Origin of the sequence: Paenibacillus sp. IHBB 10380 (assembly GCF_000949425.1) — a bacterium.
Lineage (GTDB): Bacteria > Bacillota > Bacilli > Paenibacillales > Paenibacillaceae > Paenibacillus_AQ.
The window spans coordinates 2,479,870-2,537,540 of record NZ_CP010976.1; the positions used below are offsets into that span (position 1 = coordinate 2,479,870).

56 protein-coding genes, 2 pseudogenes and 1 riboswitch (2 of these 59 only partly in view) are annotated in these 57,671 nt (G+C 39.4%); of the genes and pseudogenes, 13 read left to right on the top strand and 45 right to left on the bottom strand.

From position 1 onward, the window contains the following. A protein-coding gene (locus UB51_RS10665) for a helix-turn-helix domain-containing protein (protein WP_052675860.1) crosses the window boundary here: on the top strand, positions 1-134 show its 3' end. The gene continues 790 nt to the left of window position 1, outside the view; the window shows 134 of its 924 coding nt (coding positions 791-924); its start codon lies beyond the left edge, outside the window; its stop codon occupies positions 132-134. Between the two features lie 167 nt (positions 135-301). Here the strand turns inward: UB51_RS10665 and UB51_RS10670 are convergent, their stop codons facing one another. From UB51_RS10670 to modA, 22 genes and pseudogenes are all read right to left on the bottom strand, one after another. Then, complete coding sequence (locus UB51_RS10670) at positions 302-520, bottom strand: helix-hairpin-helix domain-containing protein (protein WP_234405603.1); 219 nt, start codon at positions 518-520, stop codon at positions 302-304. A gap of 185 nt (positions 521-705) precedes the next feature. Then, positions 706-1,386 (bottom strand): zinc dependent phospholipase C family protein, encoded by a 681-nt coding sequence (locus UB51_RS10675; protein WP_044877280.1) that lies wholly within the window; start codon positions 1,384-1,386, stop codon positions 706-708. A gap of 24 nt (positions 1,387-1,410) precedes the next feature. Further along, entirely contained in the window at positions 1,411-1,842 is a 432-nt protein-coding gene (locus UB51_RS10680; RefSeq protein WP_044877281.1) for an HIT family protein, read from the bottom strand. Positions 1,843-1,908: 66 nt separating this feature from the next. After that, complete coding sequence (locus UB51_RS10685; RefSeq protein ID WP_044877282.1) at positions 1,909-2,544, bottom strand: HAD-IA family hydrolase; 636 nt, start codon at positions 2,542-2,544, stop codon at positions 1,909-1,911. Positions 2,545-2,641: 97 nt separating this feature from the next. Beyond that, entirely contained in the window at positions 2,642-2,932 is a 291-nt protein-coding gene (locus UB51_RS10690) for an antibiotic biosynthesis monooxygenase family protein (RefSeq protein ID WP_044877283.1), read from the bottom strand. A gap of 85 nt (positions 2,933-3,017) precedes the next feature. Continuing rightward, positions 3,018-3,758 (bottom strand): SDR family NAD(P)-dependent oxidoreductase, encoded by a 741-nt coding sequence (locus UB51_RS10695; RefSeq protein WP_044877284.1) that lies wholly within the window; start codon positions 3,756-3,758, stop codon positions 3,018-3,020. Between the two features lie 54 nt (positions 3,759-3,812). Next, positions 3,813-4,328, bottom strand: coding sequence for a GNAT family N-acetyltransferase (locus UB51_RS10700; protein WP_234405604.1), 516 nt, complete (start codon positions 4,326-4,328; stop codon positions 3,813-3,815). Between the two features lie 175 nt (positions 4,329-4,503). Beyond that, positions 4,504-5,046 carry an ATP-binding protein gene (locus UB51_RS10705; protein ID WP_044877285.1) on the bottom strand — a complete coding sequence of 181 codons (543 nt, stop codon included), beginning with the start codon at positions 5,044-5,046 and terminating at the stop codon, positions 4,504-4,506. A 422-nt stretch (positions 5,047-5,468) separates the two neighbouring features. Further along, positions 5,469-5,999 (bottom strand): HAD-IA family hydrolase, encoded by a 531-nt coding sequence (locus UB51_RS10710; protein WP_044877286.1) that lies wholly within the window; start codon positions 5,997-5,999, stop codon positions 5,469-5,471. A 383-nt stretch (positions 6,000-6,382) separates the two neighbouring features. After that, positions 6,383-6,943, bottom strand: a complete 561-nt coding sequence (locus UB51_RS10715; RefSeq protein WP_044877287.1) for a DEAD/DEAH box helicase family protein — start codon at positions 6,941-6,943, stop codon at positions 6,383-6,385. Between the two features lie 167 nt (positions 6,944-7,110). Continuing rightward, a complete protein-coding gene (locus tag UB51_RS29435) occupies positions 7,111-7,323 on the bottom strand; it encodes a GNAT family N-acetyltransferase (RefSeq protein WP_324607764.1) in 213 nt (70 codons plus the stop codon). Positions 7,324-7,784: 461 nt separating this feature from the next. Beyond that, on the bottom strand, positions 7,785-8,222 hold the full coding sequence (locus tag UB51_RS10725) for a GNAT family N-acetyltransferase (RefSeq protein ID WP_234405605.1): 438 nt from the start codon (positions 8,220-8,222) through the stop codon (positions 7,785-7,787). 160 nt (positions 8,223-8,382) lie between these two features. Beyond that, on the bottom strand, positions 8,383-8,961 hold the full coding sequence (locus tag UB51_RS10730) for a phosphotransferase-like protein (protein WP_044877288.1): 579 nt from the start codon (positions 8,959-8,961) through the stop codon (positions 8,383-8,385). Between the two features lie 148 nt (positions 8,962-9,109). Next, positions 9,110-9,375, bottom strand: a pseudogene (locus tag UB51_RS28950) (serine/threonine protein kinase); the annotation flags it as partial. A gap of 80 nt (positions 9,376-9,455) precedes the next feature. Continuing rightward, positions 9,456-10,340: a phosphotransferase family protein gene (locus tag UB51_RS10735; protein WP_044877289.1), complete on the bottom strand. Its 885-nt coding sequence runs from the start codon at positions 10,338-10,340 to the stop codon at positions 9,456-9,458. 100 nt (positions 10,341-10,440) lie between these two features. Next, the gene (locus UB51_RS10740) at positions 10,441-10,977 is read right to left on the bottom strand and encodes an alpha/beta fold hydrolase (RefSeq protein ID WP_160297254.1); all 537 of its coding nucleotides are present in this window, start codon (positions 10,975-10,977) and stop codon (positions 10,441-10,443) included. Between the two features lie 87 nt (positions 10,978-11,064). Continuing rightward, positions 11,065-11,346: an alpha/beta fold hydrolase gene (locus tag UB51_RS10745; RefSeq protein WP_044877291.1), complete on the bottom strand. Its 282-nt coding sequence runs from the start codon at positions 11,344-11,346 to the stop codon at positions 11,065-11,067. A gap of 181 nt (positions 11,347-11,527) precedes the next feature. Then, positions 11,528-11,968 carry a phosphotransferase gene (locus UB51_RS10750; RefSeq protein ID WP_044877292.1) on the bottom strand — a complete coding sequence of 147 codons (441 nt, stop codon included), beginning with the start codon at positions 11,966-11,968 and terminating at the stop codon, positions 11,528-11,530. Between the two features lie 70 nt (positions 11,969-12,038). Further along, positions 12,039-12,545, bottom strand: coding sequence for an HIT family protein (locus UB51_RS10755; protein ID WP_044877293.1), 507 nt, complete (start codon positions 12,543-12,545; stop codon positions 12,039-12,041). Positions 12,546-12,951: 406 nt separating this feature from the next. Next, entirely contained in the window at positions 12,952-13,203 is a 252-nt protein-coding gene (locus tag UB51_RS10760; protein ID WP_044877294.1) for a YolD-like family protein, read from the bottom strand. A 96-nt stretch (positions 13,204-13,299) separates the two neighbouring features. Further along, positions 13,300-13,974 carry a molybdate ABC transporter permease subunit gene (gene modB, locus UB51_RS10765; RefSeq protein WP_044877295.1) on the bottom strand — a complete coding sequence of 225 codons (675 nt, stop codon included), beginning with the start codon at positions 13,972-13,974 and terminating at the stop codon, positions 13,300-13,302. Further along, positions 13,971-14,756 carry a molybdate ABC transporter substrate-binding protein gene (gene modA / locus UB51_RS10770; RefSeq protein ID WP_044877296.1) on the bottom strand — a complete coding sequence of 262 codons (786 nt, stop codon included), beginning with the start codon at positions 14,754-14,756 and terminating at the stop codon, positions 13,971-13,973. Before modA ends, modB begins: the two co-directional genes overlap by 4 nt. A gap of 209 nt (positions 14,757-14,965) precedes the next feature. On the opposite strand from modA, the gene UB51_RS10775 reads away from it, so the two are divergent. Genes UB51_RS10775 through UB51_RS10790 form a run of 4 tightly spaced genes read left to right on the top strand, consistent with a single transcriptional unit; the run spans position 14,966 to position 19,142 of the window. Further along, positions 14,966-16,558 carry a spore germination protein gene (locus UB51_RS10775; protein WP_052675861.1) on the top strand — a complete coding sequence of 531 codons (1,593 nt, stop codon included), beginning with the start codon at positions 14,966-14,968 and terminating at the stop codon, positions 16,556-16,558. A 3-nt stretch (positions 16,559-16,561) separates the two neighbouring features. Further along, complete coding sequence (locus UB51_RS10780) at positions 16,562-17,758, top strand: Ger(x)C family spore germination protein (RefSeq protein WP_044877297.1); 1,197 nt, start codon at positions 16,562-16,564, stop codon at positions 17,756-17,758. Positions 17,759-17,778: 20 nt separating this feature from the next. Then, the gene (locus UB51_RS10785; protein ID WP_044877298.1) at positions 17,779-18,882 is read left to right on the top strand and encodes a GerAB/ArcD/ProY family transporter; all 1,104 of its coding nucleotides are present in this window, start codon (positions 17,779-17,781) and stop codon (positions 18,880-18,882) included. A gap of 26 nt (positions 18,883-18,908) precedes the next feature. Then, the gene (locus UB51_RS10790) at positions 18,909-19,142 is read left to right on the top strand and encodes a hypothetical protein (protein ID WP_044877299.1); all 234 of its coding nucleotides are present in this window, start codon (positions 18,909-18,911) and stop codon (positions 19,140-19,142) included. Positions 19,143-19,280: 138 nt separating this feature from the next. Here the strand turns inward: UB51_RS10790 and rpoD are convergent, their stop codons facing one another. Further along, on the bottom strand, positions 19,281-20,396 hold the full coding sequence (gene rpoD, locus UB51_RS10795; RefSeq protein WP_044877300.1) for an RNA polymerase sigma factor RpoD: 1,116 nt from the start codon (positions 20,394-20,396) through the stop codon (positions 19,281-19,283). A 727-nt stretch (positions 20,397-21,123) separates the two neighbouring features. On the opposite strand from rpoD, the gene UB51_RS10800 reads away from it, so the two are divergent. Further along, complete coding sequence (locus UB51_RS10800; RefSeq protein ID WP_044877301.1) at positions 21,124-21,378, top strand: hypothetical protein; 255 nt, start codon at positions 21,124-21,126, stop codon at positions 21,376-21,378. 254 nt (positions 21,379-21,632) lie between these two features. On the opposite strand, the gene UB51_RS10805 is transcribed toward UB51_RS10800, so the two are convergent. Together UB51_RS10805 and UB51_RS10810 are read right to left on the bottom strand one after the other, a co-directional pair. Next, positions 21,633-23,099, bottom strand: a complete 1,467-nt coding sequence (locus UB51_RS10805) for a sensor histidine kinase (protein WP_044877302.1) — start codon at positions 23,097-23,099, stop codon at positions 21,633-21,635. Continuing rightward, positions 23,096-23,779, bottom strand: coding sequence for a response regulator transcription factor (locus UB51_RS10810; protein WP_044877303.1), 684 nt, complete (start codon positions 23,777-23,779; stop codon positions 23,096-23,098). Before UB51_RS10810 ends, UB51_RS10805 begins: the two co-directional genes overlap by 4 nt. Before the next feature lie 285 nt (positions 23,780-24,064). Between UB51_RS10810 and UB51_RS10815 the strand changes: the two genes are divergently transcribed. Both UB51_RS10815 and UB51_RS10820 read left to right on the top strand, forming a co-directional pair. Continuing rightward, the gene (locus UB51_RS10815) at positions 24,065-24,727 is read left to right on the top strand and encodes a futalosine hydrolase (RefSeq protein WP_445322375.1); all 663 of its coding nucleotides are present in this window, start codon (positions 24,065-24,067) and stop codon (positions 24,725-24,727) included. Beyond that, on the top strand, positions 24,724-25,569 hold the full coding sequence (locus tag UB51_RS10820) for a 1,4-dihydroxy-6-naphtoate synthase (RefSeq protein ID WP_044877305.1): 846 nt from the start codon (positions 24,724-24,726) through the stop codon (positions 25,567-25,569). Before UB51_RS10815 ends, UB51_RS10820 begins: the two co-directional genes overlap by 4 nt. Before the next feature lie 168 nt (positions 25,570-25,737). On the opposite strand, the gene UB51_RS10825 is transcribed toward UB51_RS10820, so the two are convergent. Beyond that, positions 25,738-27,264 (bottom strand): YcdB/YcdC domain-containing protein, encoded by a 1,527-nt coding sequence (locus UB51_RS10825; protein ID WP_044877306.1) that lies wholly within the window; start codon positions 27,262-27,264, stop codon positions 25,738-25,740. 300 nt (positions 27,265-27,564) lie between these two features. Between UB51_RS10825 and UB51_RS10830 the strand changes: the two genes are divergently transcribed. Further along, entirely contained in the window at positions 27,565-28,554 is a 990-nt protein-coding gene (locus tag UB51_RS10830; RefSeq protein WP_044877307.1) for an aldo/keto reductase family protein, read from the top strand. Between the two features lie 10 nt (positions 28,555-28,564). Here UB51_RS10830 and UB51_RS10835 read toward each other — a convergent pair whose 3' ends face one another. The 5 genes from UB51_RS10835 to UB51_RS10855 form a co-directional block, all read right to left on the bottom strand. Continuing rightward, positions 28,565-29,467, bottom strand: a complete 903-nt coding sequence (locus UB51_RS10835) for a LysR substrate-binding domain-containing protein (RefSeq protein WP_044880056.1) — start codon at positions 29,465-29,467, stop codon at positions 28,565-28,567. Positions 29,468-29,591: 124 nt separating this feature from the next. Continuing rightward, positions 29,592-30,470, bottom strand: a complete 879-nt coding sequence (locus UB51_RS10840) for a radical SAM/SPASM domain-containing protein (RefSeq protein WP_044877308.1) — start codon at positions 30,468-30,470, stop codon at positions 29,592-29,594. Positions 30,471-30,668: 198 nt separating this feature from the next. Next, positions 30,669-31,199 carry a dihydrofolate reductase family protein gene (locus UB51_RS10845; RefSeq protein WP_044877309.1) on the bottom strand — a complete coding sequence of 177 codons (531 nt, stop codon included), beginning with the start codon at positions 31,197-31,199 and terminating at the stop codon, positions 30,669-30,671. Positions 31,200-31,360: 161 nt separating this feature from the next. Further along, the gene (locus tag UB51_RS10850) at positions 31,361-32,164 is read right to left on the bottom strand and encodes a sulfite exporter TauE/SafE family protein (protein WP_044877310.1); all 804 of its coding nucleotides are present in this window, start codon (positions 32,162-32,164) and stop codon (positions 31,361-31,363) included. Positions 32,165-32,822: 658 nt separating this feature from the next. Then, complete coding sequence (locus tag UB51_RS10855) at positions 32,823-34,208, bottom strand: alanine/glycine:cation symporter family protein (RefSeq protein ID WP_044877311.1); 1,386 nt, start codon at positions 34,206-34,208, stop codon at positions 32,823-32,825. Positions 34,209-34,353: 145 nt separating this feature from the next. Further along, a riboswitch (glycine riboswitch) is annotated at positions 34,354-34,453 on the bottom strand. A gap of 235 nt (positions 34,454-34,688) precedes the next feature. Between UB51_RS10855 and UB51_RS10860 the strand changes: the two genes are divergently transcribed. The 3 genes from UB51_RS10860 (at position 34,689) to UB51_RS10870 (ending at position 38,060) form a co-directional block, all read left to right on the top strand. Next, the gene (locus UB51_RS10860; protein ID WP_044877312.1) at positions 34,689-35,882 is read left to right on the top strand and encodes a phosphoenolpyruvate hydrolase family protein; all 1,194 of its coding nucleotides are present in this window, start codon (positions 34,689-34,691) and stop codon (positions 35,880-35,882) included. Positions 35,883-36,007: 125 nt separating this feature from the next. After that, a complete protein-coding gene (locus UB51_RS10865; RefSeq protein WP_044877313.1) occupies positions 36,008-37,219 on the top strand; it encodes a Tm-1-like ATP-binding domain-containing protein in 1,212 nt (403 codons plus the stop codon). Positions 37,220-37,226: 7 nt separating this feature from the next. After that, positions 37,227-38,060 (top strand): phosphoenolpyruvate hydrolase family protein, encoded by an 834-nt coding sequence (locus UB51_RS10870; protein WP_044877314.1) that lies wholly within the window; start codon positions 37,227-37,229, stop codon positions 38,058-38,060. A gap of 343 nt (positions 38,061-38,403) precedes the next feature. Here UB51_RS10870 and UB51_RS10875 read toward each other — a convergent pair whose 3' ends face one another. The 14 genes and pseudogenes from UB51_RS10875 to UB51_RS10935 form a co-directional block, all read right to left on the bottom strand. Further along, on the bottom strand, positions 38,404-40,014 hold the full coding sequence (locus UB51_RS10875; RefSeq protein WP_044877315.1) for a response regulator: 1,611 nt from the start codon (positions 40,012-40,014) through the stop codon (positions 38,404-38,406). Continuing rightward, positions 39,986-41,911 carry a sensor histidine kinase gene (locus UB51_RS10880; protein WP_044877316.1) on the bottom strand — a complete coding sequence of 642 codons (1,926 nt, stop codon included), beginning with the start codon at positions 41,909-41,911 and terminating at the stop codon, positions 39,986-39,988. The genes UB51_RS10875 and UB51_RS10880 overlap by 29 nt, the downstream gene beginning before the upstream one ends. 75 nt (positions 41,912-41,986) lie before the next feature. Further along, positions 41,987-43,654, bottom strand: a complete 1,668-nt coding sequence (locus UB51_RS10885) for a type 2 periplasmic-binding domain-containing protein (protein WP_044877317.1) — start codon at positions 43,652-43,654, stop codon at positions 41,987-41,989. Positions 43,655-43,747: 93 nt separating this feature from the next. Then, positions 43,748-44,637: pseudogene (locus tag UB51_RS10890) on the bottom strand (carbohydrate ABC transporter permease). 21 nt (positions 44,638-44,658) lie between these two features. Beyond that, the gene (locus UB51_RS10895; protein WP_044877318.1) at positions 44,659-45,621 is read right to left on the bottom strand and encodes an ABC transporter permease; all 963 of its coding nucleotides are present in this window, start codon (positions 45,619-45,621) and stop codon (positions 44,659-44,661) included. Positions 45,622-45,812: 191 nt separating this feature from the next. Then, entirely contained in the window at positions 45,813-49,034 is a 3,222-nt protein-coding gene (locus UB51_RS10900) for a hypothetical protein (RefSeq protein WP_044877319.1), read from the bottom strand. A gap of 12 nt (positions 49,035-49,046) precedes the next feature. Further along, the gene (locus UB51_RS10905) at positions 49,047-50,387 is read right to left on the bottom strand and encodes a glycoside hydrolase family 30 protein (protein ID WP_044877320.1); all 1,341 of its coding nucleotides are present in this window, start codon (positions 50,385-50,387) and stop codon (positions 49,047-49,049) included. 86 nt (positions 50,388-50,473) lie between these two features. Next, a complete protein-coding gene (locus tag UB51_RS10910) occupies positions 50,474-51,493 on the bottom strand; it encodes a LacI family DNA-binding transcriptional regulator (RefSeq protein ID WP_044877321.1) in 1,020 nt (339 codons plus the stop codon). Between the two features lie 274 nt (positions 51,494-51,767). Beyond that, the gene (locus UB51_RS10915) at positions 51,768-52,868 is read right to left on the bottom strand and encodes an ATP-binding protein (RefSeq protein ID WP_052675862.1); all 1,101 of its coding nucleotides are present in this window, start codon (positions 52,866-52,868) and stop codon (positions 51,768-51,770) included. 83 nt (positions 52,869-52,951) lie between these two features. Continuing rightward, positions 52,952-53,101, bottom strand: coding sequence for a hypothetical protein (locus tag UB51_RS28235; protein WP_160297255.1), 150 nt, complete (start codon positions 53,099-53,101; stop codon positions 52,952-52,954). A 220-nt stretch (positions 53,102-53,321) separates the two neighbouring features. Beyond that, complete coding sequence (locus UB51_RS10920; RefSeq protein ID WP_044877322.1) at positions 53,322-54,308, bottom strand: siderophore ABC transporter substrate-binding protein; 987 nt, start codon at positions 54,306-54,308, stop codon at positions 53,322-53,324. Between the two features lie 118 nt (positions 54,309-54,426). Beyond that, positions 54,427-55,185: an iron ABC transporter ATP-binding protein gene (locus UB51_RS10925; protein ID WP_044877323.1), complete on the bottom strand. Its 759-nt coding sequence runs from the start codon at positions 55,183-55,185 to the stop codon at positions 54,427-54,429. Further along, the gene (locus tag UB51_RS10930; protein ID WP_044877324.1) at positions 55,182-56,126 is read right to left on the bottom strand and encodes an iron chelate uptake ABC transporter family permease subunit; all 945 of its coding nucleotides are present in this window, start codon (positions 56,124-56,126) and stop codon (positions 55,182-55,184) included. The genes UB51_RS10925 and UB51_RS10930 overlap by 4 nt, the downstream gene beginning before the upstream one ends. Beyond that, positions 56,126-57,076 (bottom strand): ABC transporter permease, encoded by a 951-nt coding sequence (locus tag UB51_RS10935; RefSeq protein WP_044877325.1) that lies wholly within the window; start codon positions 57,074-57,076, stop codon positions 56,126-56,128. Before UB51_RS10935 ends, UB51_RS10930 begins: the two co-directional genes overlap by 1 nt. 295 nt (positions 57,077-57,371) lie before the next feature. Here UB51_RS10935 and UB51_RS10940 point away from each other — a divergent pair, with 295 nt between their 5' ends. Beyond that, positions 57,372-57,671 carry the beginning of a C40 family peptidase gene (locus UB51_RS10940; protein WP_044877326.1) on the top strand. The gene runs 594 nt beyond the window's last position, so the window shows 300 of its 894 coding nt (coding positions 1-300); its start codon is at positions 57,372-57,374; its stop codon lies beyond the right edge, outside the window.

Below are 57,671 nucleotides of genomic sequence, written 5' to 3' on the forward strand. Positions count from 1 at the left end.
CTTTGGAAGTCGGATTCTCCAATTCAAGCTATTTCATTCAGCAATTTAAACAATACAAGAATATTTCACCCAATCAATTTCGTAAGAAGATTAGCCAAGAAAACTCAGAAACCGCCGTTCAGTACATGAGTTAGTCGGTTTGCACAAGAAGAAACGGTTACAGTCCTATAAGGGGCGGTAACCGTTTCTCGTATAAATGAAAGTATAGTGAAGACTTATATTTTTCTAATATTTCCAAAAAATCTGGAAGCTAATATGCCTTTCAGGTCAATAATAATTATTTTATCACTTTAGGTGACCTTTATTGGTTTGAGAACTTGAGACCTTTCATCTCGAGAGCTGAGCGTAGTTGTTCAACTGCGTTAGGCCCTATACCATGCAAATTCATCAGTTCAGACTCACTGAGCTTTGAGATCTGTTCTAATGTCCTAAGATCCGAATTAGCTAGCGCTCGTAACGCTGGCTTCGCCAAGCCAATTGGAAGATCATTTTCCTGCATATTGTGATTGTCCGTCTTCACGATAATTCCTCCATATCAATAATAGATAACTGATTATATCATTAGACTAATATGATAACAAAAATAGAGCCTGAAAATAATGAAAAAACTAAATTTACAATACCCCTTATTCGTTTCAATTTGAATAGATAGCAAAAAGACACAAGCAGATTTTTAGTCTACCTATGTCTTTTCACATTCATCAGTTAGCTGATGTTACTAGCCTCATCGATAAGCCCACATTCCCATTCTTCAAATTGTAATTTTAAACGACCAATGGTCTCTTCAACAAAATCAGCCACTATTTTATCTGTAATATATTCTGGTATAATCCCCGGTTCTTTGGAGGGGTCATTGAAAAATAAAAATGTCCTATCCCGCCACTGAATGACTTCCTCTGAGGTCAATAATTCTCCAAAAGAAAAACTTCTAGATTCTGCTAATAGCTCCCATACTTCAGAACTCCACATTTTATGTTTATAGAGATTAAAGTCAATTTGGTCTGTCTCTTTGTAGTATAAAGTTCTAATCTCTTCAGGTGTTCGGTTCAGTAATTCATTAGACTCAACAAATTTAGGGTGCAGTTCTTGAAACCAGTAATAATCAGTTAACAAATGCATAAAATATCCCCGTACAAACCATCTCCATTTCGTATCTGAACTTTGATTAATATAACTGGAATAGAGTGGTCCTAACCTCGCTAGATAATTCCCATCAACTCCCGGAGAAAAATGGGTTTTGTTCTTATCCTCCCTAGTGGAACCATCTCTCATATGTATAGAATCTGGAGCAATATTCCCTAGGAAAAATGTATCCTTCTCAGTTTTTATTCCTAATTTTCCTATAAAACCAACAGCCACATTTAAATGAACCATAGGCAATGGCATGAATTCGTTTCCTCCTCAAAACTACTAGAAATATCTTTGAGTTAGCTTAACAATCTCTCCGTTAAATTTACTTCTGGTTTCCTTTAATCTTGTTTCTGCTCTATGTTCAATCAGTGGTTCGGACCATGTAAAACCATCTCCCTTATACCGAGGTATTACATGCATATGAAAATGGGTTAAGTCATTAAAAATACCACCATTCTGACAAATTGATATCCCATCTGGTTTATATATCTTTTTAATGATATTGGTCATACGAATTGCACCACCCATTATTGCAGTAAGAGTATCCTGCTTCAACTCCTCTAAATCATGAAAATGTTCTTTTGGTAAAATCAATATGTGTCCCTCGTTGAATGGTGCAATATCAAGTACACAAGTAATATGATCATCTTCGAATACAACGTTCACTTCAGGTTCATTATGATTTGCAATTCTACATCCAAGACATTCCATAATGTACTCCTTAGTTTTTCAATTTTAATTATTGGATCCAGAATCTCCACTCTTTAAAGTTGCTACTTATTTTTTGACAATGCCTATTATTTCTCTTGGATCTTCTATTAAATAGTTTGGTTTTTCAGAGAATAGTATTTCTTTATTATAAAGACCCCATGAGACAGCAATGACTTCAACATTATTTCGCTTGCAGGCCTTTATATCCCTTACCTCATCTCCTATATAAATGAGTTCTTTATTAGATATTTTGTGCTCCCTCATATAGTTCTTAATCGCTTGGTCTTTGCCAAATAGCCCCTTTGATGATGTTATATGACTAAATAAGTTGATTTTTTGGTGGTTCAAGTACTCATTGATATTTAATTCTGAGTTTGAAGTAATAATGGATAGAATGTAACCCTTATTCTTCAATTCACGTACAACATCTATTATTCCATCAAAAAAATTAACCGATTCCAGATAAAATTTGTATCTGTCTTTAAACTCGTGACCTATCTTTCCTATCACAAAGACCCTGAATATTGAAGCTTCAAGAGCCTTAAGTCTTTTTCTCAATGGGAGACTCATTATAACTTGGTACTCTTTCCGATCTAGCTTCTTAAGTTTGTATTTAGCAGCTAACTCGTTATATACCTTAACAATCACTTCAGCGGAATCTACAAGTGTTCCATCAAAGTCGAAAACGATATGTTTCTTCACTTGCTGACCTCATCTCTGAATTTCCTAAGCAAGATTCATCTAACCACCCCACCCATCTTAAGGTCTAGAGGACCGACCGATGCGGTAGATTCCTCCTCTATTTTATATTTATATAATGCTCCACTATCGGAAATGGCTCATAAAAATGATGTAATAATGCCTTCCATTCCTTATACTCATCCGATCCTCTAAATCCCTTTACATGGTCTTCGAGGGTTTCCCATCTTACCAGTACTATGTATTTATTATCCTCTTCTAAACACTTCTGCAATTCATGGTTTATATAGCCCTTCATGTTTGAAATAATCTTTGATGCTTCTTGAAATGTTGACTCAAAATGATGAGTTAATTCAGGTTTAATATGCAATATCGCTACTTCAAGTATCATTATAATATGCTCCCATCTTGATTTCAGGTTATTTTTAACATTTATGATTAGCGGACCTATCACACTTCTTCAACTAAACTTACAATTAGCCCTCAAAGTACTTAACGAGCTTTCCAGGTTCAATCTTCTTATCAATAATATTTATTAAGTGTTTCCCAAGCTCTTCAGTTGATTGTAACTGTCCTGTTTGATGTGCCTGTTTAAACAATTTAGCCATTTCAAAATCTTGATCATCCTTTCCTCTCACGACTTGCTGCAATTCCGTTTCAACCATACCTGGATCTACAGCAATTATCTCTATTGGATATTGTCGCTTCGATTGCTCAGCCCCGATACATTGAGTAAACATATTTATTCCAGCTTTAGCAGTACAATACACGCTCATCGCGGGTGCTGGATATGACCCAGAACCTGAAGATATATTTATAATCTTTTTCCTTATTGGAACGTCATCCATTTGATTTATAAAGTAAGAAGTCAAAACCATCGGAGCAATTAGACTTATTTGTATGTTCTTATTAATTTCTTCGGCATTACAATTGTCTATGGTTTTTAAAGGTTCGATCATGGCAGCATTATTAATAAGGCAAATCATTTCCGAAGCATTTAAATTAATTTGACTGAAAATCTCTTTCAGTAATGGTTCGATTCCCAGTATATTACTCAAATCAAAATGATGATGGGTGTAATTTTTGTAATTATCTAAAATATTTGAATCACCACGTGAAATACCATGTACACAATTTCCATTATCAAGGAGCATTCTGGCTAATTGTTCACCGATACCTCTTGATGTTCCAGTGATTATGAAGTGACCTTTATTCATTCAATGACCTCCGTTAGGGTATCGCATCTCTTCTAAATTAATTACGTGCATTCTTCATGAATCACTCTTATAAAAAAGATTGGTTAATATGTTTCTATTTCTTTGATTAATAAATTGCTTTTCTAGTATCATACCTAGTTTCTCAGCAACTCTCATAGAAGCAACATGATCACTTGGCATATTTACACATATCCGTCTAAGTTTTAGATCATGTAGTCCGTATTGCAAGCATGCTTGAGCTGCTTCAAAGGCAAATCCTTGCTTCCAATATTCAGAGTAAATAATATACCCTAAGTCATATTCGGGTTGTCCATCTATTTCAGTTTTTACTATCCCTACATCACCAATCAAGTCACCGGTATCTTTTAATTCTAATCCCCATCTGCCATATCCATTATTATTGTAAGATTCGATATTTCGTTTTAACCATTGTTCCGTTTGATCAACCTTAAACGGAGAAGGCCAAAATGACATTGTAATAGGATCAGATAAAATAGAATTTAATGGCTCAAAGTCGTTCATTGTATACTGCTTAACTAAGAGTCTTGTGGTTTCTAAGATGTTTAACACTAGCCTCACCCTTTCGCATAATCTTGTGAATTCACGAAATGATCCAGCTTTAGATAGCTCTTATCTTAGGCTAGGCCATTTGTTGTCTGATCTTCTTCCATGATTATACATCTGATAACCAAGAGGAGAAAGCCCAAAAGCATGAATTTCGTATTGTCCTAATAACCTCGCTATTTCAGGGTATTATTGAATTCAAATAACCTATTACAATTTCCACTCTTTCTTTGACAGAGTGATCTCCCTCAATTCTCAAAATCGGACATGATAACCCTGACATCCAATGTTCATGTAAAGATCGGCTTCTAACTTCCAAGCCAGCTTTATCATAAAGTAAGGCCCACTCTATAAATTCCTTCGATTTTTCGTACATCGTTCCACCAGGTAATATTTCATCTCCGTATCTTAGAAATTCCCTTTCCTTTAATCTTTTCTCTCTTATATCTTGAGGGACATATAGAAAAACAACTAAATCAAAGAAAGCCTTTAATTCATCTCCCCAACCACAAACCGCTCCAGAAAGTATCCATTCTTTATAATTTACAAGGTCTTCTTTTAAAAGATGAACCCTTTCTTGTGGTTCTCTCTGTTTCTCAAATTTCTCTATCCAAAAATAATCATCACCATCAAAAAGTACATGAGGGAGAGATAAAGATAATCCTCTTCCTAGTGTCGTTGTTCCTGAACCAGAGGCACCAAATATATGTATTCGATTATTCATACTAACCTCCGTTGATTTCATCAAAACTATAACCTCGGCGTGTTTTTTTTATGATTATTTTGGTGTAAATGATTATCTCGGAACCATTCTGATATTCCCTAAATAAGTTTCTTAACAATATCCTCTAATTTCATTCCTCTTGAACCCTTAAACAAAATCACATCGTTTTCTTCAACTAAACTAATGATGTTGTCGATCAATAGTTGTCTACTCGAAAAATGCCTTACTAAACCAATTTTCATATGACTCCTTTTAATATTGGTATGGTTTCACCACATTTCATATAACGTTTCTGCTTTCACGACATCATCCACTTTAGACTGAGCTGAACGAGCTGTGCAACTATCGCGGTCTTAATTTACAAGAAGTGCTAATGTGTTGTTATACGAATGATGGTCTTCCTCGAATCCACTTACAAATCTTCAGTTCTTGTATAATATATTCTCTAATCGTTTTATCCAATTGCCATTCTTATCAGCAATGAGAGTATTCCATAATAGATCTTTCGCAGGTTTCATATTCTTCTCTTGGTCATCTACAAAAATTACTTGTAAATCGGTTTTTAATCTTGATTTAACGATTTCATAACTCTCAGGATCAGGTTTGCAATATCCAATCGAACTATCTATACGATGATTACTGAGTAAATGGATATCCGCTACTTGACTCCAGTTAGGAACATAGTTGAACGCAGGTAATCTCTTTAGGTGCTTAACCAGGATAGTTTGTGCATTATGTATTTCAATCAATGGGCATTGCTTACTGATCCATTCCCAAAAATCTTCTTCGCTTATCTTACCTGTCCAAAGCAATTTTCGTATTTCTTGTTTGAATTGAGTTTTCAAGTTCTCACTTGAAACGAATGCTGATTCTGCAAGCTCATTCCAAAATAAAGGAGAAATATTTGTTATTATTACGCCTGCAATATCTAAAATTAATTGATATTTAATCATATTTTGATCTCCTAGGTCCTTATTCAAGCTCTTTGGTTCTTTCGTATTACGTATTTGCATTCATGAACACGAAAGGTTCAAGTGACCTAAGAGAAAACTGGCTCTGCCAGTTAGTCTCGCAGGGTTAAGTCTCTGATTACTCTTCCTCGAATGAAGCAATCTTCTATGTGGAGTGTTTCAAGAAGTAAAAGTGAGGTTTCAATAGGAACATCCATATAGTCGCTTAGTTCTGCCCATAAATCTTCACGATAAGAGTCATTGTAATATCAGGAATCTGATTAATGATATTTATTCGCTCTTCAAACGAAGGACTGGGAATCGGTTCAAAATGACCCAAGGCATTAGCCCGTAGCATAAATCCTAGCTATCCGTGCCATACTCCACTATAATTGAAACTTTTCCTTAATAATATTTGCGACTTCTATTGGACTCACACCTGTATTATTGATTTTAATATAATTTTCTTTTTTGATTTCACCATCCATAGAGTTTAATCTGTATTTTTCCATCGTGCTTCTTAAATCCTCTTCTGACCACTCAATATTTCGTTTTGTTGGTTTATGGTTTAATCTGTGGGGACTTTTGTTACGCTCAAGTCTTTCTTCTACAGCTGCTTCAAGTTCAACAAAATAAACAACTCCACCTTTTGATTCAAATAAATCACTAATTTTATTAATATAATCCCAGTCAGTTTGCAAATCAAACGCCCATACATAAGTAAAAATCAATCCGTATAGATCACTTTTTGATACTTCTTCAAATATTTCCTGACGAAATAAATTAACTAATCTTTTTCCCGCTTCAGTGCTATAGCTAAAAGAGGGAGAAACCAATTCAATAGTCATATGATTATGAAAAAGCTTCAATTTCGTTATTTTTTCTAGTTCATGTCCAACTGTCATTTTACCAACGGCCTGTGGTCCAAATATTATAATAAATTTCATAAATCCTCCTATTTGGAGCTTAAACACTATTTACAGATACTAACTCAAATTACATTTATTAGATACAACCCAAGAATAGCGAAATTCAGGGTTTAGCGCATTTCATACAACGTTTAATGTATTCACGACGTCTATTATCCTTATCTTTAAATAGAGAGCTACTTCCACTATATTTTTCTTCCCTGAGGCAGTCTTCCCATTAATCGTTCTGATTCTCTTTCAAACCCATATTGTTCATACAATCCATGAGCATCTAATGTCGCTAAAATACCTGTCATCCATTCATATTCTTCAGAATTAATAATAACTTCAACTAATTTCTTTCCAATACCTTGCCCCTGATATTCTTTCAACACAAATACATCACATAAGTAAAACATGGTTACTCCATCTGTGACGATCCTTGCAAAAACCAATTTGGTTATTATTATAATAAACGCCATAACAATGAGAAGATTCGATAGATTTCAATATCCGTTCAGGTGGTCTCCTGTTTGCCCAATAGCTTTGAGCTAAGTAATCCAGTACACATTGTCTGTTGATTTTGTCTTTATCATCTGATATTAAGAAATCATTGTACAAAATTTCCATGAATATCCCCCTCACAATTGTCTTTATCACTACGCAAATTTCGTCTAACGTTTCCGTGTTCACGACGTCCATGCACCTTAAGCTGCACAGGTCGTGAGTCTAGCGCGATCATGACCGGCCCGATGCGCTTAAGTGAATGGATGTGTTACCTGAATTGGCTTCTCAGAATTACCTCGGCAACCGAATGACGGCGTAGCGGGCGATGCATGAACACTTGTTATCAAATGGGAATGCCCTCATCGAATGACACTCATGATTTTCTTGGTACAAGAAACGTCTGAGACAACACTTGATGAGATCCGAGTAATCCGTCTATCTCAATGTTGTCTTTCTCCTCAATGTAATCAATATTTCGTTTTTTGTAAAATCTCTTCCAAAATTGAACTGCGACAATATTGTTTTCTAATTGTTCAATCTTATATCTACCTGGAAAAAGATTTAAAATCATAGCTACCGCTTCGAATGCCATACTCTTTCTTCTATACTTCTTCAACATAAACAACTCTTGTATGGCGTAATCTACCCCTTCTACTACAAAAGGTGGAGAGCACACCAGGATAAATCCTACTATCTTATTATTATATTTGATGAAATACGGATGTAACTCTTCTCGATCAAGATACAAGTAAGTATTGGTCGGATCAAATTTCCCATCATCCTTAGTATCTTCATCAGTGTATTCAGACAACTCCATACAGATAGAGATTGTAAAGATTGAAAAAAATCTCTTTTTGTTCTTTATTGATTTCAGTTATTATTACACTCATGTTCATTCTCCTTGTATTTATATTTTCATCCATTTCTGATAACGTTTGTGTATTCCCAAACCCTCATCGGCTTAAGCCTACTCATAAATCCTTATTTTCTTTAAGTGCTCTAGGTTTATTGGTTATTATAAATTCTTTAATCATATTTGCACATTCAGTTATTGAGTTATTATTCGTATTTATTTCGAGATCATATTTGCTATATTTATGTACGATTTCAAATTGTGCTTTGGCTAACCCTATTGGCCTGTCTCTTCTGTCTCGTTCTCTTCGTTCGAGTTCATCAAGTGGACAATGGACCCCAATATAGAATGTTTGTGTATTATTAAATAATTTAATACATTCCTTTAGCCATCTTGGCTCAATCAGTACATGATCAACTATTATATTCTTTCCAATCATAGAAAAAGCCGCAATATAATGATGAAAAAGTGATATTACTGGTGTTTCTATCATTTCTTCATTTTCAATAGTTCGTATTTCTTCTCTAGATACGTGTTCGCCAAACATACCCATCAACATATCATTTACGCCAGCAATTGCGTTATCGACAGATAGGTAAATGAAATCTTCATCGAGTATTTGCATTAGCTCATAAGAAATGCTTGTTTTCCCTGCACTTGAGGTGCCGTTCAGGAAAATTACTGTTCCGTTTTTCAAGTTTATTTATCTCCCTTCATGATAGGCTTCTGTCGGTATTGCATAACGTCTGTATATTTGTATCTATGACAACTGTTGGTTCCAATCTATCATTACTAAGACTTCTATGAGAATACATCTTAGATTTCCTCCTTTATTTGACTTTGTTCTACGATTGGGCGTACTTCCAAGCTGCATAAAATTTGGATAACGAAGAAAATCTATTGTTTCTGTTTGGGTCGATAGCTTTTGCTGCTACATTGTACAACTCATGTCCCGCCTCCCACTTTGTGAAAGATCTATCCATTTCTCCACCAACTAAAGCAAAAGCTGCGGCTCTCCCATATTGAATACATTAGTTTTACTATCAATTTCCGCACCATATTCAAATTCCTCAGGAGACATAAACTTCGAAGATCCCCAGAGTCTCCCAAGACTGTAAAAACGGTTCCCAATTCTTCTAGCCAATCAAAAACCTATGTTCTTTTTGTAATTGAAAAGATATAGTTTCTAATTCAATTGATACTGGACTCATTCAAATCCTCCCTACTTTTTTCAGCAGTCAGATTTCTTCTAATCTCTTGAATTAATAAATTCTTCTCATCTTCAGATATTGCATCAGCTGATAATTTCCTTGCTGCAACAGGTATAAACCATGGATAAACTTCATTATAAGAAATACCTGTTAGTTCGGTGTATTCATCCATAAAAATGTTGATAATTGATTCTCTTATTGAATCAAAGAATTCCGTGACTCTACTTGGGAAATGAGATGGCAATATCGCATATCTTATCATAATTATATATTCAGCTAAGTCTGCTTCAGGATTACCAATTGAAGCATTCATCCAATCTATTGCTACAGCCTTGCCGTCGCTACTTTTCATGAAATTCCCTGGATTGGGATCTCCATGGCATAGCACTTGTTTGGAAGGTAGAGATTCAAGTATGGAGATAATTGACTCTTTCTCAAGCAATGTTAAATATCCAACACTATGTATCGAGTATGTTATATTTTCTCTTTGAGATGATGATAGTCTGGCATCTGATACATTGTGTATTTCACTTAGAATACGAGCAGTTAAACGGATATCTTCCCCATTAATATCTGAAGTACTAGTCATTTGATTCAGTGCTTGTGTCAGAAATCTTTCCATTAGTGTTTCTCCATGAATCCGTTCAAAAACTATTCCCGGTCGACCATCAATTTCCAATAACTCATATGGCCTGGCTACTGAAAGCCCCTTTTCCCATGCAATAACATTATTTTGGTACTCTCTACTCATAGCATCATAGTCTGTATTAGCTTTTGCTAGTTTGATAAGCTTGCTGCTATCCTCAAGCTCAAAAACTTCTGAGCAGCCACCTTCACCAATTTTTAATCCAAGCTTTATGCCCATGCTAATTTCTCCTTTATTTACCTCGAATCAACTACCAAACCAGCTTCCTCTACGACAATTATCCAAATAGAAATTTCTTCAATATCATATCATCACGCATTTAGAGGTGCTCATTACACAAGAATTCATTAATTTTCATGTTTACATATTGTGGATCTTCTAGATTAAGTAGATGACCTGTTCCAGGAATAATCTCTGCATGTATATTCTTGCATAATTGAGTTGCGCGATAAGATGCCAAATTGGCGTCACTAATGACTTCCTGATCCCCGAGGAGGAGGAGGACAGGCATAGTGAGTCTCTTAAGCTCATCGTCACTGTAAACATCTGGTGGAACTTTCAATGAAAGAGAACCATATCTAAATGCAGCATGAAATTGGTCTACCAACGCTTTGTTTAGTTGATGTTTGGATAGCCACTTTATAAAGTGGCACACGTTCCATTTCATTGGAATTGCAGACATCGCAATAATTCGATAAATGAATTGTTTATACAATGGCACAAATGAAGAGGCAGGACTAAGTAAAAACAATTTTTTAACTTTATGAGTCGCATAAATAGCGTAATTTATACCCAGAAACCCTCCATAAGAAATTCCACCGATACAACACGCATCAATTTCCAATCTATTCAACACTTCGTCTAACCATTCCCCGCATTCTACCCTATTCACGGGTAATATGCTCGGTATACTCTTATTCAAATCACCAATAAAATCAATTGCCTAGACTTTGTATTTTTTTGCTAGGTGTTGGATATTGGGGAACCAGATCGTTGAACTAAATCCCATGGCATGCAAAAGAATAAGTGGTTCACCATCATCTGGACCACAAGAAATGACATGAGTTTTTCCAAATCGTGTAGGAACATAGAATGTCGTATAAGGGACATTCCATAAAGAAAGACTTTTTTCGTATTTAATATTGTATTTCAATTCCTTCTGCAAGGTTTTAAAGTGTATCGGATTGCTTGAAGCTACCTGAGTCTTGATCCCCTTTCTTTCCATAGTTCTCCTCCTGATTTTAAAAAATTCAGATGATATGATGAGTCCATTTCATAATAACTCTTTCCGATAACGTTGCGAATTCCTGACGTCCAATCGGCTTTAAGGCATGTAGTACCGGGTCGTCTATCTTAGCCGATTGAATGTCAAACAATCATTACCTATAGTTTATACTTTTGCTCGCTTAGAGTGAATAATAGACAGCTTTGCCCTGAATAAAATCCCTACATAAGGTATCGCAAATTTCATCTGCATTGGTTTTAATCCAACCATTTCTATTAGAGTCACGAATAAAAAAAACGTAACTAACAAATATGTCCATAAATATTAATCCTTCAATGTATCTTAAATCATCGAGAGTAATAGAACTTTTTGACGAATAACCATTTAAAAATGTTCTTCTCAACTCACTTGGAAGAATGGAAGAAGCACTACCTAAATCGAATAAATAATAACCATAACCAGATAAACTAAAATCGATTAAACTTGGGCGACCATTACTGATAATCACATTTCCTAATTGTAAATCGGCATGGATAAGACCCCAAGCGCATTCTCGCATATCCGTTATACTCTTCGTTAAAAGAAAGACTTCTAGGTAAATGGATGTATCTACCTGAATCACTTCCTCAAAAAACTCCTCTGGCAGATCAAGGGCCATATGGCCCGCAGCACGAGTATTGTGTTAGATGAAGTTACCTTGATTTACTTGAAAAATCCCTTAAACCATTTCTTAATATTTCAATTCCTTCAATCACTCTTTTCATATTCTCTTCGTCATTCATGTTATTTCTTGCATGTAACAAAACAGGTCTTAATGATTCAACTGAATTACCAAACTGATACATCCATTCATATCTTGGAACCATCCATAAATGAAAATGATGTGTCGTGTCTTCATTATAAAAGTAATACACCTTGTCAATTCCCAATAATTTTCTTTGTTCTTTCCTTATCTTATGTATTAATGAAATATATTCAATTTGTTCTTCATTCGTTAACTCATCCATGCTGTAAAAATGTCTTTTCGAAGCTAGAATCACTAAACCTTTAATAGGGTAAGCAACATCTTGATGAGCATGAAAATTAGTGCTTTCATAAATCGTTCCGCCCGTTGGTGTGATTAATCCACTTGTTAAAGCGCAACTTAAGCATTCAACTTCTATTGATCTTCCGTCAGCCAATAAAATATGTCTTGGCATACTTCACCTCCTGGTTTTTTATAAACTCACTTCGTAATATCATCTAACATAAAATTCAATATCGATCCTATAAATCCTGCTATTTCCACATTTACCGATTTAATGTGTGAGATTAAAGGTTCAAATTCATAATCAGCGCTTGCTGAAAATAGAATTTTATGCTGATCCTAGCGGAGAGGATGGAATTGTCGTGGAGAAGCGTAGCGTTCGCCTTTGTCCCTGAATTTTTACCGCAAAGAGCGGTAAATTCAAAAAATTTGGGGGCAACAGCGATCGGAAGGACAATCCATCCGCGTAGCGATCACTTATCAACTCGATACGGTGTTGAGCCAGATTAAATAGAAATATTATTGTGAAATAGTAAAAAACCTCGAGAATAGTTCTCGAAGTTTCTTACAGATCATATTTAATCTCTAGGATAATCAACTCTCATGATATCCATAAATGGGACTTTATTGAGTACTTCAGCATCTTGAACATGGACCAATCTTGTACGAGAATCCATATTCACAATCACTCCTCGCACTTGTTCAGAACGTCCCCAGACCGTTAACAGTATCTCACTATCCTCATTTTTTGCATCTACTAGTTGATTTCCTAATTCTTCAAGTTCAAACTCGTCACGCGTGGGCCTTTTTGCTACCTTAGCCTTAGCCATATATATCACCCCTTGCCAAGCACAATCCTATATCAATTATACCTCAAATCTAGCAACTCGACATTTGATTTCCTACATCGTTCTGAATCTATTCATTTAATTCCTTTTTATCCCTGTCAGTAGTAGCATTACGAACGATATTAGAATTATGGTAATCGTCCATACCCATGCTAGAGTCGTATTTCCTGAATCTACAGCAACATATATGGCAGTTGGGATCGTTTGTGTTTTCCCTGGGATATTTCCAGCTATCATCAATGTCGCACCGAATTCTCCAAGTCCACGGGCAAATCCAAGAATATAAGCAGATATTAAAGATCTAGAAACTAAGGGAAGTGTGATATATCGAAAAACTTGCCAATCCGTAGCTCCTATGGAACGACCTGCATCTTCTAATTCCTTATCCACAGAAGTAAAGCCAACCTTCATTGTCTGATATACAAGTGGGAAGGCAACAACAATTGAAGCGATCACTGCAGCCCACCATGTAAAAATGACAGGAGCTGAGAAGAGCCATTCTATGGCCTGTCCCACCCAACTGCTACGTCCTAATAGAACCAATAATAAAAACCCAACAACCGTTGGAGGTAATACAAGAGGGAGTATAAATAGCGTTTCGATTAACGTTTTTCCTTTGAACTCATTTCTAGACATCCACCAGGCAATGCTTACTCCCAATATCACAGTCACAATGCTTGATAATAGAGCAACTTGTAATGATAATCGGATCGGCGACCAATACATCTGCCAATCGATGTTCCCATCTATCATTTAGAAATCGAAAAGCCATATTTCACGAATATATCTAACGCTGGACTAGACTGGAGAAAGGTATAGAACTCTTCCGCCTCCTTACTATGATTTGTCGCTTTAACGATCCCTACAGGATATTCTATCTTGGCGTATGTAACCGGATCAACCGCAAATGCAATCTTTACCTTATCTGAAGTCAACGCATCTGTTTTATATACGAAACCAGCATCCACATTCGTTGTCTCCACATACTGCAATACTTGCCTAACATCTTTAGATTGTACGATTTTAGATTGTAATTGTTCCCATAATCCCATATGACTCAATGCTTCCTTCGCATAATTACCGGCTGGAACAGTTTCCGGAATACCTATAGCTACCTTTTGAAAATGTTCATCTATGAGGTCCTTTTCACTTGAAATAGGTACCTTTGATTCTTTAGGTATAACGACAACTAATTCATTAGTCAGCAAATTTTGTTGTTCCTGTGCATCAACTAACTTTTTGTCTATAAGTGCGTTCATATTCTTAGTCGCCGCTGATAGAAATACATCCACTGGAGCCCCTTGCTCTATTTGTTGCTGCAAAGCACCAGAAGCACCAAAGTTAAAATGAAGCTTTACATGCAAATGATCTGTTTCATATAAAGTTCGTATTTCCTGAAGTGCATCTGTTAAACTTGCAGCCGCCGAGATGGTTAGCTCCACCTTCTCATGAGAAGATTGACCACATGCCCCCAGTATAACTGCCATGAGTAACATAAGAGTCATAAGGCGACTAATTTTAACGATATTAACCATTTGAGCCCTCCATCCATATCATCTATGATGTTTAGATTTAAACAAAATTCCTTATATAGCGATCGAACTTGATAATTACAATATTATCACATCATTCACATCTATTATTACACTATCTTTCATTCATCACGGCTAAGTAATTAAGAATAACTATGCCACTCTTTGGTAATAGCTATATACTAGCAGCTTGCGGAAGAGGGATAACAACGATGAATTTTTGGAACGAGACGATAACCAAAATATTTAAGCCATCGTCACCAGAACCAACCACTAATATAGAATCACACAAAGAGCCTTTAAAAACAGAACTTCAAGAAAACATACAACACATCAAAGAAGCGCTTGGAAACAGTAGCGACCTTGTGATCAGAGAAATTCTAATTGGCTCAGAACGCCAGATTAAGGCAGCTATTATATATACAGATGGATTAACAGATATCAAATCCGTTCAGAACTTCATTATGGAATCGCTTCTCGTAGATATCCCAAGCCTAGGTACGATGAACTCTTCTGAGCATAATGCCACTCATGTATTGAAAAATCATCTTACCGTTGGAGAGATCAAGGATGTTACGGAATTTAGCTCTTTATTTACTTCCCTATTGTCAGGTGATGTAATTCTCTTATTGGACGAATACGACCAAGGCTTCACCATTGGTATGCGAGGCTGGAAAGACCGTGGTGTAACAGAGACGACTACAGAAACTGTTATCCGGGGACCAAAAGAAGGTTTCACAGAAAGCCTACGTACCAATACTGCCTTAATACGTCGAAAAATAAAGGACCCTAATCTCTGGCTAGAAACAAAGGAAATTGGACGAGTAACCAAAACCAATGTTGCGATCATGTATATCAAAGGAATTGTGAGTGACGACATTGTAAAAGAAGTTCATGCACGTTTAGATCGAATCAATATTGATGGGATCTTGGAAAGTGGATATATCGAGGAATTGATTCACGATGAAACATATACTCCTTTTCCTACGATCTATCATACGGAACGTCCTGATATTATTGCCGCCGATCTTCTAGAAGGGAAAGTTGCCATATTAGTGGATGGAACACCGATGGTTCTGGTCGTCCCTATTGTGCTTATCTCTTTCTTTCAAGCTGCAGAGGATTATTATCAGCGCGCGGATATTAGTACGCTCATTCGTATACTTCGTTTTATAAGTGTCTTCATTTCTCTATTGGGTCCCGCTCTGTACATAGCCATCACGACTTTTCATCAGGAAATGTTGCCCACTCAACTGCTGATTAATTTGGCAGCTCAACGGGAAGGAGTTCCCTTCCCTGCATTTATTGAAGCTCTCATGATGGAAGTATCATTTGAAATTCTGAGGGAAGCCAGTTTAAGATTGCCTAAGGCCATAGCACAATCGATATCCATCGTAGGAACATTGGTCATTGGATCAGCCGCAGTTGAGGCCGGATTCATATCCGCAGCCATGGTTATCGTCGTTGCTATTACGGCAATTTCCAGCTTTGTACTGCCTGCTTATAACATGGCCATGACCATCCGAATGCTACGTTTCCTAATGATGGGATTGGCCGCTTCGTTCGGTTTGTTTGGAATTATCATCGGTGTCATTGCGATTGTTCTTCACTTGTGTAGCTTGCGTTCTTTCGGGGTTCCTTATATGAGTCCATTGGCTCCGTTTATCCTTGAGGATCAGAAAGATACCCTTTTCCGAATGCCCCGGTGGGCAATGTTTTCCCGTCCCCGAATGATCAGTAAGAATAATATCATTCGCGAACAAAGTACTCCTCCGGAAAAACCGCAGGACAACACAGGAGGTTGAGCAATGAAACGGAAAGGATTGTTACTTTGTATTTTCATAATCTTGCTCATATTCGTCACGGGTTGTTGGAACCGCCGGGAATTGAACGACTTAGCTATTGCCGTAGGCATAGCGATCGATAAATCTGGGAATCAATACAAGGTTTCTGCTCAAGTTGTAGAACCAGGAGAAGTCAGTGGAAAAAGAGGGGGTTCCGTGGCGCCGGTCACTTTGTATCAAGCGACAGGTGACACCATATTAGAAGCCCTTCGACAAATGACCACGATTAGTCCCCGTAAAATATATTTAGCCCATATTCGAATTTTAGTCCTTAGCGAATCATTGGCCAGAGAAGGAATCAGAGATTCTCTCGATCTCATGTCGAGAGAACCTGAAACACGAAATGACTATTTCATTGTTGTAGCAAAGCAAGCTATGGCTGAGGATATGTTAAAAATATTAACCAACTTAGAAAAAGTACCTTCTATTAGATTGTTTTCTACTTTGGAGACATCGGCGAAACAATGGGCACCTACAACAACGGTTAATTTGGATAAACTGATCTCTGAACTTGTGAGTGAAGGAAGGCACCCAGTATTAACAGGGCTTAATGTCATAGGAGATAAAAAAATAGGTGAATCCAAAAGAAATGTTGAAACCGTGCCGTCTCCTGCCGATATGCAATACTCAGGATTAGCAGTGTTTAGAAAGGATAAACTGATTGGTTGGTTAAGTGACGAAGAAGGCAAAGCATACAACTATATTGACAATAATATTAAAAGTACAGTTGGACATGTAAACTGTCCCGATGGAGGAAAACTGTCATTAAAAGTCATTCGCTCAAACACGAAGGTTAAAGGTAGCCTCCGCGATGAACACCCGCGTATCCATATCGAAGTACAATCGGAGGCCAATGTAGGAGAGGTACAATGCCATCTTGATCTAACAAAGACGGAAACCATTGCTGAAGTGGAGAAATTGGCGGACCAGAAAACGGAAGAGTTCATTGAAAAGACTATAAAAAAAATGCAACAAGAATACAAAATCGATATTTTTGGATTTGGCGAAGTCATTCGTCGCTCGTATCCAAAGGCCTGGAAAAAGTTAAAAAAAAATTGGGATCAAACTTTTGTGAATATTCCAGTGAATGTGAAGGTTACTCATAAGATTCCGTATTTAGGAAAGATATCTAACTCGTTCCTCGAAGATATGAAAGAATAAAATGGAGTGAAATAAAACATATGCCTGAGAACGTTAAAATAAGTATTCGTCAATTCACCGTCTTAGTGATGCTCATTACCATTGGGGATTCGATTCTGGTATTACCTTCCATCGCTGCATTCGAAGCGAAACAAGATGCATGGATATCCAGTTTGATTGGGCTAGCGGTAGGCTTGTTGGTCGTTTACATTTTCAGCATGGTGGGAAAGCTCTATCCCCATTTGACTTTGGTTCAATCCATTCAAGAAATTTTCGGAAAATGGTTCGGGACATTCGTATCGCTTATGTTCCTATTTTACACCTTTCTATCCGTTGTGGCACATACGAGAGAGACAGGGGATTTTGTGACCTCAGTAATGATGCAGGAAACTCCAACTCAAGCGATTCAAATCTTATTTGTATGTATTGTTATCATGGCAGTACGCTTGGGTCTTGAGGTTATTGGACGTACCGGGGAAATATTCTTACCCTGGATCATCTTTTTTTTCCTCATCCTAGTCATCTTACTTTCTCCTCAAGCAGAATTCGAGAAATTACAACCCATTCTAGAAAATGGAATCAAGCCTGTATTTCATGGCTCTCTCTCATGTATAGCTTTTCCCTTTATGGAGCTAGTTGTTTTTTTAATGATATTTCCTTATGTGAATCAACCACAACAAATAAGAAAAGGTTTTTTACAAGGTGCACTGTTAGGAGGCATCGTATTAATCATCATTATCACTGTTTCTATTCTTGTTCTCGGTGCCGATCATACTGCGAGAAGTATGTATCCCACTTATTCCTTGGCAAGAAGGGTAACTGTCGGTCGCTTTTTTGAAAGGGTTGAAGCCATATTAGCCCTCATGTGGACGTTAACCATTTTTATGAAAGTTTCTTTGTTTTTTTATACTTTCAATTTGGGTTTAGCACAATTGTTAAAATTAAAGGAATATCGGATGTTAACCTTACCTGTAGGCTTGCTCCTGATTGTACTTACGCCAGTCATTTCCCCTAGTATAACTTATTATAATAAAGTACTTTCCAAATACTGGCCGTATTTCGATTTGACTTTTGCCTTACTCTTACCGTTGTTATTGTTGGTTGTTTATTTTATTCGAGCAAAGTTCAAGAGATCAACGACCTGAAAGTTGAAGAAAAAGGAGCCATTGGCATGCTGTCTATCACAGGGATTCTTTTCATTGTCGCTGTAATCATTGCCATCGATGTCCCTCATCTTTGGAGAAAAAAATTAATAAAGGAACTCTGGGTATCTTCCATTCTCCTATTGATAGCAACTGTATTAGGTATTGCTCAAGCACTGCAGATCAAGGTTCTTAATCCTTTGGATTTGATGATTACTGTTTATAAACCGGTTGCTGATATGGTTGACATATGGTCAAAGTGAAAATAAAGGTACAGGGAATAAAAAAATAAAAAAACCGCCTGTAGCTGGCGATTTTTTTATTTTTCACATATTTTTCAATCATTCAAACTATAATAACAGATTGTTTTGACTACCCATAACTAGATAGCTCTCGCACTATCATTCCATGAAGTCCTTCAATTGTTTGCTTCGACTTGGATGTCTAAGTTTACGAAGCGCCTTAGCTTCAATCTGACGAATCCGCTCACGAGTAACACCGAACACTTTACCAACTTCCTCTAGTGTTCTTGAACGACCATCGTCTAATCCAAATCTTAGACGAAGTACATTCTCCTCACGCTCCGTTAAAGTATCCAATACATCTTTCAATTGCTCCTTCAATAGCTCATACGCAGCAGAATCGGCTGGAGCGATGGCATCTTGATCCTCTATAAAGTCTCCTAGATTGGAATCGTTCTCTTCACCAATAGGTGTTTCCAGTGACACGGGTTCTTGCGAGATCTTCATAATTTCTCGAACCTTTTCTGTACTTAGCTCCATCTCCACCGCTATTTCCTCAGGTGTTGGTTCACGTCCCAGTTCTTGAAGCAATGATCTAGAGACTCTTATTAGCTTATTTATCGTCTCTACCATATGAACCGGAATACGAATCGTTCTAGCCTGATCGGCTATCGAACGGGTGATTGCTTGACGAATCCACCATGTTGCATAGGTACTAAATTTATAACCTTTTGTATAATCGAATTTTTCAACAGCTTTTATTAAGCCCATATTACCTTCTTGAATTAGATCTAAGAACATCATACCACGGCCAACATAACGTCTTGCGATACTGACAACTAGACGTAAATTTGCTTCTGCTAACATTCGTTTGGCAGCTTCGTCGCCCTGTTCAATTTTCTTAGCTAACTCTACTTCTCTTGCTGCGGAAAGGAGCTGAACTCGTCCAATTTCCTTTAAATACATTCTCACAGGATCATCAATTTTAATCCCTGGAGGTAGACTGAGATTGTCATAGTAGCTAGGCTCTTCTGACTCTTGTTCTTCTGATCCTGAAGCCTCGTCTCCAGCCTCATCATCAATATCAATCCCTTGCTCTGAGAGCTGTTCGACAAATTCGCGAATCTGCTCCGGATCAAGATCGAACGAGACAAGCTTGTCCACAACTTCCTTATAAGTAAGAACAGCATGTTGCTTACTTTGTTCAATGAGCTGTTCTCTCACGTGGTCCAATGTTAATTCTGTTTCTACTTTTGTAAGTTGATCGTCTTCCATATACGGACCCCTCCCTTAGGAAAAACCTTGCCGAAATATCCAGCAGCACTAAGACCATTCTCATATATTGACATAAACTAATGAATATGCTATCATAGATAAGATTAAATGAATTAAAAAGTTCACAGTCACTATTCGTCATAATATCACATTTTTCGTTGGTATTCAATACCTAATTTTATACATACAACACTTCACTGTCCCTGAGTTACATGGTGGCAGTTTTTTGACTGTACTTATAATCAGAAATTGAAACTCACATTTCGTCATCTATATCATCTATGTTATAAAATATGCGCTACCACAGAATAGCATGTGAAGGAGCATGCTATTACAAAAATCACCAAATTCGAACGGATTTTTATACCCAATAACCTTGGAAGTTCAATAATTAAAATAATGGTTAAAACAATAACAGTAACTACTACACTCCATCTCATCTATTGCCCACCTCTTGTTTAATGAGCGTAGTATACTCTTCCTTAACTTAGGTTATTCAGTCAGTAACCTAATAAATGAATTCTTCTATTTAAGAAGACATTCTTTATGCCAAACAAATGCCCCTAAGGTAAAACATTAGTTCCACATTGGGAACATCATCATGTTTTATTACTAAATAGCCTTAATATATCCGAATTTATCACCAATATCATACCTACTACCTTCCAGCTCCAAGCCTAATAATCCTTCCATTGATTACAAAAATAGTTTCGTTGGGGAGTATGTTATGGAAAACTTAAAGAAAGAACTTCTCTTGAATGTTCTTATCGTATCTCCGATCTTGACCTTCATATGGGCTGGAATTGCGACAACGATTGATGAACCTTCAGAATTAATACAACATGGGCCCTTTTTGCCGTTCGCGTTAGCGTTCCTTATGATGTATCCATTCAATATGCTCGTTAGTTTTGTAAATTACTTCATAGGTATATGGGTAAATCTTGTTATCTCTCTCATATCCTTTGGAATAAAAGAACGTTAAAGAACCCAAAAGATGACACCCTTTTCAAGGTGTCTATCTTTCGGGTCACAGTTTTAAGCGTAGTTAAGTTAGGTCATTTATAACTTATCTTGTCCTTCTTGCCTGTTTTTGTTGTTCTTTCGTAACTTTCCTTGCTTTTTTCATGCCGCCTACTCCCGCAAATATAGTATTGAATTTTTCGGTTTCAATCTGCCTAGAGCTCAAGCCAACATACTTTGCTTCTTTCTTCAGCTTGATAAAAGCCTTCTAGCTAGTTATACAGAGGGTACTTCTGGTAACCAAACTGTAAACACGCTACCTTTTCCTTCTACACTACTCACGTTCATAGAACCCCCATGAATATCAACAATCGTTTTCGTGATGGAAAGGCCTAGCCCTGCTCCACCATACTTACGGGTTCTAGAAGTATCGCTACGATAGAACCGGTCAAATACATGAGGAAGATGACTCTGAGATATGCCGGAGCCGTTATCTTGTATTTCCAACATCACACAACCACTTCGATCATACTTCAAAGATAACTCAATGTCCCCTTGTTCTGCATCAGTATGTTGCACTGCATTTTGGAACAAATTCAGAATAACCTGCTTCATCTTATCTTCATTAAAAAGGCATCTACAATTCGGTGTAAGTTGTAAATGAACCTTGCGATCACCCGCAAGCATCACCAGTTGATCTTCCATCTCCATCATGACAACGTCAAGCGCCCCTTCGGACAAAAGAATATGTGGTGACCGATCAAGCTTCGCTAGGAGTAGAAGATCCTGCACCAGCTTATTCATCCGTTCAGATTCGGTATGCATACTTTTTAAAGATTTCTGTAGTTGTTCTGGCTGATTCATGGCACCTCTAAGCAGCACTTCTAAGAACCCATGAATCGAAGTGAGTGGGGTCCGTAGCTCATGAGACGCATCTGCGACAAACCGACGCATTTGCTCTTTCGCTTCTTTCTCTGCTTCAAAAGAGGATTCTAATCTGACAAGCATACCATTAAAGGATGCTGCAAGTAGGTCGATCTCAAGTTGCCCTTGTACGGAGGGTAATCGTGTATCCAGCTTGCCTGCATCAATCTGTTCTACAGCCTCCACAATATTAGATAGAGGGACAAGTGTTTTACGTAACACTGGGATAAAGAGCAATACACCGCAGATCAACGCCAACAGGGAAAGTGTTAGAAATATGATCAATTGCCGAAGTAGCAAATCTTTTAAAGGCTTCGTATCTACACTAACTTGGACTAAACCGGAGATCCCCCCTCTCCCTTCTACCCGTTGCAATACTAATAAATGCTCATTTCCAGTAGAATCCGTAAATATTCGATAATCGAGCGTATGTTTTCTGTTCATCGATTGTTCATATTCTTCCTTCGTAAGCTTGGGTGGTTGAGTAGAATCCGTTCGGGTTAAGTTCGTATAATGTCCCATTGTATCAATGAAAGCAAGCGTCGAGTCCTGCAAGAATAAAAACGGAAACCGAAACTGTCCTTCAGATGAGGTAGGGGAGTTTCTCTTGATCTGTTCCCATATGTTAGGTGGTGTCGACATAATCTGAGTTTGAATACTCGATGCTTTGTTCTTATAAATAAAATCCTTCATAAGTAGAAATTGCGAAACTCCTATGAATAGCAATAAAATAGCTAAAAGGATGAGTGAGCGAGATAGCAAATGGAATCGAAGTGACTTTGGAACGAAAATGCGACGCAGATAACTTGTTCGCTTCATATTAGATCAACTCGATACCCAGCTCCACGTAACGTGCGGATGAGACGATGTTCCTTATCCTGCAATTTATCACGCAAAGAACGAATATAGACTTCAACAATATTCTCTTCCCCGCCGAAATCATATCCCCATACTTTATCTAGAATAAGAGACTTACTTAGTACGATCCCTTGATTGATTACCATAAACTTTAATAGCTCATACTCGGTCGGAGATAATTCCAGAACCTTCTCGTTATAGAGTATTTCATTACGCGTATCGTCAATTCGAAATGGTCCGATATTAATTTCGCTCAACAGATATGGAAATTGATTACGGATTCTAGCATGAATTCGTGCCAACAACTCTTCAAAGCTAAAGGGCTTAACCATATAATCATCTGCACCGAGCGTAAGTCCTCTGACTCGATCGTCGACCTCATCCTTCGCTGTTAGCATAATCACCGCTACATCTTCTGTATCCTTAAGCATGCTGCATACTTCAAACCCATCCATACCCGGCATCATGACATCCAGAATCACAATATGAGGTTGAAAATCCTTTGCAACCCTTATAGCTGTCATTCCATCATTCGTTGTCATCACTTCATAGCCCTCATTGAGTAGGCCTATTTCTAGAAACTCCAATATGTTAGGTTCGTCATCTACCAGTAATATTTTGACTCTTTTTATTTTGTTCATGAAATTAGCTCCTTTATATCCTCGTCACACCATTATATCTTTATTATGTATCTAACTACTGAAGATTAACTGAAAATAAGCTGAACGTTCGCTTAATGCTCTCTCACAAGTGATTCCGATGCAAAGGGAGTAGATCAGTGGTGCCCATTTGGACTGAGGCTTATCTATTCCATCACAAAACTCCTTTGCTCTCCCCATCCTTTGAAATGTTAACGAGTAATATGTACAATAGTATGGGTACATACAATCATATATTTCAATTCTAAATAGATAGCGAGAGGATCAATCATGAATCCTAATAAACAGTCACGAATTCTCATCATGACCGCAGTAGAAGCCGAAAGAAATTCAGTCCTACGCGGGCTCAAAGGCTCGCCTCAATTTGACGTTCTATTAGCAGGCGTTGGACCAGCTTCTGCGGCCGCTTATACTGCTAAGGCACTAGCAGCAACTGAATATGATCTAGTCATTTCTGCTGGCATTGGCGGAGGATTTGTAGGAATAGCTGAAATAGGGTCCATCGTTATTGCAGATCATATCATTGCCGCTGATCTAGGTGCTCAGACCGCAGAAGGCTTTAGCACCGTAGATGATTTAGGTTTTGGGTCGTCACATGTCCAACCTTTTACTCCCCTTGTAACACGGCTGGGCGAATCATTACATTCAGCGGGACTTTCCGTGCATACAGGCCCTATTATTACAGTATCGACGGCTACAGGGACCGCCGCTACTGCAACAGAACGTGCGAGCCGAGTACCTGGCGTAAGTGCTGAGGCCATGGAAGGTTATGGCGTGGCCACAGCAGCTACAATATACAACATTCCGGTTCTAGAAATCCGAACCATATCGAATGCAGTAGGTCCAAGAGATCGAGCTGCATGGCGGATGAAAGAAGCTTTCGACGCATTAGAAGCTATGAGTTCAATATTACTGGAGGTACTAACATGAAGATTGCTTTCTCACCTTGTCCCAATGATACCTTTGTATTTCATGCTTGGGCGCATGGCTTACTACCTGATGCTCCCAAGCTCGATATCACTTATGCAGATATAGACATCACCAATAATCTTGCAACGACATCCGAGGGACCGGATATACTCAAAATTTCTTACGCAGCCCTACCTTGGGTTCTTGATGAATATGCTTTACTCCCTTGTGGTGGCGCACTGGGTCGAGGCTGCGGACCACTCATACTCACATCTGGAGGCGACAAAGGTTCTAATCCACAATCATTATCCGATAAAATGGTTGCCGTTCCGAGCGAACGCTCTACTGCCTATTTACTATTCCGATTATGGGCAGCTCAACACGTACCTGGTGGTGTAGGTAACATTGTGGTAATGCCATTTGACCAGATTATGCCTGCGGTTCGAGATGGATTGATCGACGCTGGACTCGTCATTCACGAAGCACGGTTCACTTATCCTTCCTATGGGCTTACACTGCTAACAGACTTAGGTAGCTGGTGGGAATCCGATACGAACTTACCCATTCCACTAGGTGCGATTATTGCCCGTCGATCGCTCGATCTAGACAGTATTTCGAAATGGATTCGCAGTTCTGTAGAATATGCTTGGGAACATCCAGAGAAATCACAATCCTATGTACTGAGCCATGCTCAAGAACTATCACCTGAAGTCGCACAGTCACATATTGATTTATATGTAAATGAATTCACAGCAAATTTAGGAGAAGCTGGGTATGGTGCGGTAACGGCTTTACTTACGCGTGCTGCACAAGAAGGAATTATTCCTTCCGTTGATCCTACCGCACTATTATGGAGACCCTAAATTCTAGCAATAAAAGACAGAGAGCTAGAACAAGGGCAACCCGTTCTGGCTCTCTTTTAGATCATATATTAATGTCTTCCCAATCAGGGGTATCTCCATAGCGTAGGCTCATAAAAAGAGAGTCCAGAACAAGCTAATCTCGTTCTAGACTCTCTCTTTATTGAACTATTAATGCCTTCCCCAAATAAACTCGCCGGTAATGGCATCGATATATCGCAACTTCCGTTCGTTCCCTTGCTTGTGGGAGATCATGGTGGTCGGCTCATAAAGTAGCCGAAACACTGGTATCTCCTGATCTTGGTCATCGTTATGATCCTTGTACCAATTAAGACGAAGTTTCATCTGTTCAACATAGCAATCAATTGCGGCTTCTGAAGTGAGACCCGACTGGAATTTACGTCCTGTCAATTCTCGAATCATTTCATAAGAAACACCCATATAGGTGCAGATGTCTCCAGTCGATGTGCAGACACTGATCGTGATCCGCTCAAGATTCACAGAGATTCCATCCATATAGACTGGCAAATAGAAGAATTCACGCTCTCGCGGCTCTCCATCTGATTTCTCTTGATCGTTTTCGAGTTGGAGATAATGCGCGTAATCTGGAAATGCGTTGTTCAGGAACTGTGCCGCCTTATTCCAACATTGCTCACGGCTTAGCTTTGGCGCTCCTTCCTTCCCACAATTCATCCTATGAAACCCGACGAGTCGTCCCGTCGTCTTCTCCAGCTGTACGATAATCGAGGAGTCCCTAATATTACTTAGCTGATTTCCCCATTTTCGTTGCATGTAAGCATCTAACGACAACGCATTCGTGTCTGGCTTCTCCTCCTCCTGCTCAGTGAGCTGATACCAATATTTAATTCTTCCCCCGTCATCCGATGACTTCTTGAGCACGTAATGCTCTAGATTAATACCCAGCCAATGCTCCCATGACACCTTCTCATCCTTAGCAAGATTCGAAACCGTCTTCATCAGCGGCAAGGGACCGCTTGGCGGCATGACGTAATGTTCAGGACTAAACAAATCAAGGCCAGTAACGGCATCAATCAATTGATGTTCAGGAATTGGCATGTAAACTAGACGATATTCCTGTTCGTTTCTATTCATCTCGTACATAGAAGGATGTAAAGAAACAATGGTTAGCATCATCCGTAAATTGCTCCGAATATACCGCTTTACTGTCTCCTCGTCCACAATGGCAGCAGGCCATTCAGGATGGTCCCATCGCCCATTCAACCGATACCTTACGACGTTCAGTCCCGCATCAAGCATCAAATCGCAACCTGTACCGGGAAGCGGCAGCCCCCCAGCCTCCTGGCGAAACTTAAACGTGATACCGCTTCTTGTCTTCTCAATAAATACAGACGTAAATTCAGTTGAATTCGGAGCATGCCTCGCTACGAAAGTATCTGCAACTGCCCTCGCCTCATCGTCTAAGCAAATCTGCTTAGCCTCATCCTCATTGACCTCTCCCATTTCTTCCCGCTCAATAACAAGTCCCGTGAGATGTCCGGTGAATAAATCAAACGTTACCTCGATATTGTTATCTTCGTTTCCAGGGTCCTCCCAGATGAAACAGTGTTCTTGCTCATCACCTTTTGGAATATTGTCATCCATTTCTAACCGATAATGGTCGGGTATCGCCACAATATTAATCGCTGTGGTCCGAAGCTTCTCTATGTCGATTAACACAATTTCCCTCCTGTGTAAAAGATATTGTCGGTATGACCGCTACGATCTACCTATACAAAGCCAAATAATCATCAACCTAGGATTCATCTGATATGGTTATATATTGTACCAAATACATAGGGTCAAATCCAAGTTTGTAACAATATATAATGTTGCCATGTTCTTGACTTCGTTCGCGAAAGAAATAGTAATTATATTTTTAAGTAATTCATTTTTCATATTAATAATGAGTATTTTATATATTTTTAAATTAAATAACACTTGTTATAATCAGATTTATATTGAAGGGAGGAATTAAGAATGAAATATCGGAAACTTGGTAAAAGCGGCTTATTGGTAAGCGAAATAGCATTGGGTAACTGGATAACCCACGGTGCACAAGTGGATGAAGCTACAGCGCAAGCTTGTGTAAATGCTGCACTAGACTCCGGGATTACAACATTCGATACAGCTGATGCTTATTCGGAGACGAGGGCGGAATCTGTTCTAGGTGAGTCTTTAAAGGGAATACGTCGTGAAAGTATTGAATTGTGCACGAAGGTCTTCCATCCAACGGGTCCTGGACATAACGATAGAGGGCTGTCCCGTAAACATATCATGGAAGCCTGCAATGCTTCGCTTCGAAGATTGCAAACGGATTATATTGATGTTTATTATGCACACCGATTTGATTCGACCGTATCACTTGAAGAAACCTTCTTGGCATTTTCCGATTTGGTTCGGCAGGGAAAAGTTCTGTATATAGGGGTAAGCGAGTGGACAGCAGAGCAGATAAAGCTTGGAGCAACTTTGGCAAGGGAAATGAGAGTTCCCTTTGTGGCAAGTCAACCCCAATATTCCATGCTGTGGCGTGTTATTGAAGCCGAAGTTATTCCCGCTTGTGAGCGTGAAGGAATGGGGCAGGTTGTCTGGTCACCACTGGCGCAGGGTATTCTTTCCGGTAAATATGCACCAGACAAGCCGATACCAGAGGGCTCCCGAGCTTCTACGACAGCAGGTTCGGGATTCTTCAAACGTTTGGCAGGACAGTGGTTACATCAGGAAGTCCTTCAGGCAGTAGAACGAATCCAGCCGATCGCGAAGGAATGCGGTTTGACGCTGCCACAGCTTGCGGTAGCGTGGGTTCTGCAAAACCCACAAGTGTCCTCAGCTATTATTGGCGCCTCCAAGCCCGAGCAGGTAAAGGAAAACGTAAAAGCTGCAGGTGTCTGCCTAGATCCTGAGGTCATGACGCAAATAAATAGCATCTTAAATGGCGTTGTTGAGTTTGATCCAAGTAAAACCGGTTAAGATTATAGGGTTACACAAGGTTGCTTGTCTGACTATTGGCTGTTTCCTCCATCACTTCTAGGAAATTAGTCAGAATGGTCTCACTCATATCTGTTTTCCAGGACGCATACAGAGGGACTCGCGGTGTATCTTCGATAAATGGCCGGAATACGACATCACTACGCTGAAAAACAGAAACCGAAGAGGGAACAATTGAAATTCCTATACCCGCAGCTACCAGATTAACAATGGTATACATTTGAACAGCTTCCTGCACGATGTGGGGCTGAAATCCATGCTGCCTGCAACAGTCTATAATGAGGTCATGAAAAGAAGCCCCCATATGATGCGGAGACAAGATAAAAGGTTCGTCCGCCAAAGAATGTAGAGACACAGTTGGATGTAAGGCTAACGGATGTATTTCGGGTAATACGGCAACGAGTGTTTCGTTGGTGTAGAGTCGAGAGGTGATATGTTTGGACGGATCTAGCACACGAAGGAAACCAACATGGATTTTTCCATCGTGTAAAGCTTTCAGTTGTTGAACAGATGTCATTTCAGATAGGGTAAGCTGCACATCGGGAAAACGCTCCCGAAATCGCTTTAAAACGTTGACCATCATACCACCAACGGCCGAATCAACAAATGCGATGGACAAATGTCCAATTTTTCCCTGACTTGCCAGTTGTGTCACCTTAATAGATCGTTCCAGTTGAGAAACGATGTTTCTGGATTCCTCCAAAAATATCGTTCCTGCTGACGTAAGTCGAACCTGTCTCTTGGTTCGCTCCAAAAGCTTAACGCCGAGTTCTCCCTCAAGATTTTGGATTTGTTGGCTCAAGGGAGGTTGGGTTATATTCAGCTTTTTCGCAGCACGGTTGAAATGCAATTCTTCCGCCACTGCGATAAAGTAACGTAGTTTTTTCAAATCCATAGACACGATTTCCCCTCCTGTTTTGTAGTACTCTCATCGATGTATTCGACCATTTCACAATCAATAAACTGTATTATGTAGAACACCTATCCCCCTAAAAATTAGGATGATAGGTGTTTTTATTCTATACATTAAACCGTTTACGATACCCACACTTTCTGCATAACTCTTCTACGACTTCTCGTCTCGAGAACCCATCATACATGTTATTCGCTCTCTCACTCTCCACAATTTCAGAGAACGGTGTATCATTGATGTTACCTAGATTAATAACCCCTTCTCCATCCAGACAACACGGGATCACGGTTCCGTCCACTAATATACCGGCTTGGTTGCGGAGACCATGACAGAACCCTTTCCCCTCATCCTCCTCTTCTTTAAGATCTGGCCATTTGAACTCATGATCCTGATTTAGATAAATTTGTTTAGCTATTTTGACGCCACTCCCCGGCATGACTTTTTCTTCAATCTTAAAATCCAAGTTGAACTCTGTCTCAATCATTTCAAGAATTTGGCGGTTTCGATTCCGTTCAAGATTCGTCATATTGTCCTCAGTCAGATTCCACAATCTTAATGAAATAATAACATCGGTATGCTGGACAGCCTCTTTAGCAAAAGACAAAACCGTCGATACGTATTGCTCTTTATTCGTAGATCCTTCATGCCCATCGAAGCTGTGTAGTGAGAAATTCATCTGCCGTAATGCCGGCTTCATCATAATTTTATCTTTAACTTTAGGGAGAAGCGTCCCATTCGAAGTAATATTCACTTTGAACCCTCGCTCGTGACTCAAGTCCAACAATTGATCAATTTTGGGATGAAGAAGCGGTTCTCCTTTGACATGAAAATAAATATAATCAGTATGAGGCTTAATCTCGTCTAATATCTTGGTAAATGCATCGACTTTAATAAAATTAGCTTGTCGTTTCGTTTGTGGACAAAAGGTACAAGCCAGATTACATACACTCGTTATCTCGATATAAAACTTCTTAAATTTTTTCATTTAATGAAAACTCCGCCTTTGTCTGTTTAGAAATATTACCCTTTATGGTAGCATAATTGATTAGTCATTGCTAAGCTTAATTCACCCTCTTACGGGAGAAGATAATGCAAAAAGACCCACCAATGGCGAGTCTTTAAAAGAAAATTATTCATATTCATTATTTAATACATTATCTTCATCCCTGCCAAGAACGGATCTTTAGACAATTACCTTGTAACTCAAGGCAACGATTTGCCCCAGTTGTTCCATCTTCAGTAATTTAAATGAATTCGGAATGGTTCCTTTAGGGAACAGCCGAATGCCTTCTCCCAGCACCTTTGGAATGATTGCAAGATAAATCTCATCAAGCAACTTCATCTCTAGAAAAGTTTGGACAAGCTGACCACCGCCAACTAGCCAAATATCTCCCTTGGACGTATCCTTCAATCTCGGAATGAAGCTCTCTAATGGTTCATCCGTGAACACAACGTGAGGCGCTTCCACTTGCTTGGACCTTGAATACACATAACAGGGTTTATCAGCATACGGGAAATCATCTGTCAAGCTAAGTACTTCATCATAGGTGAGTCTGCCCATAACCACCGTTCCAATTGAATCATAGAACTTTCCATACCCGTTATCTACCTCGTCACCCTCAACATCATCTAGCCAATCCACTGAACCGTCCTTCCTTGCAATATATCCATCTAAGCTCATAGCAATGTATAATACCACTTTGTGCTTACCCATCCTTCATCGCCCCCTTCTGTATGAGCAAAACTAATTACTCTCTATTGACACTTATTTAAATTTTCAGGTTGTTCAACATATCATTTTGTAATCCACATTGAGAACATACAAGTGGAGTTATAGGTATACATTCGCCTTAGCTATTTGAAATTCCTTCCAAATTATAGAAATATAGACATCCACACTTTAATGGCAGTCCCTGAAATTAAAACGACTAGAGCGTAACGTAAATATTTCACATTCATCCTTGCACTAATCCGTGATCCGAATGGCGCACCTAATAGACTTCCTATAACCGTAAAAAGAGTTGGGATGATAGGAATAGGTCCCCCCGTTATTTTCCCAATCACACCACCTACGGCAGAAATAAATACGATAGCAAGGGAAGAAGCAATGGTAGTTCTAGTCGGTATTTTTAAAATGGTTAACATAATAGGAATAAGAATGAAAGCTCCGCCTGCGCCAACAATTCCTGATACGATACCGGTCAAAAAGGCCGCTATAGTCGCAATGATTCTATTATATGATATTTGATCCGAATCTTCTTGTTGTGTCCCTTTATTCGGAATGACCATAAGCACAACAGCAACAATGGCTAATACACCATAAATAATGTTAATAGAATCTTCAGCTAGAAATTTAGATACGTATCCTCCTATAAGACTTCCAAGCAGAATACTAATCCCCATGTTTAATACAAGTCCCTTGTGGATCAGTGAAGTTTCGGTTTTACTCTTCTTAGCCTTCTTTCTGAAGGCAAGAACACCCGCTAATGACGCAAAGAAAACTTGAAACATACTTATGCCGGATACCTCTTGTGCCGTAAAGTTAGCTACACCAAAACTTGAAGGAACAAAAAGTAAAAGTGGATAATTAATGATGCCTCCACCTATACCCAATAATCCTGAAAAGAAGGAACCGATAAAACCAATGATAATCATAATAATGGATAGAAAAATGTCCATAGGCACCACCTCTATATCGCTAACTCAATAGACTAAGCCCACTGAGATTCGCAAAAATAATCTCATAACCCCTATACATCAGGGAACTCTGAAGTTATAATTAAAACCAAGTAAATTCATAAGAATTAGGTGGTTATTAAGTTGAATAAATGGAAAAGTCTTTTTGAAAACAGATGCCCTAAGTGTAATGAATTACTATCCGTCGAGAAAACTAACTTCTCCTTGGTTAAGTCTTGTTCGCAAGGCCACTATAAGGAAGAAACCTATGCTCCCCTTGGAGTAAGAGTTGTGTATGACTCGTCAGAAAGCCAGGAATAGTACTGTTTATCAGTCGTGGATCGCACAACGATTCGGACCGATCTCCATACCACGTTGTTCGTCATCACTCAACTGAATCTTACCCACTACCCACTATACATATACCCGTATGTGTAACATGGGAAGTATAATGTGGTCTTCTTCATACGTCAACAGGCAGTAACTGCTGAAGGTGTCACTATTCATATAAATGAATGGATAAACATGTATTTCATGAACATATCCAATCCATCGGATCTTCTATCTGTATACACAAACCTCCCATCCCACAGCATGTAGGACAGGAGGTTCGTTGTTAGTTTCTCAATAGTAGAGGTCAATCGCAACACCTAATAATTAGTTACTTATATTTCGCATCGATGCTTGTGTTAAGTGCCTTCTGAGACTTTTTCTTTCCATGAACAGCCGCCATATACACGCGTGTCTCTTGCACAACGACACCGGATAACCCAAGTAATGCAATCAAGTTCGGAAACGCCATCAGCGCATTGAAAATATCAGCCAACAACCAAACCGCCTCTAACTTAATAAATGCTCCACCTGCCACAAGAGCTATAAACAGATAACGATAAGGTTTAATCCCTTTGACCCCAACTAAATACTCCACACAACGTTCCCCATAATAGTTCCATCCGAGAATCGTTGTAAAAGCAAATAGAATCAAACAGATCGTCACTAACCCTGCCCCAAAAGCAGGAAAAGCAGTAGCAAAAGCCTCTTGTGTCATGAGTGCGCCCTCGCTGTCACCATTCCACACCCCCGTTACCAATAGCATGAGTCCCGTCAGATTACATATAATAATCGTATCAATGAAAGTACCTGTCATCGAGACTAATCCCTGCTCAGCGGACCATTTGGTTTTGGCTGCAGCTGCAGCAATCGGTGCGCTCCCCAAGCCGGATTCATTCGAGAAGATCCCTCTGGCAACACCGCTGCGCATAGCAAGCATGATCGTAGCCCCGAGGAAGCCACCCGTAGCTGCGGTAGTTGAAAACGCAGATGTGAATACGAGAGAAATCGCATGGGGAAGCTCTTCAGCATAGATAATGAGAACTCCTAGACAAGCAATAACATACAAACCTGACATGAAAGGCACCACTTTTGTAGACACCTGCGCAATGCTCTTAATTCCCCCAATGGTCACGATCGCTGTCAACACCGTTAGAATAAGAGCTGTTACGACGACTGGTACTCCAAAGCTCGATTCTGTAGCAGATACAATCGCATTCACCTGCGGAAACGTCCCAATTCCGAACAAAGCAACCAGAATACCACTAGCTGCGAACATGATCGCTAGCGGCCGAAAGCGTGGACCAAGACCTTTCTCAATGTAATACATCGGTCCACCAGAATATTGTCCATTCTTGTCTAGTGTCCGATATTTAACAGCCAGTAATCCCTCTGAGTACTTAGTCGCCATTCCCAGAAAGGCTGCCGCCAGCATCCAGAACAAGGCTCCGGGTCCACCCAGCTTTATGGCTGTAGCTACACCTACGATATTCCCTGTTCCTACGGTTGCTGCAAGAGCTGTGCTTAACGCCCCGAAGCTACTAACATCTCCGCTACCATCATTAGGCGACTTTCCAATCAACTTGAGCGCCAGCGGCAGGCGAAGAACCTGTAGCAGATTCAGACGAATCGTCAGCCACAACCCTGTTCCCATGACTAGAATAAGTAATGGAGGTCCCCATACCCAACTATCAATCTTGTCTAATATTCCTATCATCTTAACTACTCCCCCTTAAAAAATGAAAACAAAAAGAGCCAAATCGACTGATTTTGACTCTTGGAGAGATTCAGGATATGAGAAAAACACACCCACTGCCTTTATCGTGAATATAATCACAAGGCGTAGGCTTTCTGCTTACATCATTCCCATCTCTGTCCTTTTGCCTGAGAGTTTAAGCAGATATATTCATCTGCCGTGCACCTTCGGCGCCCTATGACAAGGGTCTCTCCAGAGTTCTGTCCGTTTACGGTCTTCACTTGTCATTTCCACAAGCACCTGAGAGTTTTGCCCCTTCGGTTGGAACACTTCGTTCCATCTCCCATAAACATCATCCAGCCATATGAAATTTTTCTAAGTATACAGACTAATACCACTGCTTCACAAGTGAACATTCTGTGAATCAGTTTATAAATGCTAGCCAATCCTACTATTGTACAATACTTTTAATATAACAATAAGATAAGGAGTTCATGACTAATGCGGAACAAATATGAGATTACAACCTATCTGTATAACCAATTAAAAGTACATAACCATTTAATTGGTGTTGCTGCAGGTTCAGGTATGACTGCTAAATATGCAGAACAAGGCGGTGCTGATTTTATTTTAGCTTTAAGTTCAGGTCGCTTCAGGCAAATGGGTGTCAGTTCGTTAGCGGGGTTTCTACCCTATGCCAATAGTAATGAAGTGGTGATGGACTTTGCCTCGAAGGAACTCATTCCAAGAATTAAGAATATCCCTATTTGTTTCGGTATATGCGCAACGGATCCAACCATCCTATTAGATCAGTACATCGATTTAATTAAAGACAAAGGTTTTGCTGGTATTAATAATTTTCCTAGTATCGGACTCATAGATGGTATTTTTAGAGAAGCATTAGAAGAACAAGGGATGACTTATGACAAAGAAGTAGAGGCTATTCGTCTTGCTAACGAAAAAGGTTTGTTTACCGTAGCTTTTGTCTTCAATGAAGATCAAGCAGTGAGCATGTTAGAGGCGGGTGCTGATGTCATTTGTGTTCATTTAGGCCTAACCGAAGGTGGCTCATTAGGTGCTAAAAAGATTGTATCGTTGCAATCTGCTAAAAAAATGGCGATAACGATTTTTGATAGATGTAATCAAATCAATCCAAACATCATTAAAATGATCTATGGTGGTCCTGTTACTAAACCGATAGATGTTCAATTCATGTATGATGACACGGATATTATGGGTTATATTGGCGGTTCCGTTTTTGAAAGAATACCTTCCGAACAGGCTTTAACACAAATTACGAAATCATTCAAACAATCCAATGATTTTCATTACGACGAATTGATAGCGAAAATAATTGAAGGTATAGGAAGTAAAGTAGATTATATAGAATTCATAAAAAGGTATATAAGTTTACACTATATGGACGACATCACGTTAAATGAAGTATCAGCTATATTAAGCTTATCTCGCTCCTATTTAAGCACATTGTTTAAGAAAGAAGTAGGTATCTCATTTACACAGTATCTGATTCATTTCCGACTTCACCGTGCGATTGAAATATTACAGAAAGAAGATTTGCCTTTGAATAATGTTGCAGAAATGGTTGGTTACCCTAACTATGCTCAATTTAGTAAAATATTTAAGAATCATAAAGGCATCTCACCCACAGCGTATTTTAAAAACTTAAAAAAGTAACATAAAGACAAATATATAGAACATAAACACATTAACTTTACGGAAGGAAAGCGTTATCATGTAATTAGATTCATGGTCCTGTTTTCTTTCGTGTTTATTATTACAATAAACGAGGAGTGATTAATGTGAAGACGATTGCCTTAGCTGGAACATTAGATTCAAAAGGTGAAGAATATCTATTTGTGAAAGAACTGATTGAATCATTAGGTCTACAGACTTTTACGATTCACACAGGTGTATTTGACCCCATATTTGAGCCTGATGTTTCCAATGCACAAGTCGTAGCTGCGGCCGGAGAAGATATTAGAGAAATTGCCGCAAAGAAAGATCGAGCGAATGCTACAGCAGTTCTGTCTAAAGGTATGGAAATTTTATTACCTAAATTATATGCAGAAGGTAAGTTTGACGGAATACTATCATTTGGGGGTACAGGCGGTACATCGATCGTGACACCAGGAATGAGAGCTTTACCCATTGGTGTACCTAAAGTGATGGTATCTACCGTTGCATCTGGAAATACTGAACCTTATATCGGTACAAGCGATATTATTATGATGCCATCGGTTGTAGACGTTGCTGGTTTAAATGTCATTTCCACTAAAATATTCACAAATGCAGTGTTTGCGATTGTTGGAATGGTTAAATTTGAACATACAACGGTATTAGAGAACAAACCTTTAATTGCAGCAACCATGTTTGGTTTAACCACACCATGCGTGAATTATGCTAAAAAATATCTAGAAGATAGAGGATATGAGCTGCTCATTTTCCATGCTACTGGTGTAGGCGGCCGTACTATGGAACATCTCATTTCAACTGGATTTTTTGACGGTGTCCTTGATTTAACGACAACAGAGTGGGCTGATGAGACCGTCGGCGGTATTCTGGCAGCGGGTCCACATCGATTAGAAGCAGCAGCTAAGAAATCAATCCCACAAGTTGTATCCTTAGGAGCTTTAGATATGGTGAACTTTGGTCCATTTGCGTCTGTTCCTACACAATTTGAAGGCCGTAATTTCTATAAGCATAATCCCACGATTACCTTGATGCGCACAACGATTGAAGAAAATAAACAAATCGGTAAAATCATTGCCGATAAATTAAATATGTCACAAGGACCTACAACGTTAATACTTCCGTTAAAAGGATTATCTGGCATTGATCTCGAAGGGCAGCCCTTCCACGGTCCAGAAGAAGATAAGATGTTATTCGATACATTGAGAGAACATATAGATCCAAGCAAAGTGGAAATCATAGAAATGGATACAGATATTAATAATCAGGAATTTGCTGAAGCCGCAGCTGAAAGATTAATTCAGATGTTAAGAAACAAATAAGGGGCGAATGATCATGTTATCAAGACAAGAAATTATAAATCGTTTCAAAGAAGAGATTGCTAAAGGAAATATATTGTTAGGTGTCGGCGCGGGTACAGGTATTACAGCGAAAAGTAGTGAAGCGGGTGGTGCAGACATGTTAATCGTCTACAATTCCGGCCGTTACAGAATGGCTGGTCGTGGTTCTCTAGCTGGTTTACTGCCCTATGGAGATGCTAACCAAATCGTCGTTGAAATGGGCAGTGAGGTACTCCCCATTGTGAAGAACACCCCTGTACTAGCCGGTGTATGTGGAACAGATCCTTTTAGACTTATGCATGTTTTCTTAAAACAATTAAAAGATCAAGGTTTCAGTGGGGTACAAAACTTCCCAACGGTTGGGTTAATTGATGGTGTTTTCCGTGCAAACCTAGAAGAAACAGGTATGGGCTATGATTTAGAAGTGGATATGATTAGACAAGCTCATGAATTAGATATGTTAACAACACCCTATGTATTCGATGAAGAACAAGCGAAAAAAATGGCTGAAGCGGGTGCAGATATATTAGTGGCTCATATGGGACTGACTACAAAAGGTACCATTGGTGCTCACACAGCTCTAACTTTAGATGATTGTGTTGAACGTATTCAAGGTATTATTGACGCTGGTAAATCTGTTAATCCTGATATTATGGTCATTTGTCATGGAGGTCCCATTGCAGAACCTGACGATGCCGCTTATGTCATTGAAAAAGTAGAGGGCATTGTTGGATTCTTTGGGGCATCTAGTATTGAAAGATTTGCTGCTGAAAAAGGAATTAAAGAGACATCTGCCTCTTTCAAAAATATTAGAAGCAAATAAAGTCAAATATTAGTCGCTCAACACCAAAATCGGTGCTTGAAAAAATGAGTTGATAAATGACCGCTACGCGGATGGATTGTCTTTCCGATCGCTGTTGCCCCCAAATTTTTTTATTACACCGCTAATAGCGGTTAAAATTCAGGGGCAAAGGCGAACGCTACGCTTCTCCATGACAATTCCATCCTCTCCACTATAGTCAGCATAAAATTCTAGTTTCAGCAAGCACTGATTATGAATTAGAGCCATATTAGTTTTCACTATTCATTGCTTATATTTCTATGAGAAACGGCTTCGCCTTCCTTTAAGGACGCGAAGCCGTTTCTTCTTGTTTTATTTGATGAACTTATATCGATTCACTAGAACTAGAATCATCCTTTAATCGTTCGTCAGCATGAAGCTTTATTCGATACTCATGAGGAGATATCCCCTCTAGTTCTTTAAAAACACGAGAGAATTGCTTGCTATTCTCGAACCCGACGGATTCCCCAATCCCTGCAAGTTTAAGCGGACTATTCAACAACAATTCCTTGGCTTGTCGAATCCGTACCTTTTTTAAGTATAGAACGAAATTGTCACCCGTATGAGCCTTAAATGCCTCACTAAAATAAGAGTAACTCAAGGACACATGATTGCTCACCATCGCCATATTCAACGGACGGGCATAGTACTCATCTATAAAAGCAACTGCTTCTTTCATATCACCATGCTCTGTATATGCTGATCGAACCTGTGTAACATAATCATTCACGCTAATAAGTAAGTGTTCTAACTTGCGATAGTAATCATGAAAGCACCTGAAGTTGGACATATTCCCTACCTTCTTGTATAGCTTAAGTACTTCCACTGAAGATTCTCCGTATACAAGAAATACCTCATCTAGTACCTGCTCATTCACGAGTCTACTAACTCGCTCCAAATACGCAATGTCGATCTGATGCAAATGTTCAATCTGAAATATTGAACCCAACAGCGCCATCATTTCTTTCTCACGGTCTGTACCGAGCATGTTAGCCAATTTACGGATATCCTCGTGGGGTAGTGAAAAGCTCCGACGTTCCTCTTTTACCGCTGCATAATCAATATAATTAGCTTGTGGATACACAAAGGTATATTGCAGTGCTCTAAGAGCCTCCTCATATTGCATTCTAATATCTAATAGGCTATGAGCCTCAGTGTTGCTAATACCCATTCGCAACCCATGCCAACCTTTTACTTCAGCCTGTATAGATAACTCTTGAAACCAATTCTTTGGACTCCCAACCAGCACTATTTTTCCTTCAAAGTCAGAGGTCATCGCTTCAAGGTTCCCGTCAAATGAACCAGACAGTCGTTCCACTAAACTTTGTGTCTCATTTGGAGACATCCTAGACCCATCTTCATATTGAAAATTCACAACGGCTACTCTATAGGGCTTCTTAAATTGATGAAACCCAATCTCGACAATATAACGCTCCAACTCCTCGTCCGACAAATCCTTAGGTTGAAGCAACAATTGCTGTATACAACTGGAACGAAGCCCCTTGTAGAAAACTTCACTTTGCTCTTCTCGTTGCCGATTGATCGCTTCCTGTTCTGTTAATTCCTTCTCAATACGTATGAGTAGATCGAACAGTTCTTCACGGCGAATAGGCTTTAGCAAGTAGTCCTTCACCTTATATTTGATCGCTGTCTTTGCATATTCGAAATCATCATATCCACTTAAAATGACAACGACCGGTCCTTTATCGCCAGTCTCGATGGCTAAATCACCTATAAGTCGGATGCCGTCCATTACAGGCATTCGTATATCCGTAATCACGATATCGGCACGTGTCTCTCTGTATTGATCCAATGCATTTTGTCCATTGCTCGCCATATGAATACCATATAAATCTGGGAACTCTCGCTCAATCATCGTCTTTAATCCATATCGAATATTTTTCTCATCATCTACGATCAGTAGCGTTCGCTTCATCCGTACTTCCTCCTGTCAATAGCACTTTAGGTAAAGTTATAAGTACTTTCGTATAAACGCCTTCTACACTAGAAATCTCCAACCCATAACTCTCGCCATAAAAGAGTTGAATCCGCTGATGTACATTATGTAATCCAATTCCTTCACTAGTCCTTACGTGGCCTTGTTTATCTTGATCTGACGCGTTCTGAATATTGAATCCATCCTCTTGTATCCCTTTATTTAGTTCTATAAGCTGATCGCTTCCCATGCCATCTCCATTATCCATAATCGAGATACAAATATCTTCTTTCACTGTCTCGATCAAGATATGAATTCTCTTGTCAGCCTCTTCTGTACTGGATTCTGACCACCCATGCTTCACACTGTTCTCTACGATGGGTTGGAGTGACATCTTCAGTACCTCTAGCTCCATATATTGAGGTGAAATATCCATGACCAACAAAATTGGCTCTTCAAACCGAATATTCATCACATCAATATAGTTTTGGATATGTCTGATTTCATCCTTTAATTTGACATATTCACCCGACCATTTGAAATTATAACGCATCATTCCACCAAGCGAAGTCAGAGCATCGGATACGGTGCGATTGTTGTCTATTTCCGCCAGCATTTTAATATTTTCTAACGTATTATAGAGGAAATGTGAATCAATTTGATTATGTAGCGTTCGTAATTCTGCTTCTTTGGTCAGTGCCTGCTTACGAACAGCTACGGCAACAAGTTCATTGATTTTGTACATCAGCTTATTGAAATGATGAGCCAGCTCACTAATCTCTCCGCCACCACGAATCGTAATCCCTGAGTAGAGCTCCCCTCGACGAACCTTCTTCACCGCTTCGGTAAGTCTTACTAAATTTTTCAGAATAAAAGCATTTAATACATAGGCGATCACCGTGAATAATACGATAAATAAAACATTGACTCCAATTGTCTTGTTACGGATAACCGAAATATCCTTCAAAACATCCTCCATAGAGACTACATTCAGCAAGTAAGCGTCCATACGCTCAATTGGAGTCTGGATAAATAAGAACGATTTACCCTTCTCATTGTACTGAGTGTCCCATACTCCGCCTTGTCGAAGAGAGGTAAAACGATCGAGAATCACTTTATTCATTTCTTTATTGTCTTGAAGGAAGGAATCATTCTCTTTTGTAAACATTTGTAAATCTCCATCTAATAAAAACAATTGCGACTGAGCATCCTGCATATTCGAGAATGTCCTAGGTGAGAATTGAGACAGTAACATATCCACTTGAATAATGCCCGAATGCACACCGGTAGGGATACTGATCTCTCGAAGCAAAGAGAGTTTAGGTTTTTTCTCTGTTATTGAATTAGAATTTCTCTTCGTAAAGTCATGATCATCGTCTTGGAAATACCACATCTGTTGATCCCCTAGACCCAATGTCTGGTTATACCATGGTTCTTGCTGAATCCTATCCTCTCGGAAAATAATAGGCCAAATTTCATGTACATACTCGCTAGCCGAGAACAATCGCAAATGCTCAATATTAGGATTGTTGAACTGTATCCGTGTTAAATTAACAAATGCATTCATATTAAAATCAACAAGTTCTCCTAACTGTGGTTCAGTCTCACTCGTCAAGTAATTCTCAACATCTGTATCAGATACAGCAAGCTGAGCCGAACGCTCCATCGACTCGATTTGATTCAGAATATGAAGTTTTTCCATTTCCAGTAAATTCCCATTCTTACTCATCGTATCTTTAATATAGGTTTCATTAATTGCATTGAAAGAATAGACAGAAACTATTAAACTAGGCACCAAAATAATAAAAATATATGCGAATATTAGGCGACTCTGTAACGATCTACGATCCCACCAATACAACAATGATTGTACATATTTGGGTGTCCATTTCATCATCTAGCACTCTCCATTCTCGTTGAAACAGCCCCGAACTCGTTCAATTACGGGTTCGGGGCTCTATTACCTATATCATTATTTGAGGAATTCCTCTAGCTTCTTCACGTTCTGCTCATATTTCGCTTGTTGGAATGCAGTCACTTTATCCAATCCGTCTTTCTTACGTTTATCTTGATACTCATCCCAAAGGGTGTCGAACTCGGCATCCGATTGTGCCATAAGAAGCTTAGGTAACGTCTTACCTAACAGCTGTCCAAGCTTCGTATTAATGATACCTTCTGGGGAATTACCTGTCGGATTCAATAACTCGAACTCAGATGCACTCACCGTCTTCCCTCTCGTCCAATCTTCAATGGATTTGTACGGTTCTACCCTTTTTGGTGCCCATTGATCTGTCATGTTCGTATTCATCAGCATCCAGAAGGTGTGCGATGCCCCATACTCTTTATCAAAGGCAGATCTGTCTGAATTTAGTAGTGCTAAAGCTTCTGGTTTAAACTGATCTTTTCCATCAATTGTATCATAGGTGAAGCCTTTTTCTCCTAAGAACAAGTCCTTATTTCCCTCTTCACTATTCAAATAACTTAGGAAACGAATAGCACGAGCTTTGTCTTTCACATTCTTGGAAATCAAGGTTACTGTCCAGCCAGAGATACCAGGACCATCCAGTGTAGGTGTATCTAGATTGCTGTTGGTTGGTCCATCAACAGCGATATATACTGAATTCGGATCATTTGTAAAGAGCGTATTTAATTGTGCTTCCATATCTTTACCTTGATAGATCAATGCAAAATAACGGCCTTGTGCAAGCTTCTCTTCCATTTGAGGACGCTTATCAATGAAAATGTCTTTGGAAAGTAGCCCATCTTGATTCGCTTGACGTAATGTTTTGAGCCATGTCACATATTCTGGATCCGTCGAGCGATCATATAGTTGGCCATCCTTCGCTTTTGGGATTGCTAATAGATTCTGTATATAACCTTCTAGGGAATAGTTCCCGTTCTCTGTAAACTCATGTAATCCAAGTGGAATTAAAGGTTGACCGTTTACAGTACCGAATTTCTCCTTAGCGGATTGTAGCGCTTTCAAGAAACCATCTGGTGTACGCATATCCGGTTTACCAAGGGCTTCGTACATGTCTTTACGTACGAGAAACACTTGGTTAGAGACATAAGTATCTCCATATTGAGCATAATCTTTCGGAGAAGACGACGCATTGGGATAAGCATAGACATTACCATCAGGCTGTGTATACCATGACAGCTTAGCTGCATCAGAGGATGTAAAGAAGTATGGATCATATTCATCAGCTAGTTCATTCAGCGGGAGTACCAACTCACCGTCAATCATCTTCTGTATGGAAGCTTCTCCTTTATCTAACGTTATGAAGTCTGGGAGATTACCAGACGCGATTAATGTATTTAGCTTCTCATTTTCATTACCTGCAGGAACGATAAAATTAATATCTACGCCCGTCTTTTTCGTAATAAATTTCGACGTCGGATCCACGCCCCATTTATTTGCAAACCAAGAGAAATTCAAATACCAATCAAATGTAATCGGAGTAATATCTTCTTTCCAACCCGGTTGATCTGCGGTCAGCTTGACGATGGGAGTGTCTTCCCCTTTATTACTATTAGCAGCTTTCTCTTTCTCACTATTCCCTGAGGAACAGGCAGCTGTAGAAACTACCATTACCAACGCTATCAGCAGGAACAAGCTACGCTTCAAATGATGATTCATGTTTTTTTCTTACCCCTTTTCATTGGTATCATTATTTATATTGCAACTCTCACCATCCGTAGATAGTAAGAGGAACTACCTTGAAATAATAGACTATCCTTTGATTGAACCAATCATCATACCCTTCACAAAGTACTTTTGTAAGAAAGGATAGACGAACACAATAGGAAGTGTCGTAACGACCATGGTCGCCAATTTAATCGATTGGGATGTCACTGTCTTTGTTCCAGCACTTCCTTGCACCGCAGTCATCATTTGACTTGAACTCGATTGCGCAACAACTCGGTATAAATAAGTCTGTATAGGCTGTAGATCCGTATTGTTGATATAGATCATTCCCGTGAAATAATCATTCCATTGAAATACACCATGGAATAAGGCAATGGTCGCAATAACAGGCATGGATACGGGAAGAATCACTCTCAGAAAGATAGACCAATCGTTCGCACCGTCAATTCTAGCAGCTTCCTCCAACCCTTCTGGAATTTCTCGAAAGAACGTCATGAAGATGATAAGGTCGAAGAAACTGAACATGAAAGGAATGATATATACTAGGAAATTATCAAGTAAATGAAGATCTTTAATCAGTAAGAATGACGGGATCAGTCCGCCTGCAAAGAATAGCGTAACCGTACCCATGATAATATAAATTTTACCTCCTATGAGTCCTTTTCGTGAGAAGGCGTAGGCCACCATCGCCGTAAAGAATACATGCGCTACAGTACCGCTGAGCGTCTTAGCAACCGTAATTCCCATGGCAGTCATAATACCTGGGCTTTCGAATACCGCCTCAAAATTCTTAAGACTGAACATTCTCGGCCACCAGTAGATCCCCCCCGCATAGCATCTGTGCCATTATTAAAGGCGTTGACCAAGACGTACCATATCGGGTAAAGGGTAAGGAAACAGATAAGGAGCATACCGATCGTGTTGAGTAGATCGAAAAGGGCCTCACCTTTGGTTTTGCGTTGCAGAGTAAACATGTGTGTATGAACCTCCTTGTTCTAAAACAGCGACGTATCATTGATTTTTTTAGATATTTTATTTGCGACAAGTAGTAGAATTAGTGCAATCACTGACTTAATCAATCCGACAGCAGCTGAATACGAATACCTACCCGAGAGTAAGCCCGTTTGATATACATAGTAATCAATAACATTACTAGCACTGTCATTCAATGCGTTACGCAAGACTAGAATCTGATCAAAATTGGAGTTAAGCACGCCGCTAACGGCCAGAATGAATAGAATACTTATCGTAGATTTAATCGAAGGTAATGTAATATACCACATTTTCTGAAAACGTCCTGCACCATCGATGGTCGCTGCTTCATACATTTCAGGAGATACACTCGAGATCGCAGCAAGATAGATAATCGCTGACCATCCCAACTCTTTCCACAAATCCGAGGTGATAATGATCGTCCAGAAATAGTTAGGTTCAGCCAAATATGTGATCGGTTGATCGATAATATGTAATGCAAGTAATATGTTGTTAATAATCCCTACATCAGCTAACCATGTTGCTAGAATTCCACCCAGTACAACCCATGAGAGAAAGTGAGGCAGATAGGAGATCGTCTGTACAAATTTCTTGAATCGAATAGATCGTACTTCATTAAGAAAGAGAGCAAATATGATAGGCAATGGGAACCCAACAATTAACTTAATAAAACTAATTCCTAACGTATTTTTGATCACATTCACTAAATTATCATCATCTAGAAAATCTCTGAAATGCATCAACCCTACCCAAGGTGCCTCGGATATTGAACGTATGATGTCGAATTCTTTGAACGCAATGATTACACCGTACATTGGAATATAGTTGAATATAATCATCCACGCGACTCCGAGTAGAGCCATCGTCTGAATATGCCTCTGGGCATACCATTTCCTCCACCACTTGCGTGTAGATGGAATCTGTTTGGTCGATAGCTCTTTATTTATTGTGGGTTCCAAATCCATGATTTCTTACCTCCATGCTGTCTATGTTGTAAACACTTACATTACTCTTTTATAGTACTTACTTTCTCCCATAGACATAAGGCTTCATATTTCATATTTAGGGTCTCATATTTCGGATATACCTCCTCACAAGAAAAGCCTGACGGAAAATTAACCGTCAGGCCCTTCTGTGCTATCTCTTCTCTTCTTTTCTATTCCATGAAGATTTCTATCGCTGCTACTTCACCATTACGTATGGCTACGGACTCTATTCCTTGTATGACAGCTCCATCGCATTCAACTATCGTACCGTCACGTTTAACCAGCTTCAAGAACCTTATGACTGCAGCATTGGCTCCGAATGTATCTACTCGGCGGGGATTGTGGTACGTCACTTGTATGCTTCCAAGGAAAGTAAAGGATACCTTACCTGACTCATCGAATAACCAGCTTGGTAATGCTGGAGTAAGAGTAAGTGTTAACTCTCCATCGCTAACTGTAAATACGTTCTTCCCAGCCATCATCCTTCTCCACATACTGAGGAACTCCGCTGTCGATCCACTCAATCTGGCAACGAAACCTCTTCCATGAACTTCAGGATCTGGATTTCCACCCGTTGCAATAAATGAGGAATTCTCTAACGTGCTACGTCCATATACTGCCGGATCTAAGAAAGGAACGAGCGCTGTCTTCAGTTCTCCAAAGTACTGCTCATAAAGACCTGCATTCAATAGCTCGAATAAGTATTTATAAGACATATGAAGAAAATTGGATTCTCGTTCTAACCACCCTGGTGTAAAGGCACGCATCCGTCCAATTTCATGTGATTCTGAATCTAGATTAACAGATGTTTGATACATTTGGGTCGTCTGATCGTACATCTCGGTCTTCTTAATCCGGTCGTAAATATCCTTGACCTGGTGTGGATCGTTCAACGTCTTCATCCAACGTGTAGGCCCTTCTAGGAAATGTGGTAATGCGTAAACTTGGAAGCTCTTCACTCTTGCTCTCTGAAGCCCACTACTACTCAAATCCGGTTTTCCGTTCACATCTACTAAACTTTCAAACTCCGTAGCTTCAAAACGGAAATAGGTAGGAACGATTCCGTCACCTAGCTCAATGGCTCTCGTAATTCCCTCGTCTAGTTTCACTAAGAAATCGGAGAATTCTTCCTCAATGACTGTTAAAGAAATTTCACGCTCTACTCCCGTAATTCCGTATCGAATACGCTCCCGATAAGCTTCACGGGCAGAGGCGACCACATCCCAGTAATGGAATGAATCTAGCTGTTCTTCTTGATAGCGTACAACGGCTTGATGGACATCATCGAGCAGCTCAGCCATTTCTTCGGGTAAGCGAATAAACTTATCGTCGTATTTCTTCACACTTTCTAACAAGAAAATAATCATACGCTTCAATTCAAAAGTCTCACTCATACCTGAGCCAAACAACGCAGGAAGTCCATTCATCGCGTCATTCCACCCCGGCTTGTTCGCTTCCATTTCAAGACCCATGCCATAGGGATCTAAGGAAGTGAATTTATTCAAGGCTAAAGATACAATTTTGGTGAATAGATTCGTCTGATATATTTCTCCTATGCCACCGTCTGTTTGTAGCCAGTTCGTATCCTTCATTGTACGTCCAAGACGTTTTAACTTCTCCTCGTCCTCGATCAGCGCATCATACTGCCGAACTTGGTTATGAACAACGACATATTTCTTAGACCGTGGCTGAACATAAGCAGCACTATCGTAAAAAGCATAGGTATCATCTGCAAACAGAAGCTCTTCTTTCTTGTCCGGGAATATGTCCAGATAGCTGTCCACTAAGTCCATATTATAAGTCCAATGATCAGACCAGAACCCTTCACCGAAACCGGCTTCGATATTTTGCTGAGAAAGAGCCAGCACACCGCTTAGTAAACGTTCCTCGCTTACATGAAGCTGAACGGCATGATCTGCAATGAAGTTAATTATTTGCCCTGGTGTATATTTTCTGCTACACAGTGCAATTAGTTTCTCATGTTGATCTGCAGCAGCACTTCTAAGCCATTCCTCAAGTTTACTTTCATTCTCTGACCTAACCTTAAAGCTACACCCTTGCACGCTAAGTGGATTATACCCATCTGCCTGCATCAGACTAAAGAACATTTTAATATTAAACGTGCCTACCTTAGGGTTGAAGAACACATCATTACGACGGTTCTGATTCATGTCCCGGAAATTGCCGTTACCTTGGGAGTAATATTCTGGAGCCAGTGAGAAGAAATTGTAATCTCGCTCCAAGTCTCCATGCTTACGGGAATACAGATGTACAACAAACCCTTCACCCTCATTGTCAAAAATAAACGGATACCCTCCACGGAGGAAATTATCCATATAGGACTGCCGTGCGTAAGCATCAAATAATTCAGAAGACGTGTGCGTTGCAATGTCTGACGTCAAACCTTCAACTAAGCTACTCGCCTCTTCTCGCTTACGAGAAATATAGTCTACAGAGCATAAGCGATCTGCTTTGGCATTGATTCTCTCAATATCATTCACATGACCGATGATCGTGTTCACGGTTAGATGCTCTCCCGGAGCAAGATTCTGTTCTACACCGCTGAAGCCACAAGGCACTTTATTAACCGGATATTGTGGCTGTTGAACAAGTTCAGCAAGCGTAGCAGATGCAAAGTTATCCGGATACATCAGTGAGGTATTGCCTCCAAACACGACCTCGAAATCAACAATCGGAGCAATCCGTTGTCCTTCACCTGTGAAGGATAAATAGAAATGTCCACTCGTCACTTCGCTGACACGTGCCTCATCCCCAGTACTCGAACGCACGTGGAAGAACGGGATTCCATTGTCTAGATTATAGACCTCCATCCAACTACGTAACAGATTGCCGATCTCCTTAAACCCACCATTCTCTACTCCGTATGGGAGAATTTCCGGCATCCCATCTAGCAGTTCTAATTGAATAGGTTCCTTCCCGATATTCACGATTTCAACCTGACGGACCAAAGCAGCGTAATCGTCATTCGGTAGATTGAAATAATTCACCACCGTCTTCAATCCGTGTTCTGTATGTGTCTCTTCGATCGTGAGTCCATTCGGAGAAATCCTCATCACGCGAGAAGCCTGTGCATCAGGGCGGGCCGATTGAAACGGCTCATAGATAACATCTTGGCCTAGCACCTTAATAAACGTCCGAAATCCATTAGCTGCAACGTTCTTATAAGTAATACTGGCGGGTGAAAATTCCATGATGGCTGAATTCTTATCTCGAATCCCGAAGCTACATACCCCTTGTCCCCGATTGACGTAGAATGTCCACATAGGAATTCCCTTTAATCCTGCCATTCCCGGCAGGAAACTGGAGAACGGTTTAGCTTGATCAAATTGCTCAATAACAAACGTGTTTTTCTCATAATAATACTTAGACATGGTGATTCACTCCTATTTAGAAATGATATAAGTGATAATGGAATGCGGTTGTAGCTTTGCTTCCAACAACCCTTCTCCTAGGCCGATCGTCGCCTTTTGTATCTCATCCGTCTCATTCATGACAACTAGCGCTATGCTACCGTCTGGATTCAAGAACGCTGTCGAGAGCAGACTGTCGACTTTGGATATCTGTCCAATACGTACAGCACCTGGAGCGATATATTTACTGAAATGTCCAATGTAATAATAAGAGCTATTATAGTGAATGGTATCTGTCTTTGTATCTGCTATGATCGGGGCATCGCAATAGTTACCAACATGGTTAGGTCCACCCATCTGATCTAGAACGATGTTCCAATCTAAGTACCCTTCGGTCCAGTTATTCAAATCCCCAATCATGTTTCTACCGTATCTTTCGCCTGTGAACCATTCACCAAGCTTGACGCCACCTTCTTGACATCCTTCTGTAAACAACAGATGTTTGTCCGGGAACAAGTCATGCACCTTACCTACATTCTCAAATTCCTCACTTACGTACCAGTGTAATCCTGTACCCCACACATATTTCGCCGCTTCTGGATCAGACAGTACAACCGATGCTCTCTCTACGATAATGTCGCGGTTATGATCCCAGATCAGAATTTTAACATCTTCGTAGCCCTCTTGGTGCATGATCGGACCCAAGTGATTTTTAATAAAATCACGCTCTTCTTCAGCACTGTAAATACACGAATCCCATGTTTGTACAGCAGCTGGTTCATTCTGTACGGTTATCCCCCAGATTGGAACGCCTTCCTTCCCATAAGCTTCAATAAACTTGGTATAATAGCGTGCCCAGACTTGCGTGTATTCCTCTTTCAATTGGCCACCGTTATTCATTTCCCCATTAGTTTTCATCCAAGCTGGTGGACTCCAAGGAGAAGCAAGCATGATAAATGCGTCACCTTTTACCTTCATCGCATCCTTAATCAGCGGTAGCACCCATTGATGATCATGCGATATATCGAAAGTCGACAGCTCTGTATCGTTATCTTCCACATACGTATAGTTACCTAGGGCAAAATCACAACTGTGAATATGTACTCTCCCTATGGAATAACCCAATCCTTCAATCGGATCGAAATAGCTACGGATAACCTCCGCTCGCTTCTGTTCACTGACACGAGACAAGGTATACGCCGAAGCCTCCGTAAATGCACCTCCAAAACCAACGATATTTTGATACGTTATGCTTGGGTCAAGCTCCACATCTGCCACTTCTCCAGAACCTCGATGCAGTAAAGAAATGCTCCCCGTCTCACTTAAACGTTCTCCCGAATCCTTTGCAGTTACGACCATTTTGACATTCTTCATTTTTGAAAAACTCCTTATTCCATAAGATACGAAACCGGTTTCGAAAAATATTAAAAAAAAGAATTCCATAGGTTTTTTAATACATCTTACATTTCGGTAATAACCAAGCTACATGAATCCCTAACGACCAATTTTACAGGTACCAACAATGATTCTAGATCGAGCGTTGGGTCATCTATAGAGCGAATCAGCATGTCTGCGGCCTCACTTCCCATAAGCACCGTATCTTGTGCAATGGTTGTTAAAGCAGGCGTAATATATTGAGATAGCTCAATATTATCAAATCCCACGATAGACAGGTCGTTAGGAATATTAAGCCCTCGCTCCTTAGCAGCCCTTATGGCCCCCAGTGCTAAATGATCCCCTGCTACAAAAACAGCAGTAGGACGATCTTGCAAATCCAAGAGCTCCATCATCGCAGCGTATCCGCTCTCAATGGAATAATAACCACTGTGGACGATATAACACTCTTTCTTCTCAAGATTTAGACTTGTCATTGCCAATTCATATCCCTGCACGCGATTAGAGCCGGCGAATGTATTCATCCCACCTGAAATATGAGCAATTCTGCGATGTCCGAGTGAATGCAAATACTTCACTGCCAGAAGGCTACCTTCAATATTATCTGAATACACAGTATGAGCTTGCGAGGTATCATAATCCAGAATGACGCAGGGAATGTCACTATCCAGAAGTTCTTTGAAATAAGGATCTTCATAATCAGATAAAATAACAACGACTCCATCCACACCCCGAATTTTGCAATTCTCTAAATACCCGCTCTGCTTTCCACCTACATCCTTAGAAATAAACATCAGCGCATATCCTTTAGATACCGCAACTTGCTTAAAACTCTCGATGACTGCACTAAAAAAAGGATGTTGCATACCCATGCCAGAGGATTCAACAAATAATACTCCAATGGTCCAAGATTTCTTGGTAGTCAATGTACGTGCATGAGCATTAGGCAGATAACCAAGCTCTTTGGCTGCCTGCAAAATAGCCTGGCGAGTCCGTTCTCTTACATCTGTGTAGTTATTGAATACTTTCGAGACTGTGGTGGGCGAATACCCCGTCTTCTTGGCAATATCATAAATCGTGGTCATTCTTGAAATTCACTCCTGTTGCAAATAGCCTATGGCACATTCTTTAATTGCATTCTAATCGTTTATATTGTGGACGTCAAACAAAAAAATAAACGCTTTCATTACTGATCTATTAGATCCTGATTCGCAGTTCGATTATAAATCTAAGCAATTAAGATAACGTAAGATTTAAGAGAGCCTGTGTCTAGACTTAGGGGGTAATCCGGAAGGATCACTTGACAGGGAGGGAAATGAGTACTCAATTCCGTAATTCCGTGTTTGGAGAATTATTGAATCAAATGCTACTGTGATATATCGGTAAATCAACTGTAAACACCGTACCCACACCAACTTCACTTACTACTGTGATATGACCATGATGATCTTCGATAATCTTTTGGCATAACGACAATCCTAGACCCGTTCCATCTTCCTTGGTTGTATAAAATGGATCAAATATTTTGTTGATTTCACTTGTTGGTATTCCTTTTCCATTATCACAGATCTGGATTAAGGCCCTATCTCCTTCTCTGCTGAGTACAAAGTGTACATAACCTGCTTGTTTCATAGCCTGAATAGCGTTACGAACCAGATTGATTAATACCTGTATGATCTTATCGCGATCCATCAATACCATAATATTCTGATCTGATATGTCCATTTCAATGATGTGTCCATACGATGTAGCCTCGGATTCACACAGAGAATACACCCTAGCCATACAGATTGCCAATATGTCATTCTTTATATTCGTCTCATGTGGTTTCGAGAATTGCAGGAACTCTACGGTCAGTTCACTTACTCTTGCGATTTCTTCCATAATTACATCATACCAGGGTTGAATATTATATCCTGTTTTTTTCGATAACTGGATAAATCCTTGGATCGATGTTAACGGATTACGAATTTCGTGTGCCATGCCCGCCGCTAATTCCCCTAGTGTCTTCATCTTATCTGAACGCAATAGTTCTTCCTGTCGTTTGAGCCGATACTCTCGTCTTACATTATAGATTCGATCTTCCGCTGTTAGCAGCAGTTTCTGGAAGGTGGTGCCTTCCTCTGGGAAGTGAGTGGTGCTACACGTGACCTGAATACCTATTTTCTCGAATATCTGTAGTTCATCCATTCTCTCTGTGCCCGGCAGAATGAGAGCAAAGCGGCCTCCTGCATATCGAGAAGCTGCTAGATGATTTGGGAAATGTTCCTGCAGGATAAGTGAGCATTTGACTAAGATCTCTTCGAAATCCACGGACCTAAAATTATTAATATCAATTAAAACAAGCCGAAATCCCCTGTTCATTCCGATAATCTGCTGAACTTTTGTGATAAACCCATAGTAATTATATAACCCTGTCAGTGGATCATAGTTGATGAGATACTCATTGTGCTTCGCCAATTGTTTACTCTTGAATATAACCCTTACGAAGCCGCAAAATAATAGAAGGATGACTATTGGAATAAACATATAGATAATGAAAACTACCATAATGTAGTCCGAAATGTCTTATGTGGATCTAGCTCAACATCCACCATTTCTCCTAAACCCCGATGCAGAAAAGAAATGCTTCCCTTATCACTTGAGCATTCTCCCAAATCCTTATCCATTACAATCATTTGGACTTGTATCATTTACGAACCACTCCTTATTATATACGACACCGGTTTCGAAGAAAGATTGTTATTCTATCCTTGAGAATTAGGCTAATTACCGAGCTCTTGAGCTTAATTAAATTCTAATCTTTTATATTGTGGACGTCAAACAAAATAAGCCGTGTCAAATCTATAGTTTCCAATGGTAAAAAAACTGCCGAGAACATCATCTCGGCAGTTTAAGAGAAGTAGCAGATTCTTATTGAATCGCTTTACCAATTTCGTTGATCATTTCTACCATCGATACAAGACCACCACCGGATAGATACCAGTAGTTAGGATCAAGGTAGACAATATGTCCTTCTTTGTATGCATTCGTATTCTTCACTAATTCGTTCTCAACAGTATCCTTAGCAGAGGTAGATTCTGCACCTTCAGTAGCTACAACACTTCCCCGATCTACTACAAACAAATAATCTGGATTCTTCTCTACAATAAACTCTGAAGTGACAGTATCTCCATGCGTAGATACTTTAATCTTAGCATCTGCTGGTTTAAATCCTAATACATCATGAATGATTCCAAATCTTGAACTTGGTCCATATGCACTTAGTTTACCTTCATTAGCAAGTACGATAAGTCCATTCTTACCACTTGCTGCTGCTTTATCATGAATTTCTTTAATCGATGCATCAATCTTAGCTAACTCTTCGTCAATCTGTGATTGTTTATCAAAGATTTGACCTAGCGTATTCATATTCTCTTTGAAAGACTCTACTAATTTCGTGTTGTCTACGCCTAAGAAAATCGTTGGAGCGATCTTATTCAACTCTTCGTAAGCATCACTTTGTCTTCCTGAAATGATGATAAGATCAGGATCAAGTGCATTAATTTTTTCGAAATCAGGCTCTTTCAAACTACCTACGTTAGCATATTTTGCATCTTCAAATTTCGCAAGGTACGGTGGAATGTTGGCTTGCGGTACGCCAGTTACTTCAACACCCAACTTATCTAGTGAATCCAGTACTCCGAAGTCAAACACAACCACTTTCTTAGGGTTTGTCTGCACTTTAGTATCACCTAATTGATGCTTGATCGTCAATTCTTTACTCTCCACTGAAGGAGTTGCTCCATTTGTACTTGCTGCTGGTTCTGTCTTTGCTTCTTTGTTATTATTCGAACCGCATGCAGCCACTACTACAGCCACCATTACAGTCATTATGATCATGAGTACACTTTTTTTCAATTCAATCACTCCTAGCTTTTTTTGTAATACTATTAAAATCATTGATGCTGTTTATACCACACTGGCGCCTTTACATATGGCATACGCACATCATAATTTCCCAAATTAGAGTCAACCCTTAAGCAAAATAAACACATATTTTATTTTCTTTTATTTTCTCAATATGAATATCCATTCCATACACATCCTGGAGAACTGTGGGATCGATGATGTCATTTGTAGCACCCTCTTTAACGATTCGCCCATCTTTGAGGGCAACAATATAATCAGAATAGACAGAAGCAAAATTAATATCATGAATAACAATAATGACCGTTTTACCCAGTTCATCAACCATGCGTCTTAGTACCTTCATAATCTGAACGGAGTGCTTCATATCTAGATTATTAAGTGGTTCATCTAACAAAATATAATCTGTGTCCTGTGCGATGACCATGGCGATATAAGCTCGTTGGTTCTGTCCCCCACTTAATTGATCTAAGTATTTATCCTGAATATCTTCAAGATTCATGTATTGAATGGCATCATTCACATACTTCCAATCTTCTGTGGTCAGCTTACCTTGCGAATATGGAAACCTCCCAAAGCACACTAGTTCCTTTATGGTCAATCGGATATTAATATGGTTCGACTGTTTCAGAATGGAAATTTGCTTAGCCAGATCATTACTCTTAACCTTGCTGATTTCCTGCCCCTCAATATATATCTCCCCTTGATCCTTGCTTATGAGGCGACTGATCATCGATAAAAGCGTACTTTTCCCTGCACCGTTAGGTCCGATAAAAGAAGTAATGGTCCCCTTGTTAATTTGGAGGGAAACTTCATCGACGACCCGTTTATCTGCATACTTTTTAGAAACATTTCTTACCTCTATCACGACTTATTCTCCTTTAACAGAAGATATATAAAGTATGCTCCCCCAATAAAGTTGATAATGACACTTAACGTGGTGGAGAATGTAAATACCTTCTCAACAATGAACTGTCCTCCGATTAGTGCGATGATGCTAATTAATATAGAACCAAAGATCAAGTACTTATGTTGATATGTTTTGAGAAATTGATGAGCCACATTGACTACCAGAAGTCCTAAGAAAGTAATCGGACCGACTAATGCCGTTGCGATAGACATCAGTATGGCTACGACAACAAGCAATCTTTTGACAACATAATCGTAATTCACACCTAGATTGACAGCCTGATCTCGTCCTAACGAAATGACATCTAGATACTTAATGAATTGCAAGAAATACACAGTAACGCCAATGACCGCAATGATCGATATGATTAACAAATCTGAATTGATGTTGTTGAAGCTAGCGAACATTTTGTCCTGCAGCATCATAAATTCATTAGGATCAATGAGCACCTCCATAAAGGAAGAGACACTTCCAAAGAATGTCCCGAGTATCATACCAATCAATAACAGAAAGTAAATATTTCTGTGACCTTCTTTGCGGAATAGAATCTTGTAGAACACACCTGAGAACCCCACCATTAACAATACTGAGATCATAAAATTAATATTCCGGTCCGCTGATGTTAGATGGGAGGATCCAAAAGCATAAATGACAAAGGTCTGAAACAACATATATAACGAATCCAAACCTAGAATGCTAGGTGTCAATATACGATTGTTCGTAATCGTCTGAAACACAATAGTAGAGAAGGCAATTGCGCCACCTGTAAGAACCATAGCTAGAATCTTCTTCCCTCTCCTTGGAAGAACATAATCCCAGTGACCACCCACGTCATACAAAAGGAATAACGCAATAAGTGCTATCACAATAACGAATAAAAAACTAAGCTTAACCTTCATTATGCATATGCCTTTCTTCTCATAAGTAAGTAAATAAAGATCCCGCTTCCTATAACGCCAACAGTCAGACCAATGGATATTTCATAGGGATATATAATAAGTCGACCTAGGATGTCACAGAATAGAAGGAATACCGCACCTAATAACGCGGTATGTGAGAGACTCTTTTTCAGATTGTCTCCTTGATAGATCGTTACAATATTCGGAACAATCAGCCCCAAGAAGGGAATCATGCCGACCGTTAGTATAACGATTGAGGACACAGCCGCTACAATGACAAGCCCTATATTTACGACTTGCTTATAATTTAAACCTAAATTCTTAGCGAAATCCTCACCCATACCGGCAATAGTGAACCGATTAGCAAATATGTAAGCAATAATGACGAGCGGAATACTGATATATAACATTTCATATCGGCCCTTCAAGATCACTGAGAAATCCCCCTGCAACCATGAAGCCATATTCTGAATGAGATCATTCTTATAGGCAAAAAATGTCGTGATCGAGCCCACTACATTCCCGAACATAATACCTACCAGCGGGATAAAAATAGCATCTTTATATTTCACCTTGTCAAGAATCTTCATAAAGATAAATGTACCTAGAAGTGCAAATACAAATGCGACTAACATTTTTTGGATCGATGTAGCATTAGAGAACACCATCATGGCGACTAGAATTCCGAACCTTGCGGAATCCATCGTTCCTGCTGTGGTTGGCGAAACAAACTTATTACGGGTCAATTGTTGCATAATTAATCCGACAATACTCATACTCATTCCAGCTATGATAATACTGATTAGACGAGGAACTCGACTAATGACCAACGTTTGAATCTGGTCTTCTGTTAAATGGAAGATTTCCATTGGAGAAATGTCTTTGACCCCAATGAAGATCGAAATAAATGAAAAAACAACAAGTGTAATAAGCAAATATCTCTTTTTCATAGTTCTTCCTTACTCTTCCTGAAGTGTAGTGTTAGTGAGTCTCAATCAATAACGATATTCATTATCAATAAAACAACAAATTTAATTATACTATTATACTCAGTATTGTCAATTGTAAACCCTTAGAGTATTGAATATTTGTAGAGCAATCACACTTTTTTATCTGATTTAGTAATAAAAATCTGCATGATTAGACACATTAACTTAAAAGCTCCCTCAATTTGATGAGTGAATGGAGTAGCTCTTCATTCTATAATCGAGGTTGCACTATAATAGTAATGGAGTGTTCGTAAACATGCTGAAGCCAACCCAATACCTAAAGAAACGCCCCCTAATAGTAGTTACTTGTATCATTCTGCTACTATGTATCTCTTGTAGTAAGACTACTAAGAAACAAGACACCACCCCTTCTGCAAATGCCGCAGGAACGTTTACCGATCAAGTCCTATACACTGATTATTCAGGAAAAACTTGGATACCGTTACAGCATGCCGCTCAATCACTCGGTCTTCGTATCAAGGATTCTGGGAACGCTGTACAAATGGGTTATACCGATCCCATGTATCAGGCCACCCTTGGACAAAAAAAGGCCTCC

Excerpts from the sequence above, each read along its gene's own strand:
- UB51_RS10675 (WP_044877280.1), bottom strand. The coding sequence starts at position 1,386 with ATGCCATTGCCTATGGTTCATTTAAATGTGGCTGTTGGTTTTATAGGA.
- UB51_RS10680 (WP_044877281.1), bottom strand. The coding sequence starts at position 1,842 with ATGGAATGTCTTGGATGTAGAATTGCAAATCATAATGAACCTGAAGTG.
- UB51_RS10690 (WP_044877283.1), bottom strand. The coding sequence starts at position 2,932 with ATGATACTTGAAGTAGCGATATTGCATATTAAACCTGAATTAACTCAT.
- UB51_RS10695 (WP_044877284.1), bottom strand. The coding sequence starts at position 3,758 with ATGAATAAAGGTCACTTCATAATCACTGGAACATCAAGAGGTATCGGT.
- UB51_RS10705 (WP_044877285.1), bottom strand. The coding sequence starts at position 5,046 with ATGAATAATCGAATACATATATTTGGTGCCTCTGGTTCAGGAACAACG.
- UB51_RS10710 (WP_044877286.1), bottom strand. The coding sequence starts at position 5,999 with ATGATTAAATATCAATTAATTTTAGATATTGCAGGCGTAATAATAACA.
- UB51_RS10715 (WP_044877287.1), bottom strand. The coding sequence starts at position 6,943 with ATGAAATTTATTATAATATTTGGACCACAGGCCGTTGGTAAAATGACA.
- UB51_RS29435 (WP_324607764.1), bottom strand. The coding sequence starts at position 7,323 with ATGTTTTACTTATGTGATGTATTTGTGTTGAAAGAATATCAGGGGCAA.
- UB51_RS10735 (WP_044877289.1), bottom strand. The coding sequence starts at position 10,340 with ATGGGCATAAAGCTTGGATTAAAAATTGGTGAAGGTGGCTGCTCAGAA.
- UB51_RS10745 (WP_044877291.1), bottom strand. The coding sequence starts at position 11,346 with ATGGAAAGAAAGGGGATCAAGACTCAGGTAGCTTCAAGCAATCCGATA.
- UB51_RS10755 (WP_044877293.1), bottom strand. The coding sequence starts at position 12,545 with ATGCCAAGACATATTTTATTGGCTGACGGAAGATCAATAGAAGTTGAA.
- UB51_RS10760 (WP_044877294.1), bottom strand. The coding sequence starts at position 13,203 with ATGGCTAAGGCTAAGGTAGCAAAAAGGCCCACGCGTGACGAGTTTGAA.
- modB (WP_044877295.1), bottom strand. The coding sequence starts at position 13,974 with ATGATAGATGGGAACATCGATTGGCAGATGTATTGGTCGCCGATCCGA.
- modA (WP_044877296.1), bottom strand. The coding sequence starts at position 14,756 with ATGGTTAATATCGTTAAAATTAGTCGCCTTATGACTCTTATGTTACTC.
- UB51_RS10775 (WP_052675861.1), top strand. The coding sequence starts at position 14,966 with ATGAATTTTTGGAACGAGACGATAACCAAAATATTTAAGCCATCGTCA.
- UB51_RS10780 (WP_044877297.1), top strand. The coding sequence starts at position 16,562 with ATGAAACGGAAAGGATTGTTACTTTGTATTTTCATAATCTTGCTCATA.
- UB51_RS10785 (WP_044877298.1), top strand. The coding sequence starts at position 17,779 with ATGCCTGAGAACGTTAAAATAAGTATTCGTCAATTCACCGTCTTAGTG.
- UB51_RS10790 (WP_044877299.1), top strand. The coding sequence starts at position 18,909 with ATGCTGTCTATCACAGGGATTCTTTTCATTGTCGCTGTAATCATTGCC.
- rpoD (WP_044877300.1), bottom strand. The coding sequence starts at position 20,396 with ATGGAAGACGATCAACTTACAAAAGTAGAAACAGAATTAACATTGGAC.
- UB51_RS10800 (WP_044877301.1), top strand. The coding sequence starts at position 21,124 with ATGGAAAACTTAAAGAAAGAACTTCTCTTGAATGTTCTTATCGTATCT.
- UB51_RS10805 (WP_044877302.1), bottom strand. The coding sequence starts at position 23,099 with ATGAAGCGAACAAGTTATCTGCGTCGCATTTTCGTTCCAAAGTCACTT.
- UB51_RS10810 (WP_044877303.1), bottom strand. The coding sequence starts at position 23,779 with ATGAACAAAATAAAAAGAGTCAAAATATTACTGGTAGATGACGAACCT.
- UB51_RS10820 (WP_044877305.1), top strand. The coding sequence starts at position 24,724 with ATGAAGATTGCTTTCTCACCTTGTCCCAATGATACCTTTGTATTTCAT.
- UB51_RS10830 (WP_044877307.1), top strand. The coding sequence starts at position 27,565 with ATGAAATATCGGAAACTTGGTAAAAGCGGCTTATTGGTAAGCGAAATA.
- UB51_RS10835 (WP_044880056.1), bottom strand. The coding sequence starts at position 29,467 with ATGGATTTGAAAAAACTACGTTACTTTATCGCAGTGGCGGAAGAATTG.
- UB51_RS10840 (WP_044877308.1), bottom strand. The coding sequence starts at position 30,470 with ATGAAAAAATTTAAGAAGTTTTATATCGAGATAACGAGTGTATGTAAT.
- UB51_RS10845 (WP_044877309.1), bottom strand. The coding sequence starts at position 31,199 with ATGGGTAAGCACAAAGTGGTATTATACATTGCTATGAGCTTAGATGGA.
- UB51_RS10850 (WP_044877310.1), bottom strand. The coding sequence starts at position 32,164 with ATGGACATTTTTCTATCCATTATTATGATTATCATTGGTTTTATCGGT.
- UB51_RS10855 (WP_044877311.1), bottom strand. The coding sequence starts at position 34,208 with ATGATAGGAATATTAGACAAGATTGATAGTTGGGTATGGGGACCTCCA.
- UB51_RS10860 (WP_044877312.1), top strand. The coding sequence starts at position 34,689 with ATGCGGAACAAATATGAGATTACAACCTATCTGTATAACCAATTAAAA.
- UB51_RS10870 (WP_044877314.1), top strand. The coding sequence starts at position 37,227 with ATGATCATGTTATCAAGACAAGAAATTATAAATCGTTTCAAAGAAGAG.
- UB51_RS10875 (WP_044877315.1), bottom strand. The coding sequence starts at position 40,014 with ATGAAGCGAACGCTACTGATCGTAGATGATGAGAAAAATATTCGATAT.
- UB51_RS10880 (WP_044877316.1), bottom strand. The coding sequence starts at position 41,911 with ATGATGAAATGGACACCCAAATATGTACAATCATTGTTGTATTGGTGG.
- UB51_RS10885 (WP_044877317.1), bottom strand. The coding sequence starts at position 43,654 with ATGAATCATCATTTGAAGCGTAGCTTGTTCCTGCTGATAGCGTTGGTA.
- UB51_RS10895 (WP_044877318.1), bottom strand. The coding sequence starts at position 45,621 with ATGGATTTGGAACCCACAATAAATAAAGAGCTATCGACCAAACAGATT.
- UB51_RS10900 (WP_044877319.1), bottom strand. The coding sequence starts at position 49,034 with ATGTCTAAGTATTATTATGAGAAAAACACGTTTGTTATTGAGCAATTT.
- UB51_RS10905 (WP_044877320.1), bottom strand. The coding sequence starts at position 50,387 with ATGAAGAATGTCAAAATGGTCGTAACTGCAAAGGATTCGGGAGAACGT.
- UB51_RS10910 (WP_044877321.1), bottom strand. The coding sequence starts at position 51,493 with ATGACCACGATTTATGATATTGCCAAGAAGACGGGGTATTCGCCCACC.
- UB51_RS28235 (WP_160297255.1), bottom strand. The coding sequence starts at position 53,101 with ATGATACAAGTCCAAATGATTGTAATGGATAAGGATTTGGGAGAATGC.
- UB51_RS10930 (WP_044877324.1), bottom strand. The coding sequence starts at position 56,126 with ATGAAGGTTAAGCTTAGTTTTTTATTCGTTATTGTGATAGCACTTATT.
- UB51_RS10935 (WP_044877325.1), bottom strand. The coding sequence starts at position 57,076 with ATGAAAAAGAGATATTTGCTTATTACACTTGTTGTTTTTTCATTTATT.